Genomic DNA, 57,671 nt, shown 5'->3' on the forward strand with positions numbered 1-57,671 from the left:
GATCGGCTATAACCAAGATTCCTTTGTCCGTATTATCCCGAATCAAGCGCCCCACTCCTTGTTTCAATGCGATTACCGCATTGGGTAACGATAATTCATCAAACCCAGATAATCCTTTTTCTTTTAAATAAGCCATTCTTCCCCGAGTAACAGGGTCAACTGGACTGGAAAAAGGTAATTTATCAATAATAACACAAGAAAGGGCTTCCCCCTTAACATCAACCCCTTCCCAAAAGGTGGCTGTCCCTAATAAAACCGCATTCCCTAATTGGCGAAAACGTTCAAGCAAAATAGGCTTTGCTTCTGTCCCTTGAATTAATATCGGGTAGTTTAAGACACCGTCCATCATTTGAGCAACCTGTTTTAAGGCTTTATGGCTAGTAAACAAAAAAAAGCAGCGTCCCCCCAGTTCCTCAATAACTGGCAGGACTCGTTTAAGCAGTAAATCATAGTAATTTTGATTTTTAGGATCAGGTAGTCCCCGGGGTAAATAAAGTAAGGCTTGCTCTTGATAATCAAAAGGACTAGGTAAGAGTATGGTTTTCGCTTCATCTAATCCGAGAGGCTTACAAAAACACTCAAATGAGTCCGCCATAGTTAAGGTCGCCGATGTAAAAACATAGGTGCAGGATTGTTTTTTGAGTAACTGCCTAAAGGGCTCTGCAACAGCATAAGGAGTTGCATGGAATACTAAGGTATTTTTAAAACGCTCTAACCAGCGAATTTTATCATTTTGTGCCTGCGTAAACAGTTGCAGTATGGCACCAAACTCTTCTAAACGTTCTTTGCAGCGAACTAAACCAGGCTTTTCGGCAATCGCCTCGGCATCAAAGCATTCCAGCAATTCATTTTGCAAATTCAGCCAATTATCCCAAATTCCCATAAAGGCTTTATTGCGTTTGAGCTCTTCCCAACTACTGCGCTCGTCTAAAGCAGATACATGCATCATTAACTCATCCATAAGCTTATCTGCTTTAAAACTTAGTGCTTTTAATGGTTGATTCGCTAAATCAATTGCTGGCCACTCGCGGATTACATCATCAATTAAATCACGAAATTGGCGGGTACCAATCCGTTCGCCATTAAAATGGGTGGCAATTTCAGCCAATTGATGGGCTTCGTCAAAGATAACTACATCAACACCAGGTAATAATTCCCCAAAACCCTCATCTTTCAAACGTGAGTCAGCGAAAAATAGGTGATGGTTAATTACCACTACATCAGCAGTCAAGGCACGTTTACGTGCTTTTACCAAAAAACAGTCTTCATAATTAGGGCATTCCACCCCTAAACAATTATCAACAGTCGAGGTAACATAAGGCCATACCGGGGAGTCTTCGCTTAATTCAGGTAATTCGGAACGATCACCTAACTTCATTTGTGAGAGCTTACTACGCACATGAGCAACCTCATGAGCGCATTGCGGGCTTTGAAATTGCCCTTCTTCGGCATGCAGCTCAACCCGGTGTTGACAAATATAATTTGCTCTACCTTTTAAATTTTGAATGCGTGTAGAAAGACCTAAAGCCCGTACTAAAGTAGGCAAGTCTTTTTGATAAAGCTGATCTTGTAAGGTTTTTGTTGCTGTAGAAATGAGTGCTTTCTTGCCACTAAGTAAGCAAGGCAATAAATAGGCAAAGGTTTTACCAGTCCCAGTTCCAGCCTCAGCAACTAAAATAGATTTATCCTCAATCGCCTGGGCAATAGCTGCAGCCAAATCAGTCTGAGGGGCTCTTGCTATAAACCCTGGGATGGCAGTTGAAAGCCGGCCCTTTTCACTTAGATTGTACCGGCATGATTCGCTAAGAGAAGTAATTTCGACTACTCTTCTTGTAAGTATTGCAGCTTATCAGTTACATCGTCCCAATCTTTTGCATCTTCTGGGGCATCTTTTTTAACAGTAATATTAGGCCATTTTTGTGCAAGTCGAGCATTGATCTCTTTAAACTGCTGTTGCTCATCAGTTAAATCATCTTCTGAAACTATCGCATTCACCGGGCACTCGGGTTCACATAATGCACAATCAATGCATTCATCAGGATGAATAACTAAAAAATTAGGTCCTTCGTAAAAACAATCCACAGGGCAGACTTCAACACAGTCTGTGTACTTACAACGAATGCAACTTTCAGTTACAACAAAAGTCATGATAAACCTTCAAGATGGGAACAGAGAATAGGTGTTATTAAAGCATAAAACCAGCTATTGGTGGTAGTAATTATCTTCTACCGACGCTCAAATTTAATCAGATAAGATTATGCAATTTAAAATTGAAAAATAATCACTGTGATCTTGAATAATACATTCCACTGTGTTAAATTTAGTCAATTTTATTTTTGAGGCCCAATTAGGACCTTTTTGTACCATTATCGCTTTTTGTTGGAGCACCAATGACTCAGTTAAACCCTCTATTTGATGAAACAAATAGTCCTGAAATTCAAAAACTTATAGTCAAGTTTAATGAAACCCCTAAAGAGAATGATCTTGAACGAATTTTTTATCTGCAAAAAATTAACTTTTTACTAAAGCATACTGTGGCAGATGCCGATTTAACTCGCTGGATTAATGCCGACGCAAGAGAAAAAGGAACTTGGCAGGCAATTTTAGTTTCCTATGAAATTAATCCCCACGCCGAGCCTTTGTTACAAGCTACTCAATTTGCCAATGTAGTCGCACATAGTGCAGAGCGACCTGCCGCACGCACAGAGGAAAGCGCGCAGAAATTAACAGAAGCACTCAGCCAGCTATTAAAACAAGATCTGCCTTTTGAACGCTGCAAAACCCAGTTCCTTGAACTAAACTACCGTATAAGCCAAGTATTTGCACAGCTCGATAATCCTTATAACCGATTTGCGCGCGGAAAACTAAAAGTTTTTATTGAACAATTTAATGCAATTCCTCAAGATGATCACATTCAGCGTATATTTCAGCTACAAAGAATTCAATATCAACTGAACAAAGTAGCTTTAGATCAGCGATTATTTAATTGGCGCAACGGCCATCCTGATCGTACAGGCACTTGGGAATCCTTATTAACTACCTATGGTATTGATCCTGATGGTTCTTTTTTATTAAAAAGCGCCCAGTTTGCAAAAGCGATAAAAAGTAGAATGAGATCTTATCCGTCTTTACCCAAAGATGAAGCTTATAATGATGTCTACAAACTGATGCAACAACGAGATGAACTCCTGGAGAAACCATCCCTTGAGGAAAAAGATAAAACTTTATACATTGCCCTATGCTGTCGCATTGATTATTTGATGGAGCATCAACCTAAACAAAAAGGGAATAAAGAGAGACACCAAGATTATTTAGCCCAAGCTAAAGATAAGCTCTCTGCAATTAAAGGCCATAGCAAAAAAGTAAGCGAGAAATATAAAACTGCGGCGTTAGGAGCGCAGCGTGCGAACAATTTTAATTTCACGCTGGACATCCAGATGCTTAAAGAAGAATTTAAAAAGTTTGTGCTGCGCATCGAAGATCGTCCGGAATTAGAGATTGAACAAAAATTACACTCTTATCAAGTAACCGATTATTTTGCTGATGATGTTGCATTCTCAATGATCCAAGTAAAAGATGAGGATAATGATGTCGTCTATAAGCCCATGGTTTTAAGCCAGTTTGCTAATGAAGGCGATATGCGTAGTGTGGCGAAAAGACTGAGAGATAAAACTACCGGCGTTATTCTTAGCACAGCAAAACATTTCTTTCAAAGAATAAACGACTTTTGCCTCAAATTAAAAGAGGCTGATGTATATCACCCTGATATAAAGTTAAGCAACTTCCTGGTTCATAATAAGCGGCTCATTGTTGCTGATAGAAAAACCTTTGTTAGTGGAAAGTCTCAACTTGTGTCGAATTTACGTTCCACACCTCAGTATGCACCACAAGAATACACTGATTGCCTTAATGAAGATCAAGATGCGTATATCGATACAGCTTACACCACGCGCTTTGATATGGAACAATTTATGGCCTATCAAGTAGGTATGGCGCTTAAGGAGTTCTTGCTATTAACCAGAATGGATGAGCTGCCCGAAGATTATTGGAGTCCAGATTGCGACATCGAGTCCTATTTTAAAGACGCTAACCATCAAATTAAGAACTATATTTTACTCATTCGTGAAATGACTCGCCAAGAAGAAGGTCGACGACTTTCTATTAGTCAGATGCAGCAATTATTACTTACTATCAATAAACAACCATTCAATTTCTATGAAGATGTGGAGCGAATTCTGCCTTCCGCCTCCATCGGCCTAGAAAAAGAATTCAATGAGATCCAAGCTTTATTAGGTAATAAAAATCTCAGTAATGAGGAATTATTTAAGCAGGCAAGACCTATCTTCATTCAATTAGCTATTCGTGATCCTCAAGAATATCGCCTCAATCGATTTGCCGAAAAGCTTGCAATAAAATGTTATGAGCAATACTCAAAAACTTATTTTTCTAATCTTTCAAAAACGATTGAAAAAACATTATTAGACCAAGATTGGCCACATGCGAGTTTCGCACAGAAACTTATTCATTACCTATCTTTTGGCTATTTCCGTGTTCCACAGATTACTGAAGTAACCAAAATAAAAATTGCATTAGATTTTGCAGGAGCAGAGTTCCAATCGCATTTTGTTCCATTTGTATTTTTGCCAGAAGCACACTTACACCATTTGGGAATTAAAAAAGCACAGCACGTACTTGAGTTTTTAGAAGCGAATAAGCAGGAAATCAAAACTGCTTTTGCTACTAATATTATGGGAGCAAGCACAGCTCAAAATGGCCTAGCTGAAACAGAATTAACCCCCAAAAAACACTCAGCAGCATCCCATTTAGATTCAGATGAATCTTTATCTGGAGATGAATCACTTTCAGGTAGTGTTATTCGTCTTGAAACAGATGGAGACGAATCACCAACGGGTAGTTTGGTTATTCATGATGATAAAACGGATGGAGACGAATCATTGTCGGGTAGCATTGTTATTCATGATGATAAAACGAATGAAGACGAATCATTGTCGGGTAGCGTTGTTATTCATGATGATAAAACGAATGGAGATAAATCCCTATTACGCGATAGTATTGCTTCTAATACTGAGGAGGAGGATGAATCTCTATCAGGTAGTGTTGTTATTCGTCCCTTAGAAGAAGTGGACGGCGAAGATGAAGAATCGTCAAGTAGTGTAGTTATTAACCCTTCAGCTGATAAGAGTAAAAGTGAAAAACGAGTAAGTTTTCAATTTTTTACAGCGGCTAAGAAAGAACAATCAATCTCATATCAATCAAGAAAAAACTTTAGATTCTTTAAGAAAAATTCATTACATGGAGTGGGAAGTATTGTACTCAAAGGGGAGCCCCTCGAACTATTAAGGGAAGCTCTTTCTGTGCAAGAACCTACTGCGAGTAATCCAACGCTGGATATCCCTTAATAAGATTCTATCCGCTAAAGTGCTCAAGGATGAGCGCTTATTTTTAATAAACTCAATAAGTTAGATAAAGAAAAAAACAAGGAAGTCTTACAGTTCAGGTCAACAAGTTATATCATACGTGTTTTCCAGTTATATTTAGCAATGCTTTAAAAATTGTCTATATTATAAATAAGTTGGTCTTTTCAAACTTAACTTATACATAAGGCAGACAGCATAAAGTATATTGAATAAATGGAGTTATTATGCCAATACATGAACGACGACAACACTTCCGTATCGAAGATTATATATACTTTAATTACCGAATTATGGAACCCGGGGAAATGTGTTCGGATAGAGCCGTTGTTGATGAATTATTGGGTAAAAATGGACAGCGCTATTTAGAAGCCTCACATTATTTTCAAAATATTGATTACGAGTTAGCTGAGCTCACCCAGGCAATTGCCCTAAAGGACCCGGCTTTAGCCCATTATCTTAATCTATTAAATACCAAAATAGACTATCTGTCTCGACAAATGTTGATGACAAATACCATTCAAATGCGTAAAGTAAACATTAGTCTTGGCGGCATGGCATTTAAAACAACAGAACTGATTAAAGAAAAAACCAATTTAAAGATGGTTATCTACACTAAGCCCAAAATGATCCCCATTATTTTGGAAGCAACTGTGGTTTACAGCCAATATCAAAGTGAACACCACTATCGTACTGCAGTGACATTTAATGGCCTAACCGATGAACAAGAGCAAATTTTATCCCAGCATATTTTGCTAGGACAAGTAAAAACCCGCTCCGACTAAAAGGTTACAAAATTAGTGAATACGCAGTAAACTACCTTCTTAAATTTAATAGGTCCCTAACCTTTGCGACCTATTAATTACATGAATCACTCCCCAAATATTCTACTTAAAGAAATATAACTGCTATATGAGGTAAAATTATGACTAGAATCATACATTGCTGTAAATTAAAGCGTGATGCTGAAGGTATGCTAAAAGCCCCCTTCCCTGGCGCTCTAGGTGAGCGAATTTTTAATGAAGTATCAAAAGAAGCCTGGAACATGTGGTTATCCCATCAAACCATGCTGATCAATGAATATCGCTTAAATCTGCTTGAACCCAGATCAAGAGAGTTTCTAAAAGAAGAAATGCAAAAATATTTCTTTGGCGAAGGCTCTGAAAAACCTGCTGGATATACTCCAAATTAATCCATTTTGGAAGATAAAAACCCAAATTGTTAAGTGGCCTCAGATTTTTTCATAAAAAATGAAATCAATGCTTGACTCTAAGGCCATATAAGGGTTTAATGCATCCCGTTGGGGCCAGATAGCTCAGTCGGTAGAGCAGAGGATTGAAAATCCTCGTGTCGGCGGTTCGATTCCGTCTCTGGCCACCATCAAAGTTAATCTCTCCTGGTGACTCCTTCCAACGTTTTTATTGCTCTTATTAATTTTTATTTAGCCATCAGACATCAATATCTCTTTTTTCCCTGCCAACTAATGCCATAAATTGCTCCCTAGCCCTCTCCTAATATTTATTAGCAGTAGCATTTGTCCAAAAGAGCACAAAGATCAAATATTGACCATAAAGGTGATTTTTAATATACTTGTATTGTATGTATTTTATTTCTAGGAGTGCAATTATGGCGGCAACAGAAGATCATCTAATCGATCTCACCTCATCCGACGCAAAAAAAATGACGGAAGATCAACAAATATATTTGCTCCGTGCAATTCTTGAGGATGCAAAACAAGTATTAAACCCAGAGCTCGCACGAGATAAAGAAATACATCAACTCATTTCTGACTGCCAAGAATCTCTTGAACTAGGAGGGATATTAAATGGGGCTAGAGATAATATAAACAAGTTAATAGCTTTTCTTGAACAACATGAAGGCGGACAACCGGTATTAGATCATTTTAAGAAAAATGGGGTCTATCGTATTTTATACCGTAATGCCAGAATGCGCGGTCAAGATGATCAAGGTGAATTAAAAGAGCTTCTTAATGCAGGTTTTATAGGTGTAGGTGTTTCTGCCGTACTCATTGCTTTTTTTGTAGCAACAACGCTTATTGGAGGCGCTCCTTTTTGGCTTACCGCCGTTTCTGCTGGACTTTTTACCGGTGCATCAGCCTATTTAAGTGGAATCCTGTATGGTGTAGTCAATGATCTTTTTGCAACTAAAGCTAATTTGCCCTACTTTCTTTTAGGTCATCAACGACAACAAAACAGTATGCTGCGTACTAATGATAAAGTCGCTCAAGGAATTGCCTGGGGTGTAGCAGCTACCTTTCCCCTCGTAGCAATGGCAGCCGTTGCTTTTACCGTAATAGCAACAACTACTGCTTTCTTTGTTCCACTTGCTACATTTGTGTTACCTGTCATGATGGTTGCCATGCCTTTAATTGCTGTGGGAGCTGACTTTTATGCTCAAAAAATGGCAAAGCAGCATGTAGAACAGCATGGTAAGAAATTATTTAATTTAAGCAGCCGCTTAAATGTTTATCAACATCAGGGACTGGACATCATGTGCCAAACGCAAGAAGAACTTGCTGCCTGGCTAGCTAATAGTGACCGCAATGTCTTTGGTTTTTATCGAGTTCCCTTTATTGGCCTGGGAGCATTAGTAGGCTTTGTAGGCTTAAGTGCTTTAAGTGCATTCATTCCGCCAGTACTTTTTGCCTCCCCCATTATCGCGATGGCTGTTCCGGCTGCTTTTGCTGGAGTTGCTGCATTAACGCTTGCTGTTGGTGGAATTTACACCTACGTTAATCGTAACAAGCAATTAGATGATCGTTATCGTTTAGAGTTTAGTGGAGAGCTAAAGCCAGGGTTATATCTTGAGGAAGACCAAGAATATATACAAACACTACTTCGCAAATATCCTAATCCTGCTGATGCTCCAGTCGCGGAAAAAACTACCGAAGTAACAGAAGAACCACAAGACGTACCTCATTTCGGCCCAGTAATTCAACTTCCTAGTTCCAGACCACCATCTGTAGGAAAACCTGAGGAAGAAAATCAGGATGAGAATGAGAATCACATAAAACCTAACACAATACCTTAGTCCGAAACACACTCTGAATGACTATGGCATTCCCTGTTTTTTTAAAAATTATCTACTATAGTTTTAAAGAACTAATTAGAATAATAACAAACGGGGGATGTCATGTTACGTCGATGGACTGCTGTCGCTTTATTATTTTGTACCCTCCCATGCTTTGCTGCTGATGAACGTGAAATAGCCATTACTATTGATGATTTACCCTTTGTAGGCTCAGGCACCAGCACTCCGGCGAGTTTAAAACGCACCCAAGATCGGTTTATGGCCATAGTGAAGGCTCTTGTTGATAATCAAGTTCCCGCTACAGGTTTTGTTATTGGTGGGGCGGTGGCCAAAAATGAATGGGATCTGTTAGAAACATTTCGTAATCAAGGCTTTGCTTTAGGAAACCATACTTATACGCATGACAGCCTAAACAGCATGAGCGCAAATAAATATATTGCGGATATTGAGCGAGCGGATGTGAAATTGGCTCCTGTAATGACGGAACCCAAATATTTTCGCTACCCTTATCTTGCGGAGGGAACTGGCGAAAAAAAACAGCAGGTAGTTAATTATTTGGCTGCGCATCAATACACCATTGCCCCAGTTACTATCGACAGTAAAGATTATGAGTTCAATGCCCAGTTTTATAGAATTCCCTATAGAAAAAGAGCACAAAATATTAATCAATTTAAAAAACGTTACTTAGCCTATATTTGGAAACAAACTCTGGCTGCTGAGCGAAGATCCAATAAGGTGAACGGACAACCTATAAAGCAAATATTACTTATCCATGCAAACCTATTAAACAGCTACTGTTTGGAAGACATCCTTGAGATGTATAAAAAGAATGGGTACAAATTTATCAGTCTTGCTGATGCATTAAGAGGAAATACAGCGCAGCCCTTAAATGCCAGTGCAGAAACTTCAAATCTTACGGAGCAAGCTCCAAAAGAGGCTGGGGTAAATAAGGTAGTACCTTAAGATTCATGAGCGCGCAATGTTTATGTTGATAAATCCTGCGCGCTAATAAGATTAAGAGGAGGAAACCTGAACTACTCTTGGAACGGCGTGCTTAGGTAATAACAGCCAATAATGTCCCGTATTCTTCATATGGCCAGCAATCGATGTAGCACGCTCCCCGCCACCCCAGAAAACATCTCCGCGAATCTTGCCGCGAATGGCCCCACCCGTATCTTGGGCAATCATTAAACGTTGCATAGGCTTGTTTGCATCGGGATTAAGGCTATCTGGACGTGTGGTATTCAGCCATAAGGGAGTTCCAAGTGGAATCCATTGCCTATCAACCGCGAGAGAATAACCAGGAGTTAACCATACACCTTGTGCCCCTAAAGCCACTCCCTGATTCATTTTGCGGAAAAATACAAAGGATTTGTTTTGGTTAATCACGGGATGCAATTGTTTTGGATGCTCGGTCAAATAGCGTTTAATTGCTTGCATGGACGCGTTATCTCGAGTCATCACTCCTTTTTTGATTAAAACACCCGCAATAGCTGTATAAGGGTGTCCATTTTGGGCATCATAACCAATGGAGAGACGTTCCCCATCCTCAAGTTCAATAAGTCCTGAACCTTGAATTTCTAAGAATAGTCGATCAATAGGGCTATTAATCCAAACTAAAACACGAGCTTTATCTTTCAAAGCTCCATTATTAATTTGAGCGCGTGTATAATAAGGAACAAGCTGTTTTTTTACCAAGCGTCCGACAATACGACGATTTTTTAATTCTCCGGAAAACATTCCTAAATCAGAGGTAATTAAATCATCTGGTGTTTCATATAAAGGCACACTAAACTCCTTAGATTTAGTATAACTGCCCTTGATTGTTGGTACATAATAACCAGTAAATAAGCCAGGCCCAGCATCGGGATCAAAAAACTCAACCGGCTGAAACCATTCCTCAAAAAATGACTTCGCTGATTTATCAGTGACTGAATTAATGCTTAAAGCAGCAGCGCAGGCAGGTTGCCAGTCTTTTACTTGCAGCTCAATATGATCTGTTCCAACTACTTGTTCGGGATTTTGTTTCACAAAAGCACGGCAAGAAACTTGGAACGTCGATAATGATCGCTTCAAATCAGCAGACATCCATCCAGGAAGTTGGCTAAAGTTAACGGGCTTAAACATAGATGCGGTTTTTTGCGGCTCTACAGGCTGTTTAAGCGGCTTGGACGGCCAAAACCACCAGGCGGTTGTACCTAATGCGGCAATGGCGACAAATAATGATGTATAAAGTATTTTCGTTTTCATGGAGGGCAATTTTTACACGTTATGGAAAATAATGCAACTAAAATATGGTTATTTTTAAACCAGATTATGGCCTATAGCTTTACAAAGATCAAGAGTATACCCCATCAACCAATTGATTTCATTTGTTTTATTGGGTAAAACCCCTCCACAGATCCTAAATAACGCCAACTACTTCTGCCTAAGCGAATTAAGTGCTCATTACCCACGCAACTGGCCAATGCACCTGAACTAATAAATCGAATCTGTAAAAAAGAAACTGGTGCCCCCTCCTCCTGTGAAGCGACAGAAATCCGGTAATGGTGGCTTGCACGTTTTCGTCCTTGCTCATAAACCACTAAACAAGGGAATGAACCTAGATCTTCAAGAAGGTATTGGTAATCCAATTCTCCATCCTTAAAAGAGCAACCTTGATGCTGCAACAATTCTTTCAAAACGCGATTGGCGTAGTCTTGGTGACGTAAACAGTCTGAAGCAAGCGTCGAATGCTTTTGAGCCAAATGAAGAGCCACCGCTTCTAACTGATAAAAACGCTGATGTAAGGCCTCTTGATGATTGGTTGCTTTGAAATATAACAGTAAATGTTGCATGGAGCTTACTACCAATAAACTTATTACTGCGGTTATCAGTAAGACGATTAGAAAAATAAATCCTTGCTGCTGTCTTTTCATGAGCTGCGAACCGTAACCGTAATATGCTGTTTTTTTCCCTCTGCAAGCCCTAAGGTTACCTGTATGACAGAAACTCCGTGTCGGCGCTCGCGTCGACTATACAAGGACTTAATTATTGAGCTAACCTCTTCTGACTGACCCAATTGATAAAACAACGCTGGCTCCCCTTGGGAGTTTTTCTTAATAAACCAAAGCTCCTCCCAATATTCACCAATATAAACGCTTCTCGCATAGTTAAACTGTAATGGTTTATCTAAAGTAATTAAAACGCCTTTAGCATGAGGCCTCATCGTGAAGCTTTGCAGTATTTCTGCATGTTCGCAATCAGCAATAATTAAGGGGCGTTTTTTGTTAAATGAGGTAGCGTATGGTACAAGAATATGGCTAGGACTGGGGAGGTTTATCACCTCCGCAAACTGCTCATGCATGCGATTTATCCGCAGCAAGTGCCGTGGGCCATTTTCAATTTGCAGGCCAGGGACTAGTTTTCCTTGCTTTTGCAGGTGTAATTGATCGATACCTACACATGGGGTAAAACCTGCTCGACGAATACTGTCACTCAATAAATCATTGACCCAACGAAGATCAAAATGAGTAGCCAATAGAGTTTCCATCTCAATATATGCCTGCTTACTTTGAGAATAAAACTGCATGAGCAAGGACATGATAAGACTTGATAGAAAGAGGCCGATTAATACTTCTGATAAACTAATTCCGGCTTGTTTCTTCATCAGGAACCAGCCCATGTCAGATGATGACGCGTAAGCACATTAGCTTTATTAGCATGATGGATCTGCAATAATGTGCCTTGAGAAGTATATTCAATCTGTACCTGGTAAAAAGGAGGGGGATCCGGAAGTTGCTGCCTCTGAGCTAATAAGGCCTCATCAACTTGATCTAAAAACTGGGAGCTTTGTTCATGTCCAATTAACTGCTGAAGTAATTGCCTACTTTGCCATTGCTGTTGCAGTAAGGATAAGGCAACCATTGTCACAAGCAACAACGATGCCAGCACTTCGACAAGGGAAAATCCCTTTTGCTGATTCATTCCATAATTCCTGAGGTTGGTTAGCTTGCGCAGAATAGCGTTCTAATCATTAAAATTCAAGCAGCTGCTTCTGCATAATATTGGCTTAATCTTTCTCCAGTAGAATGTTTCCGCTCACAATTTGTGAGGGTAATGAAGCAGAGCTGTTAAGCCAGCATTGAGGAGTGAGGTTAGCTTTTTTACTGGATTCATAGCCTCAAAGTGCTGCTACTCAACAAAGCTTTCGAAATTTAGCCTTATTAGGGGCATTTATTTTTTAGGTGTTTTTATGAGCAAAGTTGTCATTGTTGGCGCAGGACCTATTGGATTATATCTTGCCTATAAATTAAAAAGAAAAGGAATCACCGCCACCATTTTTGACCCACGTGCTGGCGTTTATGTTCGCCCAGGTCATGTGAATAGGGAAGATATGAGAAAAGTGTTGGACGAAATAAATGAAAATATGCCCCTAACAAAACGAGTCCATATTAAAGACATTGAACGTGTGCTTTATAATAAAATTGAACAGCTTCACATTCCTGTGGAAAAAAAATCGTTTATTCGACTAAGTACAGAAGGCAAAGGCATTATTGTTGCGAATGATGAAAAAGTAGAAGAGTTCATCGAATGCGACTTTGTCTTTGATTGTTCCGGTTCCAAACGAACTGTAGTGAATGCGGTTAATAGCGAGATTTCTCCAGCACCCTTTACCATAAAGCCTATTGTTTCAGAAGTTAATGTAAAAAATAATTTTCTTGCTTATGTTACTATGAGCGAGAGTCAACAACGGGTGATTGACCTATTTGAAAATAAAGCCAACACTTTTAGACCTGACCGTGAAGAACCCCTTGCTTATGCACGAATAATAGAGCAATTACGCGCATTAGGCTGGAAAGAGTTTGGTTATCCTAAATACTATAGTGTTAGCTTTGGCCATGAAAAAGTATGCATCTATATGGAGGCACCAGATAATTTACCCCGAGAACTGCAAAATACTTGGGTTGAAACTGTGCTTCGCACCATGTCAGGGGTTGACTCTATTTCTTTCCAGCAATTACCCTCCTTCAGAAAACCTCGTTTTAATCAATTTCAGGTCTATCCTCAGGAAGTTCGAGAGGTGGCCTTTGAACAGAAAGGCAAACCGACTGTACTCCCCTTCGGCGATGCACAGATGGAGCCACATCACCGCTTAGCCCTAGGATTGAAGTCAGGTATGAGAAGAGTAGATATATTTATTGAACATATTGAAGAATATAAGAAGCATATTGCTTATTTTGATGCTCAAGAATATTTTGGCTTGATTAAGAAAAGCCTCGAAGACCATAGAAACCAAGTGGTTGAGCTTTTTGCAGACCGTGCAGAATATCATGGAAACTGGTTAGAACAGGCAGAAAAACATTACAGCGAAGCGATTCAAAAAGCGAAAAAACAACAACAGCCAACAATCAACTTTGAAAAAACGCTCGTGGAAATTAGAGCACGGATTAAATATAAAGAAGCACAAAAACTTTTGGCAGAACTTGGCAGCGCCGATGAAATCATTCATCATGCCAAAACTACTCCTGAGCAAGTAAAATTTCATTTATCCACCATATATGCCCTCCTACAGCAAATAAAGGCAGACCTACCTGAATCATTTGTCGAAGAACATGCGAAACTAGTACAAAATTTCACGTTCTTAGCCAATATATGGAAAGAACTAGGAAATCATTATTTTAAAAAGCTATTATTTAAATCAGCGAAGTCAATGTATGAAGAAGGTGTAGCTATTTTTGCAACTGGAACACATCAAGAAACAAACGCGTTACAAGAACTAACTCTTTATTCCAATTTAATTATTAGCAAACGTAAGTTAGGCGAAAATACAGACATTATTGCACTTGGTAAAAAAGCATTATCAAAATATACCTTAACTTCCGACATCATGGTGATTAGCAGAAAAATTCTGGCTAACTTGTTTATTTGTGCAGAAGAACTGCAGCAAGAGCAAACACTTACCAATGAGGCACTTAGGATGCAAGTACTCGAATTTTCCGAGCTGTATCCTGAATTAATTGATGAAAGCATGGAGAAGAATCTAACGGATTCCGGTAATACGGCAAATTACCTTAAGGAGTTTGGGATGTTTAAACATAAGGCAGGAGCACCCATGAGCCTCAAAAAAGAAGTATCTTTTGCTCCTGGTAAATCAATTTAACTTATTATTAGAGAGGGAGCCATTTCGTACCAAGATTAGCTCCCTCAACGCGCGAGAGAAGGTTTTCCAAGCCTGGTGGCCCTCTCACGCGTGACATAACGCATTGCCTTAGGTAATATAAAAATCAATTACTTAGCAAGGAATGTTTTATGGTAGTTAATTATCAAGAAGTACCCCATCCAGGAATACGCTCTTTAGTACCTTATAAACCCGGTAAATCCATTGAAGAACTGGCTCGGGAGAAAGGAATTAGCAATATTATTAAATTAGCCAGTAATGAAAATCCTTTAGGATGTAGTCCAAAGGCTTTAGCAGCCTTCCGTGATATGTCACCGCATGTATTGGCAATGTACCCCTCCCCAGCGAATCACCCATTAATTCCAAAATTAGCGCAAAAGCATCAAGTAAATGCGAGTCAAATTTTTGTTAGTAATGGCTCCGATTACATCTACACCATTCTTTTAAATTCATTCGTATTGCATCATGACAAACACATCCTTGTTCATGATTATGCCTTCAGTACTTATGCTATTCAGGCACAAACCTTAAATATTCCTGTTCATTCTGTTGCCATTCATGATGATTGGCATGTTAATATCACGGCCATTATTGAAGCATGCACTCCCAAAACGGGTATTATTTTTTTAGCTAATCCTAATAATCCGACTGGAGTACTTATCAACCAACAAGAAATACTACATTTACTTAATAGTATTCCTGAAAGCACCCTACTCGTTATTGATGAAGCCTATTATGAATTTGCAGCATCGCATTATAATAATGACAGTGTGGACTGGTTAGCGAAACATCCAAACCTAATCATTACACGCACTTTTTCTAAAATCTACGGCTTAGCCGGATTGCGTTTAGGCTATGCTTTGGCTCATCCTTCTATTGTTGATATTATGCAGCGAGTGCAGCTCCCCTTTACCGTCAATCAAGTCGCATTAACTGCCGCGCATGCAGCCTTAGATGATCATGATTTTCTCCAGTTAAGCCTGAAAATTAATGCTGAGGGAATGGAACAAATGCGTGCAGGCCTTGAGGACTTAGATTTAGAATACTTACCTTCTGCCTGTAATTTCCTCACCTTTAACTGTAAAGATGATGGTATGTCGCTCTATAATTATCTTTTAGACAAAGGTATCATAGTCCGACCACTTCATCCCTATAAAATGAATAATTACATCCGAGTAACTATTGGTACTCAAGAGCAAAACGCTCGTTTTCTTGAGGCTCTAAAAAGTTACTATCGTTAAGGAGTTAAAATGACTAGTGATCTAAGTAGCAAACATTGTGAATCATGTGAAGGAATTGGGGCTGCATTAACTGCAGAGCAAGTTAAAAATTTGCTGCCTCAATTAAATAAACAGTGGAAAGTTAGTGCAGACAACCGCATTATTCGCCGTGAGTTATCCTTTAAAGATTTTTACGAAACTATGGCTTTTGTGAATGCCTTAGCTTGGATAGCAAACGTTGAAAACCATCATCCTGATTTAGAAGTTGGTTATAACTATTGTCATGTAAGTTTTATGACCCATGCCTTGGATGGTTTAAGCCATAACGACTTTATTTGTGCTGCAAAATTAGACAAATTATTATTAGATTAATATACAACAAATAATTATTTAATATACAACAAATAATCATTGCCATAGAGAATTCTTTCTGTGGCAAGATAAATATCTAATATTTCTTAATAAAAACATATTGATCAAAAATTAAATGTAGCGCATTATATGAATTCTATATATTAATATTTTATTCGATATGCCCTCATCACATACAAATACTACTCATACTGGTTCTGTCGATCTAATCGGCGACTTACTTTTTACAGCTCGCTACATTCCCAAGGCTTTATTAACTCTTTCTTTATACTCCCTTACTGGCGCAGTTTCAGGATGGAGTTCTACTTATGTGTTTAAAGAGTCGTGGAATAATTATGCGCAGGCTAATCCGCATATTATTGATCCCAATAGCCAATATGCTGCTCAAGATGAAAAATATTTACATTTTTCCCGTAGCAAACAATTTAATCAAGTAACACCAACCATTGATGAAGCAATCCCTGCCTACGCCGCAATGCTTGGAGCTTGCACCGGAGGTTTTTTTGCAGCCCAGAGGATTATAGGTGACTTTAAACGGGAATTAGAGGAAGAGCGAATTACCCGAAGTTTAAATATAGTATAACCCTGATTAGGATCTACAATATTTTACTCACTAACGGTTAAGGTGATGGGTACTAAAACCTTATTTGACTACCTTTAAATAAAAGCCTGATTGCGAGCAACCAGGCACCATTTCGCTTAACGGATTCGATAGTTTCCACTATCCGTACACAAATCGGCTACCGCATGGACAAGGCTAGATACTGGTCGAGTGAATATGCCAACAATACTTAATAAAGGATTAAGTATTGCTGCAAAAAGTGCCGATACACAATGGCAAAAATGCTCTTTCGCATGCTCCCATCGAGTTATAGCTCTTGAGGTTGGATGATCGGTCTGAAAACCTTTAGGAGAAACACTACTAGCCCATAGTTGGCCAGCCGCAATTAATGAGGTCAGACAATTTAATGCAGAAATTGCTGCATCAAGCAAAAAAGAAGGAGCGGCAATCAAATCCATTATCGGACGGCCTACGTAAATTAAAAAATCTGAATGCTTATAATGGCGTGATTGTATAGGACTCAATAACGCATTAAAGCGGATCTTTGTGGAACTAAACATACCATACTCAGTTACTAAAGTAGGATGTATTACTCTTTCAGACATTTATAAACTCCAAAATAAAGCGATTACAGATTAGGGGTCTTCCATTGCGTTACCTAAGTCAAAATGACTATACAGTTAACCTTAATACCTCATTACCGCACGTTCCTCGCCAAGCAAGTTAGTTAAAAGTCCTAATAATTCATCACTAGGTTCGACATACCATTGCTTTGCTAAACTTAGCTGTGCCTTTGCATGCTCATTAGTATACGCAAACTGTACCGCACAACTACCGGCATGGCCTTTTAAAATAGTTTGAATTGAGGGCAGTAGACTTTGATGTTCTGATTTTAAACGTAACTCCAAACAACGAGCAAATCTTGAGCGTGCGGAGGGCACATTATACAGAACATTAGCCGTCATTTTAACCCCACCACTAAAATCATCGTGAGCTACCTCACCTTCCACTACGAGCATATCTCCTGTAGCTAGAGGCGAAGTAAATGATTCAAATACCTCGCCAAAAACCACCACATCCATCCTGGCAGTTGAATCATCCATCCCAATAATTACCAGTTTTTTGCCACGCTTGGTAATAATCTTACGGATCGCTGAAACTTGGGCACAAATAACTGCTTTTTTATGTAACGAGGGATTTAATTGACTCAGAGGCACTATAAAATCTATAAATTCACGACGATATTGATCCGCGGGATGGCCAGTTAAGTAAAAGCCTAAAACCTCCCGCTCACCATCTAATCGCTGTCCTTCGGTCCATGGTTTGCATTCTACGTATTCTTGATTACTGGCATCATCTTCTAATATAGAAAATAAATCGAATTGGCCACTGGATTGGTTTTGATGCTCTTTTTCAGCAACTTTGAGCGCCTTTTCCAAAGAGGCGGTCAGCACTGCCCGCTCAACCTTCCAGACATCAAAGGCACCACTTTTAATTAAGGCCTCAAGTACTCGGCGATTTACTTTGCGTAAGTCCAATCGTTGGCAAAAACTGTATAAATCCGTATAGATTCCTTGAGCTGCGCGCTCCTGGGTAATGCAATCAATAGCATTCTCCCCTACCCCTTTGATTGCACCTAGACCATAGACTATGGTGGTGTCATCAGTTACCGTAAAATGATACATCGATTGATTAATTAAGGGAGGTAGCACCGTTAATTTCATGTGCGCGCATTCATCGATAAAGGTTACGACTTTATCAGTGTTATCCATATCCGAAGACATTACTGCGGCCATAAAGGCAGCTGGATAATGAGCTTTGAGCCAAGCCGTTTGATAGGCAACTAAAGCATAGGCTGCGGAGTGCGATTTGTTAAAACCATAGCCTGCAAATTTTTCCATTAAGTCGAAAATGTAGGTTGCAACTTTTTCATCTACCCCGCGCGCGGTAGCTCCCTCGGTAAAAATTTCCCGTTGCTTGGCCATCTCTTCGGGCTTTTTCTTACCCATTGCACGACGTAATAAATCCGCAGCACCTAATGTGTAATTCGCAAGTACCTGGGCAATCTGCATCACCTGTTCTTGATATAAGATAACCCCATAGGTGGGTTTTAAAATAGGTTCCAGATCCGGGTGAGGATAATCAACCGCGGCACGCCCATGCTTACGATCAATAAAGTCATCCACCATTCCTGATTGCAAAGGTCCGGGGCGGAATAAAGCCACCAATGCGATGATGTCTTCAAAACAGTCCGGTTGTAAACGACCGATCAATTCTTTCATTCCGCGGGATTCTAGCTGGAATACAGCAGTTGTTTTACACGCTTTAAGCAAGTCAAAGGTAGCTTCATCGTCCGTAGGGATTTGGCTAATATCAATTGCGGGTAGGCCATTTTTTTCATTTTGCTTATTTACGGTAGCTAAAGCCCAATCAATAATGGTCAGCGTTCTTAAACCTAAAAAGTCAAATTTCACCAACCCTGCCGCTTCAACATCATCCTTATCAAACTGGCTTACAATTTGCGTGGAGCCCTCTTCACAATAAATTGCTGTAAAATCAGTCAGTAAGGAAGGGGCAATAACCACGCCTCCTGCGTGCTTTCCAGCATTTCGAGTAATTCCCTCTAGTTTCAGAGCTAAATCAATTAGCTCTTTAACTTCTTCCTCCTCCTGATAGCGGCGCTCGAGTTCTGGCTCCTGTTCCATTGCCTTACTTAAGGTGATTCCAATTTCAAAAGGAATTAGTTTGGCAAGCTTATCCACAAAACCGTAGGGATGACCTAAAACGCGCCCTACATCACGTACAACCGCTTTTGCGGCCATGGTACCAAATGTAATAATCTGTGACACACTTTGGCGACCGTATTTTTCGGCCACATAGTCAATAACTCGATCACGACCTTCCATACAAAAATCGATATCAAAGTCAGGCATGGAAACCCGCTCGGGGTTCAAAAAGCGCTCGAAAAGTAATTCATACTCTAAGGGATCAAGGTCTGTAATTTTTAAGGCATAAGCGACTAGAGAGCCCGCTCCAGATCCCCTTCCTGGACCAACGGGTACGCCATTAAGTTTGGCCCACTGAATAAAATCCGCAACAATAAGAAAGTAACCGGGAAACCCCATGTTATTAATTACATCAAGCTCAATTTGCAAACGCTTGTCGTACTCGCCGCGTTTGGCGGCTAACTCTTCTGCGGATTTGTTTTTGAATATTTGCCCTAAACGCTCTTCTAAACCAACTCGGGAGAGATGCGATAAATAATCCTCCACCGTAGAACCATCTGGAATGGGGAAATTCGGCAGGTAGTTGTTGCCTAAATCCAGTTTTACCGTACAACGCTTACTGATTTCTACTGTATTTTGAATAGCAGAAGGCAAATCGGCAAATAAGGCCTCCATTTCTTCTGCTGAGCGTAAGTACTGCTGAGCGCTATATTGCTTACTACGGCGCGGATCCGCTAAGGTGTACCCATCATGAATACAAACTCGCGCTTCATGGGCATCAAAATCTTCCGCATCGATAAATCGCACATCATTAGTTGCCACAAGCGGCAATTGCAATTCATCAGCTAAAGCAATTAATTGTTCATTATATTGAACTTCATCAGATCTTCCCGTGCGTTGGATTTCTAAATAGAAACGATTGGGAAAAAGACTTTGCCAATGGCGAGCACGGTTTTTAGCTAACTCTAAATCATTAGCCAGTAAAGCTTGCCCTATATCGCCAAACTTACCACCAGACAAAGCAATTAAACCTGTAGAGTATTCTTCAATCCATTGGTTCTGCACACGTGGCTTACCTTGATGCTGTCCCTCTTGGTAGGCTTTAGAAACTAAACAGGTTAAATTTTTATAGCCTTCTCCATTAAGACATAGAAGTACTAAGGATGAAATGCGCTCAGGCTGTAGAGGGTCATGGCAAGGAAGATCGCTGCCGATAATCGGTTTAATTCCAGAATCTAATGCAGACTTGTATAATTTTACCGCAGCAAATAAATTGCAATGATCGGTAACCGCAACGGAGCACATTCCCCTGGAGGGTAATGCCTTCATTAATGGCTTAATTCGCACAAGACCATCAACTAATGAAAATTCCGTGTGAACGCGCAGGTGAACGAAACGTTGTTGCATAGATGAATAAACTCAATCGCCGGTTTTTAATCTAGGCCGATTTTAACGTAATTATTGCCGGGGATCAAAAGCGTCCCTCACTGCATCCGCAAATAAGTTAATTGCCAGTACCAACAAAAACATAAAGATAAAAGCTGCTAACATTGGCCACCAAACTACAGGATCACGAGCCAACTCAAGACGTGCGCTGTTAATCATATTTCCCCAGCTGATTGTCATCGGTGAAACCCCGACCCCCACATAAGAGAGCAAAGCTTCTGCCATAACCAGGAAGCTAAAATCCAAAACTAGCGTAATCACTACGATATGCATCACATTAGGTAATAAATGTTTGCGTAAAATAGTAAACCAATTAGACCCTAAAGCTCGAGCCGCCAAAACATAATCAACCTCACGCAATTTTAAGGCTTCGGCTCGTAAAAGGCGGCATAGGCTAGTCCAACTGGTTACCCCTAAAATCAAGCATAAGGCAAGCAAACGGGCATCCGCACTTTGTGCCAATGTAGGAAATTGTTCTGGGTGGTTGGCAATGTAGGTTTGTAGTGACAAAACCGATGCGGTAATTAACAATACTCCCGGAATAGAACTTAATGTAGTGTAGACATATTGAATAATATCATCTGCTAAACCGCCAAAATATCCGGCCACTACTCCAAAAAATAAAGCCAGAGGCAGCATAAAAAGCGTGGTTAATAAACCAATGACTAAACCTGTGCGAATACTTTTTATCGTGAAATAAAAAATATCTTGCCCGATTTGCCCTGTTCCAAAAACATGGAAAACTCGGGATAGTTGATAACCATAAACGATAAAAAAGCTAAGCAAACTTAATGTTATTATCACACTAAGGTTTGTGGCGCTGAAATGACAATATGGCTTAATACCACATAGGTACCGATAAAGAATGATTATGCCGGTAAATACTAATCCAACGACCAGACACCATTGCAGTGCATACCAAGCTTCATTTTTAATAATTTTTTCTTTTTCGGCCTCTGTGCTTACCCATTTCGCTGGATAATTTAAACGTGGATAAACCTGGGTAACAACGCCATTAACAAGTACAGTATCGGTTACAAATTGGTATAAAGCTAAGGGAGCTGAATAAGTTTTTTCACTAATTTCATCAATTGGCGATAAAAGCTTATCCAGTACTGATATAGCGGACTCAGACTGATTCTTAGCTTGAAAATGAATTGAATCTAATACACCAATAGTGATAAATGCTAAAAGAATAATGCCGGCACTTACGGCAATTGGTCGATGCAGGATCATAGAGAAAGAACGACGAATATGCTGTTTACGCAGGCTCAATAAAATAGTAACTATTCCCAATACCAGGAGGATGAGAAAACATTTATCGGTCCATAGAAATTCAAATGTCATTTTTATTCTCTGTTTATTTATGACAACTTAACCCGTGGGTCAACCAACATATAAGAAAAATCAGTCAATACCAAACCCAAGATATACATAATTGACCCCAGAAATACCATGGCACGTACAATCGCAAAATCCTGTTGCTGAATCGCATCAATGATATAACTCCCCAAACCGGGAATACCAAAAAAAGATTCTAAAATTAAGCTTCCCATAAAAAGCGAAGGAATAATTACTACGATTCCCGTTAAAATCGGCAACATGGCATTTTTTAGTACGTGCTTAAACATTATTTTGCGCTCGGTCAAGCCTTTGGCCCGGGCCGTTTTTACATAATCCTTATTCATTTCCTCTAAAAATAAAGTTCGATACCAACGGCCTCCAGCCCCTAAACTTCCTAATACAGCAACAACCACTGGAAGAATAATAAACTTAAATGCTTGAACTCCCCCATCGTAACCAGAAATAGGTACCAAACGTAGTAACTTTCCAAAAAGATATTGGCCGCCAATAATGTAAAATAAACTGGAAATAGACATTAAAATAATGCAAATAACCACTCCAGTTAGATCCAGATAAGTCCCCCGGAAAAACGCCATCGCCATGGCCAGAACAATATTACTCAGCACATCCAGAAATAAAACCGGTATAGCAATTGCCAAACTAGGCCACATCCTAAAGGTAATATCTTGACTGATATCACGACCCGCATCGGACATGCCAAAATCGAAGGTAAATAAGCGCATCGACTTTTGGAAAAATAAAGTTGCTTCGAGCTTTTCAAACCCAGTTTTCTGCGAGTTAAAAAACAAGGGTAAATCATAACCATGCGCAGCTTTCCAATCGTCAATGACCTGCTGCTGCACATGCTTTTGTCCTAAGTGCATACGGGCAATATCATCGGGAGTATTCACCATGAAAAACAAAATAAAGGTGAGCACATTAATGCCAAAGAGGATGGGAATAGCATAGAAAAATCGGCGCATTACATACTTCATCATAACAAATTGCTCCTCTTAGCGGGCTGTTTTTCTTTATTTGCATAGGCAATAAATAACGGTAAAACCAAAGCCAGAATTAAAACCAGCAATAAACCTAGAGGCCAAAAAATGGGTTGATTCCATGCCAGCCGTAATTGATTACGTTCTTTAACATCAATCGCGACATATTTTAAATTACCTAAAGAAATGGTGTTGGGTTTCGTTGGAGAAACCCAATTGTGCGCTAAAATAAAATTCTCCGTGTTATAACCCCAAGACCAAGGCGCATCACGGCGAACAATTTCTACCATAGCATCGATAAGCTGTTGTCTTGTTGCATCGTTTTTACGATTTCTCATAAGATCAAATAAGCGGTCAAATTCAGGATTGTGGTAATTAGCCGCATTTTCACCTCCATGCTTTACCTTCCCATTTGCTCCATAGAGCTGGAATAAAAAATTTTCCGGGTCAGGATAATCCGCAACCCAGCCCCAGCTAAATATTTGCGCATCTCCGACCCGCATTTTCTCTTGGAACCGATTATATAAAGTTGCCCGTACGTTCAAATCAATCCCAATACTGGCAAATTGTTTGCGCATCCAATCCAGCATGGCTTTATCTTCTGGTCCTCCGGTACTCATGGTATCGTAATGAAGAATGAGTGCTTTTCCAGTTTTCGGATCAATCCCTCCGGGATAGCCTGCCTCAACCATCAATTTTTGTGCATCACTTATTGAACGTCGAACAGCTTCATTATTTTTCCATTCAAAAACGTAAGGATTAATTCCAGCTTTACCTTCCCGGTAACCAAAAATGCCTGGAGGAATTGGACCTTGCGCAGCAACGCCTCGTCCATTATAAAAAATAGCGATACGCTCATCGTCATTTACTGCAATGGAAATTGCTTGCCTTAATTTACGCGCACGTTCACTCGAGCCGCCAACAATACTATCTAGCATATTAAAGCCCAAATAGTACACGCTAGGTTCTTGAGTTTGTGTTAAATACACACCTTTCTGACGCATTTCTGGAGTGAGGGTCGCAGTGCCATGCTTATTAAGATGAATAGCCTGATCAAAGCTGTCGGAACTAATGGTGGAATTATCATAATAACCTTGTAAAAATTTGTTCCATCGTGGAATGGTTTCTTTTTCTAACGTAAACACAATTTTATTGATTAAGGGTAAACGCTCACCAGCATGACGTAAAAATCCTGACTTTTTATCTTCATCAGATCCTATTGTGGGAAAAAATTGCGGATGGAAATTAGGATTTTTTTCTAAAATCATACTGCGATTAGGATTATTCGTGGTCAACATAAAAGGACCGGTACCAATGGGATACCAACTTAAAGATATATTTTTATCACTCATTTCAGGTTGGGAGTAAAATACATTTGCCTCCCAGGGAACAGGTGAGAAAAAAGGCATGGCCAGCCAAAAGAGAAACTGCATGTATTGGCCTTTCAAGGTAATCTCAAAAGTATAATCGTCTAGTTTCCTTACCCCTGCCAAAGGATATTGCCGTAGGTCCGTATAGGCATTTAAACCGGGAAGCGTTTTCCCGTATTCTTTAAAACCAACGATGTATTCGCTCATCAGTCCATAAATAGGTGAACTTATCGCAGGATTAGCCATGCGTTTAATTTGATAAATGTAATCATCAACAATAAGCTCACGTGTTCCGGTGTGTTTAAAATCGGAGAGCTGGTTAATGCGGTGGCGAGCTAAATAATTAGGAGCCAAATGGTGGTATAAATAATGACCATCAGGAGCACGAGCCAATGCGGGATGCGGTTGATAATATATGCCTTTATTAATGTGTAAGGTATATACCGTATAGGCTGGTGCAGTTGGGCTGTTTTCGGGTAACGGTTTACCTTGAGCATCCAAATACCGCGTTTGTGGAAACTGGGTGGTGGTATTGGGTATTAATTGATAAGGTCTAATTAGGTAATCGTATTCTAATAAAGGCTCATAAATTTGTGAGATGAAGAGGTATTCGTTTAGTGAATAGGAAAGTGCTGGATCTAAGGTTTTGGGTTGCTCAGCAAAGGAGGCATAAAAAATAAGTTCATTGGCTTGACTTTGTGGGTAAGGATTGTTAAGGATCCAGGATCGAGCGTAAGCTAGATTGAGGCTATTTAACATCAATATTAGGAACAATCCTGTTCTTAGTGTCATGATACATCCTTACATTTTAAGCAGTTATGGTGAATTTTTTTGTTACCTCGCCCCCTACCTACCCCAAGATTCTATTGTAGGTTGAAAGAGGGCTATGCGTTTACCCCGCTGCAAGCAACTCCAAAAACTGCTCTTCGTCCAAAACCGCAACCCCCAAACTATTTGCCTTATCCAGCTTAGACCCGGCCTCAACTCCGGCAACTACATAATCAGTCTTCGCCGAAACACTACCACTGACCTTTGCCCCTAAAGCCAATAATTTCGCTTTCGCTTCTTCACGCCCCATTGTACTTAAAGTTCCAGTCAAAACTATGGTCTTACCAAAAAATGGGTTTTCCTGGTTAACCTGTTTCTTCTCAATTTTTGGCCAATGAATACCCAGTTCCAATAAACGCTTAATAATTTGCAAGTTATGCTCCTGCGCAAAGAAATGCACCACATAAGAGGCACCCACAGGTCCAATATCATTTAAGCGCATTAACTCTTCTTCCGTAGCAGCAGCAATTGATGGTATATCACCAAAATGTTCCGCTAAAACTCGCGCACTTGCCTCACCAATCTCGCGAATGCCTAAGGCGTATAAGAAACGATTAAAACTTGTTTTTTTACTCGCTTCTAAAGCTTGTATTAAATTATGCGCTGATTTAGAACCCATACGCGGCAGGCGTTCTAAGGTAGCTGCATCAAGCTCATAAAGATCTGATAAATGACGAACGATACCTTCATCAACCAATTGTTCGATTAAGACAGAACCTAGGCCTTCTATGTACATTGCTTTGCGTGAAGCAAAATGCCACATCATGCGTTTTAATTGGGCTTTACAGAATAAGCCACCCACACAACGTGCAACAGCCTCTCCTTCTTCCCGCACCACATCTGAACCACAAACCGGACATTGCTCTGGCAAGTGAATTATTTGCGTATGCTCAGGACGTCGTTCCATAACCACGGAAACAACTTCTGGAATTACATCTCCAGCACGACGAATGATTACGGTATCACCTATGCGGATGTCTTTTCTGGCAATTTCATCCATATTGTGCAAAGTCGCATTACTCACTTTAACGCCAGCCACATTAACAGGTTCTAAGCGTGCTACGGGAGTTAATGCTCCTGTTCGGCCAACCTGAAAATCAACTGCCAATAGCCTAGTCATTTCCTCAGTAGCGGGGAATTTATGGGCGCAAGCAAAACGAGGGGCTCGGGAAATAAATCCTAATTGCTGCTGTAAGGGAATACTGTCTATTTTGTAAACGACCCCATCAATTTCAAAAGGCAGCTGATCCCGTTTTGCTAGAATGTCGTGGTAATACTCCAAACAGCCAGTGATTCCATTTTTGCGTTGGGTTTCTGCTGAAACGCGAAACCCAAATTCTTTTAACAGCTCTAATTGCTGCCAATGAGTATCAGGAAGCTTGTAACCATCGCATGCACCGATACCATAACAATAAATTGCCAATGGGCGATGGGCAGTAATGGCCGGATTTAATTGGCGTAAACTTCCAGCCGCAGCATTACGTGGATTAGCGAATATCTTTTCCCCATTCATTTGCGCTTTTTTATTGTATTCTGCAAATCCCGCTTTGGGCATGTACACTTCGCCACGGACTTCGATAAAACGTGGAGGATTATCCGTTCGCAGCTTTAAAGGCACGGAGGCAATTGTTTTAATATTGGCGGTAATATTTTCGCCTGTAGTCCCATCTCCACGAGTTGCAGCAGACACCAGAATCCCATCTTCATAGGTAAGATTAACTGCCAAACCATCCAGTTTGGGTTCGCAAACAAATATTAACTGTTGATGGGGTTCATCCAGTTTATCCGTAACTCGTTTAATAAAGGCTTGTAATTCTTCTTCAGTAAATACGTTAGAAAGAGACAGCATTGCTTGCCGGTGAGATACTGGCATAAACGCATCAGCAGGAGCACCACCAACACGTTGAGTGGGTGAGTCTGGCGTAAGTAACTGTGGATATTTAGATTCTAAATCCTGTAACGCGCGAAAGCAGCGGTCATATTCAATATCTGGGACTAAGGGCTGATCGAGCACATAATAATGATAATCATATTGCCTAATCTTCTCTCTTAGCTCAGTAATCTGCCTTGCTATTTCATTAATGCTCATACACTATCCGTTATTTTAATTATTGCCCTTAAAATTAATTTAATGGCTGCACATCATTTAAGGATTCAGGCCTTTTTTATCACTCTAAACTGCATCGCAATTAGGCGCTATGGCAGTGTTTTATACGTCATTCTAAAAATGGCTAAATCGGGAAGTAAAACAATTAGTTTATCATTAAAATTTATGCTATAGATACAGGTTCATCGGATATTGAGGCATGATAAAAATGGACTTTCTACGTGTTTTAATTGCTTTTGTATTAGTTGTATTTTCAACATTAATTCAAGCTGATGATAATCCCGGTATTGCCTTTATACACGGTACAGGAGATCACCGTGTAGATGCCTATGGAGATTATTGGAAAGTCGATTTTATTGACCGAGTTACGCAAGGATTAGCAAACCCTGGAAACTATATTGTCACTCATTGTAATTATAATAATTACATGTGGGACGAGGCTGCCGGTGAATGCACCGTAGATCAGTTATTAAATTTTATACACGAGAAAAACATTAGCAGCCTTACGGTTTATACCCATTCCAATGGAGGAAATGTATTACGCTGGATTTTATCCAATCCTACGTACAGTAACCGTTACATGGAGTTAAAAAAATACATTAGAAGAGTAGTGGCTTTAGCTCCATCAAGCACCGGCACGCCTCTTGCTGATTTGGTATTAAGCGGCCATATTATAAGCTCAAGCTTATCCTGGATTTTAGGTTTTAATGGGGATGCCATTAAACAACAACGCGTAGGTGATATGCGCATTTATAATGAAGAATTACTATTAGGTACCAAAGGCCGGCCTTCATTGCCCGTACCTTTTAACCCCGTGATTGGGACCGATGTGGTTGCATCACCTTTATCTTCCGGCAGTTACTGCAATGGCTACCTGCTTAACAGCGGATTAAAAATTACTAAATTATATCTTGATAGATGTTCCGACGGATTTTTAAATTGCAGCTCCCAAGAAGCCGCAGGAGAAATCTGGTTTCGTGATAAAGAACGTCTGGAAAACAATTGGACTTTAAGCCATAACCAGAGCAGACATTCTTGCTTTGGGCTGGATAAAATTCTTATAAGTGCCTTAGCTACGGAAGGAGCTGTACAATGAAAACAACTCATCTTTTTTTAATGTCTGCATTTTGCTTCAGTCAAGCTCATGCATACACATTACCTCAGCATCCTACTAAAGCTTATGAATGCAGTGAGTGTTATAAGTTATCTCATCAAACCTTACGTGCTAGCTGGGCCATAGCGCAAACAACTTTAGAGCATAAAGTTCGCAAAGATCAAAAAAGCTATAGCTATAATCAAGTTATTACTCAAGAGCAATTACGTGAGGGTGTCGCTATATCGACTCGCGCCCCTGGTGCCGTGGTGCGAATTACGCCCCTACAAAAAAAATCTGTGCCCGAACTGGTACTGCAAACACCTCAAAAGCAGCAATTAAGTCTCAAAGATGCCTCTGCATTGTATTCTCAAGATGAAGATTTAGATGAGTCTTTACTTGCCGCAGAGCACCAAACCATGACCCAACTTAAGCCAGATCTAGGCTTTGGTACATTTATTCTCAAAAGCCAAACTAATTCGGTTCATGACGCTAACTCCTACTTAATTAATGTCTTTGATAAGTTTTCACTACTGTATTTAAAAGTGGAGCCAAGCTCCCTGCAATATCAGTATGGCGATGAGTTCTCAGCAACCATTTCCTTAAAAGATTATGACACAAATTACTCTGTAGATGATGTGAATGCCTCTTTAGTAGGCACTAATGATGAATTTATTCCATTAAAGCTGAGTAAAATAAAACGTAATGTATTCCAGGCTAAAACAAAATTAATGTCTGCGTTAAATACACATGGTGATAATTGGTATGTAGAAGCAGAAGTATTTAGTGAACAAGAGGATGGTCATGTACGACGCACTGCACGTAGCGCATTTTCATATTCAATTCCATCAGCAAGCTTAATCGCGCTGAAAAAAATCTCCTCTCATCCTTTAACTTTTGCAGCAACCGTAGAGGTAGCTACTGCAAGCCGCTATGCACTGCAAACCGTACTTTTTAATCAAAACAGTGACGGGCAACTGCTGCCTGTAGAGACAGCCCAAAGCGCTCAGTGGTTAGAACCCGGAACGCAAACCATTAAATTTAGCTTTGACAATTCCAAGCATTTAACAGAGGATACGCTATCCGTTGGTTATTTACATCTTACAGATTACGGTCAATTAAAAACCGTTTATCAATACGATGAGCCAATAAAACTCAGCAAACTTATGGATTAATGCATGGAATTTTTATCGTCGCTTACCCTTCTTGAGGGCATTGCATTGGCAATTGCCCTACAGTTTTTTTTCTTTATTTGGTGCTTGGTTAAGCAAAATCAGCACAAAAAGCTGAGCGCTCAACTTAGCGAAAAGGTTATGGAAACCTTCACCAACCAGCTTCATCAGTTACATCTTGATTTCAATGAAAAAATAGGCCAGGGACAGTTGCTCACCCAACAATTAATTCATGACACAGTACACAAACAAATGACGGACGTACGTGAACAAATGAGCCATAGTTTTAAACAACATGCCAGCTCTCTAACCTCTCATCTGCAAATTCTTACAGAAGAAATTCGCAACCACTTACACAGTCTAACCCAACAGGTTAATCATAAGTTAACCGAAGGGTTTGAGAAAACCTCATCAACATTTATTGATGTAGTAAAAAGATTGACTATTATTGATGAGGCACAAAAAAAAATTACCGAGCTCTCCAGCCATGTGGTTAGTTTACAAGATGTATTGGTTGATAAAAAAGCGCGTGGTGCTTTTGGTGAAGTGCAGCTTTCGGCTTTAATTGGCAATATGATTCCCGCAACTCACTATCAAATGCAATACACCTTGAGCAATCAAAAACGTGCCGATTGTATTTTGTTTTTACCCGAACCGACTGGGAATGTAGTTATTGATGCGAAGTTTCCCTTAGAAACCTACCAACGCCTTATCAATAGTGAAGTAAGTTCCGTTGAACGTAAAACCTTACAACAACAGTTTCGCCAAGATATTCAAAAACACATTAAAGACATTGCAGAGAAATACATCATTCCTACTGAAACCAGTGATGGAGCCATGATGTTCATTCCAGCGGAATCAATTTTCGCCGAAATTCATGCAAACTATCCTGACTTAATTGCCTTATCGCAACGCTTAAAAGTGTGGCTTGTATCTCCCAGTACTTTGATGGCTGTATTAACCACTGCGAAAGCAGTACTTAAAGATGATGCGACCCGCAAGCAAATTCATATCATTCAAAAGCATTTACACGCACTGGCTGATGACTTCCAACGATTTGAAAAGAGAATGGATAAATTGTCCAAGCATATTAATCTGGCACATCAAGATGTGAGCGAAGTAAATACTTCGGCGAAAAAGATTAGCTCTCGCTTTCAAAAGATTGAATCGGTAGACATCAATTTAGAAGAAATTGAATTAATTGAACGGGATGAGATAGCTGAGGAAGCTTAAAGTAAGTAGGCGCCATAAACACCTCCATTAAGTTAATTTGTAGACTGGGCTGTCAGCCCAGCATTGGGCTTAACAAAACGTGTTTGCTGGGCTTGACAGACCAGCCTACTTATTTAAGGTAGAATACCGATATTAGAATAAACCCATCAACAAATTGAACAGTTTATATTCTAACTTCGCAATTTATTTGCTACAATCCCCCTCGATTTTACAACACTGGAGTAAAACATCGTGATCACACTATATAACTATTTCCAATTCGCAAAAACGGCTCTGACCATTGGTCTTCTAGTTGCTGTTGGATTACTGTTTTGGCCGGGTGCTTTAGCCACCGTTGCTAATTTTTCTCTTTTTGGATTATCTATTGCCTCTTATGTTGGCTCCAATGTTCTATATCAAGCTGGTGCTGTAGCTGGCTTAACTTTTGTTGGCTTACATGCCTTGGGGATCACAATCGATGTAGTTGGTGGATTCTTCAGCTTGCTAAAATCCTGCTGCTGTTCTTCCAAAGCACAAGAAACTTATCATCCTGTTTCTCGCACAGCAAGAGAGCCACAATTAAAATCGCAGGAATCGTATCAAGTATTTAATCAGGCAATGCCGCCTTCAAATAGCAACCAGCACGTTGTTCAGCCACAGCAACCGCCTAGTTATCAACCGCTTTATCCTCCTACTTATAACTCTATCTATCCTAAACTGGATGGTACTCAATCAGACGAATATTTAGGATATCCGAAGCTATAGTAGGCGTAACCTGGTTGCTTGCAACCAGGTATTCCAAAGATAAAGGAACCAGATAGGACTCTGGTAGGAAGGCAGAGTAAACAGAATTACTGGTTGCAAAACCAGGCTGCAAATGACCAAGAATTTGATATTTTTTAAGATACAGGAATATGGATACACTACTCTACCAAAGCACACAAACTAAACAAATATGGGGACAACTTCATGGCAGTAGCTTAGCTCTTGCTTTAGCTGAGTATTGCCAAAAAACACCGGGTATCAAACTGCTTATTGCTCAGGATAACCTCAGCGCCAACCAATTACAGTCTGAGTTAGAGTTCTTTTTAAATCCCAAAGAATCAGAGCAAGAACTCTTATTTTTCCCCGACTGGGAAACCTTACCATACGATCAATTTTCTCCACATCAAGATATTATTTCAGAACGGTTATATACCTTAAGTCGTATTCAGCAGGTCAGTAATGCGATCATTATTACTTCTGCCAATACTTTAATGCATCGACTCTGCCCACCGGAGTTTTTAAATCAATATGCCCTAATGCTTAAAAAGGGGCAAAAACTGGATCTGGAAGCGTTCAGAAACCAATTGCAACAGTCAGGTTATCATTGTGTTAATAAAGTATTAGAGCATGGTGAGTTTGCATTACGTGGCTCTATTATTGATGTGTACCCTATGGGTTCTACTCGACCCTTTCGTATTGAGCTATTTGATGACGAAATTGACAGCTTAAGAGAGTTTGATACGGAAACCCAACGTACTATAGAAAAAATTCCTTACATTAACGTATTACCAGCACGCGAATTTCCGCTCAATGAACAAAGTCAAACGCTATTTCGCCGAGCATTTCGGGAGTTATTCCCAGGAAACCCCAGCAACTGTCCTATTTATGAGGCCATCAGTCACGGACAGTTTCCTGCCGGCATTGAATACTATCTACCGCTTTTTTTTGACAAAACGGTTAGCTTTTTTGATTATTTACCCCAAGATGCCAAAATCTGTTTGATTGAAAATATTCAGGATAATGCCGAACAATTTTGGCAAGAATTAACTGGCCGTTATGAACAGCGTCGTTATGATATTAGCCGCCCGATTCTTGAGCCAACGGCCTGTTTTCTTAATCCCATCGAGCTTTTAACCAAAGCAAACGAATACCAACAACTGCGTTTATTCCATGCTGCAAGCAGCAAAAAAGGTGCGGTTACTAATTTTGATATAGCTCCAGCTCCGGAACTGCCCATCGATAGGAAAACGCAAGAGCCTTTAAGCCGCTTACGCGAATACTGTGCAGATACCTCTCGCCGTTATCTTATCGTGGTAGAAAGTGCCGGACGCCGGGAAGTTTTGCTGGATCTACTCAAACCCAGTGGCATACTCCCTAAAGTACAAAATAATTGGCATGATTTTCTTAAAGATACCGCTCCAATTAATATCACTACCGGATCTTTAGTTACAGGTTGTGAATTAACTCAAAGCAATACGGTTTTAATTGTTGAATCCCAATTATTTGGTGAGCAAAGTACTCCTCAACGTCGCAGTACACAAAAAACCGTTGACCCGGATTTAATTATCCGCGATATGGCTGAATTACGTTTAGGTGCACCCGTTGTGCACTTACAATTCGGAGTTGGACGTTATCAGGGATTACAGCATATTGAAACGAATGGTACTGCCAGCGAATTTTTAGTTTTAACTTATGCCGGTGAAGATAAAATTTATGTTCCGGTTACTTCCTTGCATTTAATTAGCCGTTATACCGGAGTAGATAGCGAGCATGCACCATTGCATAAATTGGGTTCAGACCAATGGCAAAAGGAGCGAAAAAAGGCGGCAGAAAAAATTCATGATGTGGCCATTGAGCTGCTCGATCTCTATGCAAAACGAGAAGCGCAACCAGGGCACCAATATGAGGTTAGTCAAGATGAATATGCTCGCTTTGCCAGTGCCTTCCCTTTTACAGAAACAGCAGATCAGCTGCAGGCTATAGAGCAGATCATGAAGGATATGGCTTCACCCAAACCTATGGACCGCTTGATTTGCGGCGATGTAGGTTTTGGTAAAACTGAGGTTGCCATGCGCGCTGCATTTATTGCCGTACAAAATAATAAACAGGTTTGTGTGTTAGTCCCTACGACTTTGCTTGCTGGACAGCATTTTGAATCATTTAGAGATCGTTTTGCTGATTTCGCAGTAAATATTGAATTGCTTTCACGTTTTCGCTCAGCTAAAGAAACAGAGGCAGTACAAGCATCATTAAAATCAGGAAAGGTTGATATTGTTATTGGTACGCATAAACTCTTTCAAAGCTCTATTGCCTTTAAAAATCTAGGTCTATTAATCATTGATGAAGAGCACCGTTTTGGCGTTAAACAAAAAGAGCACATCAAAGCATTACGTACTCATGTTGATATTTTATCAATGACAGCAACCCCTATTCCGAGAACGCTGAACATGGCTATGGCTGGCATTCGCGATATATCGCTGATGACCACGCCCCCAGCCAAGCGTCTAGCTATTAAAACCTTCTGGCAAGAAAAGAAAGATGCCACCATTCGTGAAGCAATTTTGCGTGAAATATTAAGAGGTGGGCAGGTTTTTTTCTTGCATAATAATGTGGAAACCATCGAGCGCATTAGTCAGGATCTCCAAACATTAGTTCCAGAAGCCAAAGTTCGTATTGCTCATGGCCAAATGCGAGAGCGTGAATTAGAACGTGTGATGTCAGAGTTTTATCATCACCGCTTTAACGTATTGGTATGCACGACGATCATTGAGACAGGTATCGACATTCCTACAGCCAATACCATCATTATTGATCGTGCCGATAAATTTGGTTTAGCTCAGTTACACCAATTACGTGGCCGTGTTGGCCGTTCACATCATCAAGCTTATGCTTATCTATTAACGCCAAATGAAAAATCATTAACTTCTGATGCGGTAAAACGCTTGGAAGCAATTGTCTCATTAGAGGACTTAGGTGCAGGCTTTACTTTAGCAACTCATGATTTGGAGATTCGCGGTGCGGGCGAGCTTTTGGGCGCTGAGCAAAGCGGTAATATGCATGCCATCGGCTTTAGCTTATTCATGGAAATGCTCGACAAAGCCGTCAGTGATTTAAAAGCAGGGAAAATTCCTGAACTTTCTGCCCCCATGCACCAAGGCCCGGAAATTGACTTACGAATTAGCGCGATTATTCCTGAGGATTATATTGGAGACATTCATAATCGCCTCATTATGTATAAGCGCATTTCTAATGCCAAAGACAAACAGCAACTGTATGAGCTGCAAATAGAGTTAATTGACCGCTTTGGTTTATTACCTGCGCCGGTGAAGCATTTATTATTAATCACTGAATTAAAATTAAAAGCGCAGCAAATGGGCATTGTAAAAATCAGTGCCAGCGCACAACAAGGGAAATTAGACTTTAATGAAAAACCCTCGATTGACCCAGGAGTATTAATCAGTCTGATTCAAGTGCATGCCAAGCGTTACCAGATGGAAGGCCCACAACGCCTACGTTTTACTTTAGACAGTACACTCCCAGAAGAGCGTATTTTTGAAATTCACAGCTTACTTGACAAATTAATGACATGAAAATAATACATGATTTCTGAGCTAAAAAAGACATTGCTTGGAAGAATAACAATAATACCATGGAAGGCCTTAATCATCTTTGCAGTATTTGGCGCCATACTGATTTTATATTTACATCAAAGTATGGCGCTAAATTTTGCGAAGGCCAGTTTTGCCGTGATCCTACTTGCGGCGTTACTGATGTGGATTTTAAGATTAGTTCCTGAATATATTCCCGCCTTAATTCTCATTTTGGCCTCCATTTTCCTCCATATAGCCCCAGAAAATATTACGCTCTCAGGATACAGTTCCAACAGTTTTTTTCTTGCCACGAGTGTATTTGCTGTTGGCGCCATTATTACTAAATCACGTTTGTTCTATCGTTTATCATTAATTTTATTAATGCATTTACCTTCCAGGCAGTCCTTTTTGCAAAAATTTTTATTCCTTTTTGGTGCCCTTATCACCCCTATTATGAGCGTGCAAAGTTCTCGAGTCGCCTTAATGGCCCCTTTGCTAGATGATATTTTAGAAAGCAGCACCATTAATCCCCGTAGCGATACAGCAAACGCCTTAGCAAATGCAGCCTTTAATGGATGTATTTTATTATCGACGATTTTCCTTACTGGCAAATCAAGCAACTTTCTTGTTTTTGGTTTGTTATCGGAACAAAATCAATGGCAAGGAAATTGGTTAGGCTGGTTATGGGCTGCCTCTTTTCCCGGGGTTTTGCTGGTTATATTATTCTTTTTGATGCAATCTCGCACTTTTAAACCAACGGCACCGTTAAAAATGGATCGTCTTAAATTAAAAAATGAATTTAAAGCTTTAGGCACCCTTTCTTTTGAAGAAGGCATCGCTCTACTCTGCTTAGGCTTTTTTATTCTTGGTTCAGTTATTACCACCTGGACCAATATATCTACCTCATGGACATGCTTAGCCATTTTCATCTTATTGTTCAGTACAGGGGCATTAAATGGAAAAGAATTAGCTTCTAAAATTAACTGGAATTTTTTATTTTATTTTGGCGCCATCATCGGCATCATGCATGCCTTGCAAAACACGGGCTTGGAAGGCTGGGTTCTTGGACATTTTAAATGGTTACAGTATTTAGCAGCAATGAACTATCTTTATTTTATTATGGTAGTTTATGCTATCAGTTGGTTAACCGGTTTGCTATTGGGCACGATGATCGCACCAGCAATTTTATTTACCATCATTATGCCTATTGCAAATCAAAGCTCTATTAGTAATTGGGTTGTTGCTTTTGTCATTTTAGTCGCTACAGAAGCCTGGATTTTTCCTTATCAATCCAGCTATTTTTTATGTTTCGAAGAGTTGTTAAAGCCTAATAATAACTTCCATCTTAATCCTTTGCTTAAATTAAATGCCTGGTTTTCTTTTTTAAAGCTGGGAATCGTTATTGCCTCAATTCCTTTTTGGTATTTTTTTGGATTATTGAGTTAGCACCACTGCACGTCATCCTGAGGAGCTTATGATGAAGGATCTCCTCATTGAGGCTGGATGCTTGTGATAGCCTGGTGCCCCATTCAGGAGTTCCCTCACTGCGTTCGGGATGACGTGATGTAATAGGAAAGAATAGAACGAGGCGAGAGCAAGATAAGGCTCGTGTACTTCATCTACTCCACTGCACGTCATCCTGAGGAGCTTGCGACGAAGGATCTCCTGATTGAGGCTGGATGCTTGTGATAGCCTAGTGCCCCCATTCAGGAGTTCCCTCACTGCGTTCGGGATGACGTGGTTTAATAAGGAAAGAATAAAACGCTCACATTCATATCCCCTACCGCATTCATTCTTCTTTCGCACCCACCTGCCTCGCATATCCTACTCCACCGCACGTCATCCTGAGGAGCTTGCGACGAAGGATCTCCTGATTGAGGCTGGATGCTTGTGATAGCCTAGTGCCCCCCATTCAGGAGTTCCCTCACTGCGTTCGGGATGACGTGATGTAATAGGAAAGAATAAAACGAGGTGAGAGTAAGAGGAGGCTCGTGTACTTCATCTATCCCACTGCACGTCATCCTGAGGAGCTTGCGACGAAGGATCTCCTGATTGAGGCTGGAATACTTGCGATAGTCTGGTGCCCCATTTAGGAGTTCCCTCACTGCGTTCGGGATGACGTGGTGTAATAGGAAAGAATAGAACGAGGTGAGAGTACGAGAAGACTCGTGTACTTCATCTACTCCACTGCACGTCATCCTGAGGAGCTTGCGACGAAGGATCTCCTGATTGAGGCTGGATGCTTGTGATAGCCTAGTGCCCCCATTCAGGAGTTCCCTCACTGCGTTCGGGATGACGTGACGTAAGAGGAAAGAATAAAACGAGGTGAGAGTAAGAGGAGGCTCGTGTACTTGATCTACTCCACCGCACGTCATCCTGAGGAGCTTGCGACGAAGGATCTCCTCATTAAGGCTGGATGCTTGTGATAGCTTGGTGCCCCATTCAGGAGTTCCCTCACTGCGTTCGGATGACGTGACGTAATAGGAAAGAATAAAACGAGGTGAGAGTAAGAAGGGCTCGTGTACTTGATCTATCCCACCGCACGTCATCCTGAGGAGCTTGCGACGAAGGATCTCCTCATTAAGGCTGGATGCTTGTAATAGTCTGGTGCCCCATTAAGAGTTCCATCACTGCGTTCGAGATGACGTGATGTAATAGGAAAGAATAGAACGAGGCGAGAGCAAGATAAGGCTCGTGTACTTCATCTACTCCACTGCACGTCATCCTGAGGAGCTTGCGACGAAGGATCTCCTGATTGAGGCTGGATGCTTGTGATAGCCTAGTGCCCATTCAGGAGCTCCCTCACTGCGTTCGGGATGACGTGACGTAATAAGGAAAGAATAAAACACTCACATTCATATCCACTACCGCATTCACTCCTCTTGCCCACCCACCTGCCTCGCATATCCTACTCCACCGCACGTCATCCTGAGGAAATTGCGACGAAGGATCTCCTGATTGAGGCTGGATGCTTGTGATAGCCTAGTGCCTCATTCAGGAGTTCCCTCACTGCGTTCGGGATGATGGGATTTAATAAGGAAAGAATAAAACGCTCACATTCATATCCTTTACCACATTCATTCCTCTTGCCCATCCACCTGCCTCGCATATCATCGCTCCACCGCACGTCATCCTGAGGAGCTTGCGACGAAGGATCTCCTGATTGAGGCTGGATGCTTATGATAGCCTGGTACCCCATTCAAGAGTTCCCTCACTACGTTCGGGATGACGTGACGTAATAAGAAAAGAATAGAACGGGGCGAGAATAGGATGAGCTTCGTTCGATAAAATGTGAGTGACCCTTAAAATAAACTTTCATACAAATCCTTCCACTCTGGGTTCATTGTGATAATAAGGTTATTTTTCTTTTCGCGGGACCAACCATTGATCTGCTTTTCACGCTTTATCGCAATGATAATATCAGGACAAACTTCATAATATACTAAGCGATTCACATTATATTTATGAGTAAATCCTTTCATTAACCTGTTTTTATGTTCATAAACACGACGAACTAGGTTATTAGTTACCCCCACATAAAGCACATTATTGTATGTATTAGTAAGAAAATAGACATAGGATTCCGTATGCATTTTAAATTCCTAGCGCTTGGACTATTGCTTTTATTAATTTGGAAACACGTCTATGTTAACAAAAAAGGCTGTGCGAAACCATTCCCTGTTTCGTCTAATGAGAGGACTTTTTAAACTTTATAAAGATTCATATCTTCCTTCAAATGCTTTGCAATCTCATCCAGTTCATTGATAAATCTCATGAATTCTTTAATGCTACCAGAGAATAATGCTGTAGTACGATTAATCTCATTCATTCCTTCAACAATCTGCTCTATACCAACTGCTTCTTGGCGAATAGATGCCTCAATATGCTGACTTGAAATAGATGCGTCATTAATCATTTTACTTAAGGCTTGAATAACCTGTCCTGCTTTTTCAATAAGCTTTAAGCCGGAATCCAATGTTTTTTCTCCCTCTACAGTCACAGTAACTGCTTTTTCAGTGGTTCGGCGAATATCTTCGAGAATTTTTTGTACTTGTACTGTAGACTGTTCGGATTGCTCGGCAAGATTGCGTACCTCAGTAGCTACTGCGGCAAAACCCCTTCCAGCCTCACCAGCTTTTGATGCCTCAATCGAAGCATTCAAAGCCAGCATTTTTGATTGTTGTGCCAAGGTATTCACTACAGAGGTAATATCACCAATCTGTTGCGTATGATTACTTAAATCAAGAATAGTTTGCGCAATAAGCTTCATTTTTTCCTCAGAAGCTTTTATACCTAGAATGCTTTGCTCTACCGATTCCGTTCCCAACTTTCCTTGCTCATATGTATTTTTAGCAACTTCTCTTAAGGCTTGTGCCTTAGCCATGGTTTGCTTGGAGCTCTGATCAATTTCCTCTAAAGATGCGCTAATTTCATTAATGGCGGAAGCTTGGGAAATAATGCTTTCTGATTGCTCATTTGCCGAAGAAAAGACGGTTTCAACCATCGCTACAATGTCATTACTTATTTTAGTAATCTTTTTAGTAATAGAAGCCAGTCCATCCGTCATTAAATTTAGATCGTTACCTAAATCTTGTAAAACGTCTTGTTCATCTATTTTCAGACGCTCTCTTAAATCTCCAGCAGCAACCTTACTGCTATGCTCCCTAAACTTTTTCGAAGAGTTAACCAGTTTTTCAAATAAATCCCGAGACTCTTCTTCCTTAATACGAAGACTTTTTTCATTTTTCCTAATTGCTTCTTGCATCACCTTAAGTGATGACAGCAATTTTCCTAATTGATCTTGCGACTGTATGTTAATTTCAATATGACGTTCCCCTGCAGCAATTTGTTCGGCAATGTTAATTGCCTCCTCTACGGGAATAGATATCGCTCTGTGGGTAAAATAAGGAACAATAAGAGTTAATAAAACAGCAAAAATTAATAATCCGTAAGCAAAATGCTCCAAGGCGATTAAATCTAAACTAATTATATTAGTACTATGCTCAACTCCACTTGCCAGTATATTAAAAATACCCCCAACACGTTTTCCCTTTTCAGTGGAGTAAACTCCATCAAGAATAGCTATCATTTCTTTTATGAAAACCTGGGTTGTTGGTCTGATATCCTCTATACTGCTTGTACTACTCGCAGCGCGAGGCGCATTTATGATTGCTGATTGCGCATTATAAAGAGCCACATATAATTCTTGTAATCTATCCCACTCTTTGCGCAATGCCGTATTATCCAAAGCATGGATGGTAGTATCCCATAGAATCCTGGCGCTGTTAATTTCATCCCATAGATGCTGAAAATGTTCTCTGTTTTTAATATCTCCAGTAATTACCCATTCTTCAAGTGTATCTTGAGTTTGTAGAATTTGGCTGTCGAGAATTTGCGGTAAACTTTCATTACCAATTTTTTGATTAAGATAAACAATGGTATGTACTTTAGGGATTAAAAAGACAATTAATAACAATAAAGGTAAGCTCAACGCCATAAATCCAATGAATAAGCGAGCTCGTAGGGAAATTACAAACCCTCTTTTATTTGCATTAGCATTCATGAGCGCCTCTCCTATCCCGCAATATACATTAAATTATATTTTTAGAATACCATTAAAGTAACTTTCATGTAATTGAGAAATATCTTACAGCAAATGGAGCTTCTATCATCCTGACATTTTAGGCTACATATCCTATTCTCTATTTACGAGGAAAGACAAAGGATGTCGTGCAGGGAGTATTAACGCTTCACGGATCGAGGCAGTTCCACAAGGATGTGGCACTTTCTTCCTCGTACCTTCTTAACTACACTCTATATCTTAATGGAGTGGCCTCTCCTACTTCTAGCGCATCTCTATTAAAAATACCTAAGCTCCCCAGATAGTGTGGTGGATTAGTTTTTTGGCGAATATAGGCTTGTAAAGAAATTTGTTTTTCCTGCTCGTTAGTGCAAAGCTCTCTAAAATTAGATTGACCCCGTTCAATCTCCATAATCAATTCGGAGATGCTGTATCCTGAAAATCGCTTCGGACTTTCTACGGCAGTGGGTGATAGGTCATTATTGATTAACAGCTTATTAAGTAATAAAAAAATAAAAGTTCGCCCATTACCATCACCAAAAGGATGATATTGGTGTAAGTCACGGATAAGCGTAGCAATGCATTTCAACTGCTCTTTTGACGTGTTGGCCTGTTGAATCGATTCATGATACTGAGTGAGTAAATTTTCAAGCTCTAATTCTATTTCAGAGTATAACGATTGACGCTCAATGAATAAATGAGGCCAAATCTCGCTCTTAAGATTAGCGAAAATCTCATGTGGGCTAAGCTGCTGCAAATCAATCGCATAGCGCTCATGGTAGTTATTCACTTCTTGCGAATAAGTTAATCTTAACCCATTAGGCGTACCACTTTTTATTTTATCAGTTAACTCCATTAATCCATCAAAAGTGACAGCATCTCCATCGAAGCCAAATAACACATGCGGTTTAAAACCTAAATATTTTTTGTTTTGATCATTATAAGCCATATCATGGAGCTTAAGGATAAAATCACATGTTACCGGCTCATCCATTGTTTCTAGTAAATACAAAAATGCCTTTGAAACTCTTTTTATATAACCAGGTGAATCTTGTTTATCAAAAATGGATGCATCATTATCAATCCAATACTCATAGTCAATTAATAACTTCCAATAGGCTTCGTTAGGAAGCGCTGCGAATACTTCTTCAACATCTATGGTCATAATAATTTTACCTATATATCCTCATTACGAGTTCACCCTGCTCCTCCTCGTAACTTGAATCCCTCTCTGTTAGAACCTGCTTATAACGTGCTACAGGATTAGATGAGTCTGGAGTTGGCTTTCCATCTATGGCGGAAGACGAGGACTTAAACAGAGAAAGAACCCATTCTATAGGTTTCAAAAGGAAACTTAATATGCGAACACCCCAGCCAGGCTGTGAGTCCTCGATTTCTTTGGCTGCTATTTTCGACATGTATTCAAGGAACTTACCATCTGTAAGGTGATTGACTTGCTTATAACATAAAGCAAGTATTTGCTCTTTTTGCTCCTCATTAACATTGATTAGATGCTGATGTTCTTTATCAGTGAAAAAAGATTCGATCTGCTGAGTGTAGTTTTGTATGTGGTCATAATCACCAAGATTGATTTCCTGCACTATTTGCTCTTGCACCCTGGTAATAATTTTGGCATAGGCTGCTGCATGTAATAATTCTGGATTATGTTGTTCATCGATCATCGTTTGATCGAGCCTGTCTATTCCGACATAAAGTACAGCTAATAAAGGGTGAGAGAATGTTTTTCTATGTTTATCAAGCTGTGCTGATGTTTGTTCATATCCGTTCTCAATGGCTTGCTTTCTTTGCTCATCAGTGGGTGCGGTGGTAGTGGTAGTAACCTCCCCCGTATTGATATAAATCATATTATCCATATGATGAAAGACTTTTTCACGGTTTAATAATGCCGCTGTAGCTTTGAGCCATTCTCCCCCAATAGCAAAGTTAATTATGGAATCTAGAGCTTGTTTAAAGGAGGAAACCATTTCCGGCATATGCCGTTCTGCTTTTTGAACCCGAGCTTCATAGGCTTTAGCAGCCTCGGCTTTAACACATAATACTTCTTCTCGATCCAAGCCCTCAATTTCGGGCATGTTATCTAAGATCCCACCGTCAGCAACAAATTCTCCCTTAGCATTTTTTCCAGGAACAAAAAGAACAGGATGGGCACCGGACCATTGAACCACTTGAGCGATAGATTGCTGCGGGGTACTGTCTTCGCTATAGCGCTCTAATTTCTTTTTCGTTTGATTGGTTACCGCTACTGATAAATTTTTAATTCGATGCTTATTTTCGTCTGGTAATAATTCCCGAAGCACCCCAAGATCTCCTAAGGTGATTCGTGGATTTTCTAATTCCTTACCATTTTGATCCACAATTTGCTGAGGCACCATAGCCAATGCACTATTCATTTTTTGAATGCTTTCAGTAGATTTTACCAAATTAATTACATCATCAACGTTATTAATTACTATACCTTGTTCAGCAAGGGCTTGTTCGTATAGGCCTACTTTATTGCATAATTGCACGTAATTTATTTCTAAGTGCGTAGGAATTGGCTTAGGTAAATCCTGCAAATGATTTTTGATTTGCATCATGTAAATTACATCAAGGAAATTTCGGAAACTATCCCCTTTAGCCCTAAAGCCAACCCCCTGAACATCGAGAAGTTTTTTGATATCTAGTTCAGTAACTAATTTGGTCATGTCTTCTGGACTCATGCCTACAGCAATAAGACTCGCGGTCATGGCTCCCGCTGATGCCCCGCTAACATGGGTTAATTGCTCAAGATAGCCACGCTCTTGCAGTGCTTTAAGCATCCCCATGTAAGCAATACCTTTAGCACCACCACCACTGCATACTAAACCTCTATGCTTTTCTGCTTGGACCACATATTGGCCAGTTTCATCGCAGGTGATGCGTACTTTTTCTCTTTTAAGTTGCTTACTTTTAGTCATAATGCTTGCCAATTACTTACTTTAATGGGGCTCATTATATTATATAAAAGCTTAGCTTAGCCTTAAGAGAATAATTAAACATTGATCTCAATGTAAATAAATTATACAATAAGGCCTTTTAAAATCCGCAGGTGTTCACAAATGAGACATAAGAATGGTTCTTTCTTTCGAGAAATTCCCAAAGCCAAACGTATCCTATCCTTCGACGAATACATTCAAGAGACCATGGTAATCGCTAAAAGAATAGAGAAACATGATGGAGGACAACGTTACACTAGTGCCCAACTGGAAATAGCTCTTGTTTGCTTTTGCGACTTTGAGGCGTTAAAACAAGAAATGGATGAAGATATAGTAGTAGTATTTCCTTTATTAAACATTGATTATCGCGCAGGATTTGATTGGCTTGATTTATCAGTATCTCATCGGGACGAAGATGCCATTAGATATTTTCAAGAGCGTTTACAAGAACCGACTTTTGCCAAGAATTACCTTCACTATAAGCACCTGGTTCGACCTGACTGTGCTTTACAAAAGTATGAAACGCATAGCTTTGAGGCCATAGAAGCCATTATAAACTTGGATAATACAATTACTTCGCGACCTTAAGCCTTATTCATTGAGGAGTTTGCGATGGACGGTTCTCTGTCACAAACTTCATCGTGTTTGTGCGACAGCTGTAATAATTCCTGAGCTTAATTGTCCTTATCAAGTGCGACATCCTGTCGCTATTCCAGCTGCGCCAAACAAAGTTATTATAACGAACTCACCTAAAAGAATATTGATGAATAACACCTGTTGTGCTGTAAGAAATTTCTTAAATTGGCTGTGGGTAATCACTCAAAGGCAACCTGGCTAATCAACCAGGTTGTCTGAAATTTAGATGAGAATTAACTGGTTCCGCCTACAGTTAAGGCATCAATTTTCAACGTAGGTTGGCCCACCCCTACAGGTACAGACTGGCCATCTTTACCGCAAACCCCAATTCCTCTATCTAAAGATAAATCATTTCCTATCATGCTGACTTTTTTCATTACATCTGGGCCATTACCAATTAAGGTAGCGCCTTTAACAGGAGCCGTGATCTTACCATCTTCAATCAAATAAGCTTCGCTCGCGGAGAATACGAATTGACCGGAGGTAATATCAACTTGCCCTCCACCAAAGTTCACCGCATATAAACCTCGTTTAACTGAACGGATAATTTCCTCAGGGTCGTGCTGACCTGCCAACATATAAGTATTGGTCATTCTCGGCATAGGCACATGCGCATAGGATTCACGTCGGCAGTTGCCTGTAGATTGCATTCCCATTAACTTGGCATTTAGTTTATCTTGCATGTAATTTACCAATACCCCATTATCAATCAATGTAGTGCATTGAGAAGGAGTTCCTTCGTCATCCATAGTCAAAGAACCACGACGATCCTTTAATGTGCCATCATCCACTACAGTAACACCTGGAGCTGCAACTTGCTGACCAATACGGCCGGAAAAAGCAGACAACCCTTTACGATTGAAATCACCTTCCAAACCATGCCCAACTGCTTCATGTAATAGCACACCCGGCCAACCTGGTCCTAAAACAACAGGCATGGTTCCGGCTGGCGCTGGTTTCGCATCGAGATTAACTATAGCCTCGCGCACGGCTTCACGCGCATAACTTAGCGCATTGTCTTTTTCGGTAAAATAAGAATAGGCAACTCGACCTCCGCCGCCAGAGCGCGCTGATTCACGACGGCCATTTTTATCTTCAACAATCACACTTACGTTCACACTAACTAAAGGACGAATGTCTGCCACCATCTTGCCATGCATGTCTGCAACCATAACTACTTCATAACAACCGCTGAGTGAGGCATTAACCTGAACAACTCGAGGATCAAGGCTGCGTGCTTCTTTATCAATGGCCTCCAATAAAGCAATTTTTTCCTGCTTACTCATTCCTTCAATTGGATTTAGACCACGATAACGCGATTCAGCAACCGTATTGATATGGACTGGTTGCAAAACTTTAGCTCCAGCCAGAGCGATAGAACGAGCTGCATCTGCTGCGCGTAACATTGAAGGTAAAAGAATGTCATCACAATACGCAAAGCCTGTTTTATCTCCGCTTACTGCGCGAATACCTACCCCCTTATCCAAAGAGAAACTACCACTTTTTACTACTGAATCTTCCAAATACCAGGATTCATAGCTGCAGCTTTGAAAATAAAGATCTGCATCATCAATATGATGGCTCATCATGGACTTAAATAATTTTTCAATACCGCTTTCATCCAAAGATGCTGGAGCCAGTAGAATTTGTTTTGCTGTGGTTAATGCTTCTGTCATTTAAGTACCCTTTAAATTTAATACGTGATGGTCCACAGTTGGAAAGGTTTTTCGCAAATGATGCAGACCTTGCAAATCAATCTCTGCGGTGACTATTCCAACACCTTCTTCGTGCTCAGCCAATACCCTTCCCCAAGGATCAACAATCATGCTGTGCCCATAAGTAGAGCGCCCATTTTCATGCTGTCCTCCTTGATTTGCGGCTAATACGTAACTTAAATTTTCGATCGCTCGTGCCCGTAATAAAACGTCCCAATGTGCCTGACCGGTTATTGCTGTAAATGCTGAAGGAACGGTGAACAGTTGCGCTCCTTGGATGGCTAATTCGCGATACAACTCAGGAAAACGCAAATCATAACAAACGGTTAACCCCACCTTACCTATAGGGGTATCCACAACAACCAGCTTATCTCCTCGTTCTATAGTAGCGGATTCTTGATAACTCTCTTGGGCGGAGACATTTACATCAAATAAATGAATTTTATCATAGCGTGCAACACAAAGTCCTTGATTATCATAGACCAAACTACTAGCACGCACTTTAGAACTGTTTACTTTAATGGGAATAGTTCCGGCAATAACCCATAAGCCTAAGCTTTTTGCCAGCTGGCTTATTTTTTCTTGTATCGGTCCTTGACCATAAACCTCACCAATCTGCAGCTTATCTATATCTTTATGTCCCATAAAGGCCAAATTTTCAGGTAATAGAATTAATTCTGCTTCTTGTTCTCGTGCTTGCACCATTAATGTTTCAACTTGCTGCAAATTATTCATTACATTTGCTGAAGAAACCATTTGGGCCACTGCAACTCGAGCCATTATATGCCTCATTGTACTACATTAAAGAATTGTTCATCATACTATAGACTAGTATAGTTCCTCAAAGGTTTCAGGACTCAAAAAATTGAAATATTTCTTGACAAAATTACCTTATACTACTTGAAATATAGGAAACTTATCCCCAGATATGCTAGAATAAATATAAACGAAAGAGGAGTTCTAAACGATGAACCGAAATGATGTTACCCTGATTACCCAACGTAGGGAATCAGTATTATCCAGCAATAAGGTGCTACGCAATACCTACCTTTTGCTTAGTTTAACGTTCTTATTTAGTGCGTTTACTGCCTATTTGTCTATGGCAAGTGGTGCACGTCCAGTTAACGTCCTGGTAATGATCGTTGGTGTTTATGGTTTAATGTTTTTAACCAATGCTCTAAGAAATAGTGTCTGGGGTCTGGTTAGCGTTTTTGCTTTTACCGGATTCTTGGGCTACACCTTAGGCCCGATATTGAACCTTTACATGCATAATTTTAGTAACGGACCTCAATTAATTGCGACCGCATTAGGTGGTACCGGTATGATTTTCTTTGCACTTTCAGGTTATGCATTAACCACGAAAAAAGATTTCAGCTTTTTAGGTGGATTCCTTTTTGTGGGTATGATGGTGGCTTTATTAGCAATGATCGCTGGCATATTTATTCATATCCCCGCGTTACAATTAGCTATTTCCGCCGCATTTATCTTGATTTCTTCTGGACTCATTCTGTTACAAACGAGTGCAATAATTCATGAGGGCGAGACAAATTATATTACCGCAACAGTGGGTTTATTTGTATCTATCTACAATTTGTTCGTGAGCCTGCTCAACATATTAAGTGCATTTTCAGGCCGCGACTAAAATCGGTCTCCTCTACCTGGTCCCGGCTTTTGCCGGGATTTTTTTTATTTAAAATTAGTATTCCAGGAACGAATCTCGATAGAAATATTTAGGATTGCAAATTGTATGCTGGGCCCCTTCTTACCCTATCTATTACAAAGCAACCTAGAAGATCGAAGCACGGACCCTGGGTTGCTTCATCACTACGTTCTTCGCAATGACGGAGTATAACTTAAGTACAAGTTTTTAAGTTAAATTCCGAGACGGAGTATAATTTAAGCGCAAATTTTTAAGTTAAATTCCGATGCTGTCATTGCGAACGTTAGTGAAGCAACCCAGGGGTTCGAGGCACGAAACCATGGGTCGCTTCTCTATTCCTAATGCGAGCATCTATTGATATGACAAAGAAAACCCGGTTTCATCAAATACTAATTCATCTCCATTCAAATCAGAAAGGTCATCAGAAGCTTCTACCTCAGGAATTACTGCAGCAGAAAGCATACGAATCGAACCATTAACACGTAAATCGTTTAACTGAGTTTTAAGGGGATAACAATGATAACTCGTATGAGCATCAATTAATTGAATTTTAAGTGCATGGCCTCCATGGACTACTACTAATGTTCCGCATAAATCATCAAACTTAAATTCTACAGCCATTTTCTTTAAAACCACTTTTATTTGCGATAAGCCTTGAATTAAGTCCTCATTTCCCATCAGAAAATCTAGATCATTAGGATTCGGCTTCGTTGCGTCCTGTAATTGTCTTGCAGCACTACCCGTCAAAATAAATTGATGTCGTGGGAACTCAGCAGCTAACAATTGAAATAATTGCTCTAAGAAAGGCTGATATACGGTTGGGGGAAGATTCTTCTCGAAATTAGGTTTTACAACGGTATTATCAACAGATAAACTGGTTAGCGCAGGGGGGAAAAACCCATTTTTACTGTACATCTTCTGCTTATCTCCTTAAAAATTAGGGATTTTTCACCCAAAGGGCATAATTATAACAAATTACAAAATAAACGCACAAAAAAAAGCACATTAATTCTTAAATTTACACCTCGGTACTATTTAAAGCAGGCATCTAAAAACTAAAAACTCTGCTCATTGTTTTTCCTAAAATTATTCGATACTCTAAAAGCTACTTATCTCTTAACAACAGGAGGCTTTGCGCACCATGAACTATTAACTACTTAACCATGGCTGAATAATTAGGAGACGTCATATGCCTAAAGGAATAACCAAATCATCGTCCAGGGAAACGGCACGCAAGCCGGCTGCATCCACTCACTCAACTTCTTCTAAAACAAAAAAAACGGCTAACTTACAGTTTTTTCCTACTAAAGAAAGCAGTGCTGAACAATTACAAGCAAAAGCAAAAAAATTATTCCCTCAACGAACGCGATACAAGTTTAATTATCAACAAAACCGTACTGCCTCGTTAGCGCTTCCCTTAAACAATCAACAATTAAATCCAAACATTCAATCCAATGCCCAGCTTCTTTTGCTCGCTAAAACGAATATCTTGGAGCATGCGAATATGCGAGTGGATTTATTTTTTTATACGTTGATTGCCTATTATCAAAAAAATCTGCATCCCATATTAGGGCACACGTATCTGCAACATGGTCGCGGCCGCAGTTCCGAAACACGGCAATTGCTGAGCGAAGCTTGTCATAATAGTATTATTCCTGCCTTGATTGATGAAACTATATTAAACGCGACTCCGCAAAGACCGAAAGCTTGCCTGCTCAGTGAAACTCATTTCATGAATAGCCTCAACTCAACTACAGAGCTCCCTCCCTTTGCGAACGATCTGGATGATGTGATTGAGAAGCTATGCCGGGAAAAATCATTAGTAATTTTACAAGCCGTCTCGCGAGGAAGCATTAATCCCGTTGAAGGCTTGAATCTTTTTTTACAATTGCTCAAAACATCTTTAGATGAGATAGGCCAACAAGCTCGTAAAGAAAAAAATCTATTCTTAACCGAGTTAGTCGAGCTTGTTGTGCAAGGCTCAATAACACACCGACTTAATGAGGAAGCAGCCACCGCGAGTGATGAATACGTCCAAATGGTATTAAAGTTAACTAGCCAAGAGAAAAAGGAGTGTCTTAATAAGCGGCAAAAAAATAAAATTTATGCGGAGAAATTTGCGCAAATACAAACGGAGATCTTAAACCCGGAAGCGATATCATTAACTTCGCATTGCCGACTTTAAGTATGTAATTTTTCATTAAGGAATAACGGCGTTTTTTATTTACAGCCTGGTGTTAGCAATCAGGCTGTATCATAGAATTAACAATTACTTCACTTATGGGCATAAAGTCTTGCTTCTAGCATTAATTGACGCATATGTCTTACTGCTTCTTTCATTCCACAGAATAAAGCACGCGCAATAATAGCATGGCCAATGTTAAGTTCATGAAGCTCTTTGATTGCAGCAATCGCTTGCACATTATGATAATTTAATCCATGGCCGGCATTAACAATTAAATTTAAGCTGGCTGCATATTCGGCGGCTCGTTTAATTCGTTCTAACTCGTGTTGCTGTTGCTCAACATGCGTTGCATCAGCATAGCAACCAGTATGCAATTCAATAACAGGGGCTCCCACATCTGCGGCCGCTTTGATTTGCTCCAAATCAGGATCAATAAACAAAGAGACTTCACTGCCTATAGCCTGTAGGCGTCTTACGGCACGTTCTACCGTTTTTTGGTGGGCTAAAATATCTAAACCACCCTCAGTTGTAATTTCTTCACGCTTTTCAGGCACTAAACAGCTATGCTCTGGAGAAATTTCTTCTGCAAATTCAAGCATAGCGTCAGTCACCGCTAACTCAAGATTCATACGTGTTTGTAATACTTGTTTTATTAAACGCACATCACGAGCTTGGATATGACGTAGGTCTTCACGCATGTGCAAGGTAATTCCATCAGCCCCAGCTTCTTCAGCATCCATTGCAGCTTGTACAGGATCCGGATAACGGGTGCCTCGTGCTTGTCGTACTGTAGCTACGTGGTCAATATTTACACCTAATAAAATCAACTTACTCATTTTGCACCACACAAAGTAAAAGGAAGAGTATAATGTTCTTGCCTACCTAAACTCAAGCCAAGCTTTGCATTAGCCTATTAAACTTGTTACCATGCTGCTCATTTTTCATTAAGAATGGAATAATTATGAGATTTAACAAAGCCCTTTTATTGAGTCTTGTGTTCAGTTGCAATGCATTTGCCACTTTCTCCCCCATGACGCAAACATCCCTTAAATACCCTACCACCAAGAAAATACACAAAATAATACAAGTGCGGGCAAATTCCCTACAGCACAACGCCTTTGTAAATGACAATCTACCTAGGACAAAACAGCTCGGAATGAATAATGTCCCTGTTTTAAATCAAGGGGAGACCTACTATGACTCTATATATGCCAGCACCGCGGCACTTGATGCTGCATTAGATAAAGGCGATGTTATAAGCCAACTTTGTCTTATCCAATTAGGCAATTACATGAACTCGTCAAATAAGGGCTCGGGTTTCAGTCTACATCATTCACTAAGCCGGCTTGAGAATTATGGATACATTATGAAGTATCACCAAAAAAGTGCTGGTTGCGAAGACCCTAATACGCCATTTATAAATTATGAACACTACAATCGACTTAGCCGCGATCTGGTTCGCGAGTCAGTCATTTGGTTCCCGCTGTTAGATATGAACCGATCACTAAGTGAACGAATCAATACCGAAAAAACCCTAAGCGATATCCAAAAAGCCATTAATCAGGGGCAACGCGTTACTATGAGCTTTTTAGCATTCCAGAAAGACGAGAACATATTAGGAGCCATGGGCTCTCATCAGGAAAAAAATGATACATGGACTCTTAGTGCTCAAATGAAGCGAGAACTCTATAACTTTCCTTCCTTATACTTCCACAGCATAGTAATCACCGGATACGATAATGATGCGATTTCCGTAGATGAGGCGGGAGAAAAGCATAAGGGCCTTCTGACACTGCGCGGATCCTGGGGTAGTGATGTCGGAGATCATGGCAACTTTTATATGTCTTTTGATTATTTCCGTGTTCTGGTCATCGAGGCACAGCAAATTGCTCGCGTTTATTTTGATTAAAAGAGCAGTAGATAAAGGAGTTACTTCATGCAGTTAAATAAAATTCTTATGTTAAGTATCGCATTATTTGGTAATGCATTCGCTACTGAAATAGAACCTGTGGGGACTGTAGATTATGCGTTAAAACCAGCCGGAAAGCCTCAATTCGCTTTACCTAAAATGATCAAACTGTTGAACTTTAAATTATCAAATAATGCTATTGAAGCAATACAACAGAAAGTTCAGGCAGTTCATCAAAAGAACTTTATTCCATCTATTATTCCTGAGCAAAATCAATTAGGTATGAATGGGGTGCCAGTTCTTGATCAAGGATATTTTGGAACTTGTGTGACCTTTGCTAATACTGCAGCAATTGATGCGATTTTAGGAAAAGGTGATTACATAAGCCAATTATGTTTACTCCAATTAGGTAATTATAAGTATTCTTATTCGCCTAGTGGCTGGGATGGCTCCTTAAATCGCAGTATTTTAAGCCGGCTTGAGGATCATGGCTTTGTATCCAAAGAAACGCAACGTACCGTTGGCTGTGGTGGCCTTAATGAATATCCTGAAAATGGTGAACCCTCTCCAACTTCGGCAATTAGTTTTGACAGCTACCATAAACTCAGTGAGGGCTTAATCGATAATAAGATTTACTCAGCCCCCATTCTTGATGCTTATAAAGCAATGCTTACTAATGAGGTGGATACCCAAGAACTGATTAGTGATATTAAGCAAGCCATTAATAGAGAGCAACGAGTCACCATGGTAAGCTTCTTACCTGCTATCGATCTAGGGCTTGCAGGGGCGGTGGGCAAGCATCATGTTAACAATGATACCTGGGTATTATCGACAACGATTGAACGCGAACTTTATCTATCTCCTTTCATGGCTGGCCATTCGATGATCATTACCGGCTATGATGATAATGCAACCGCGATTGATGATTTAGGTCGTGTACATACAGGGTTATTCACCTTACGTAATTCCTGGGGAGATCAGGTTGGAGATGGCGGTGATTTTTATATGTCTTATGATTATTTTAAAGTCTTAGGCTTTGAAGCAAATCAAATTGTTTATGATGAATTCCTTGGAAGTGATGAGGATTTGCCCGAGGATGAGAATGAAGACGATGAAGAAGAGGATGATAAGGTGAAGTAACTTGTGGCTAGGCGTTTATGCCTCGCCATTAGCTCATCACTGCCCTGTCATTCCTGATCGTGCAATGACAGGGCAAAATTAAACCGGATACAAGCTCCGAGCTTTAATTTCCCTTCCCCCTAACAAATGATCAACCGCTTTACGCATAATTATTTTTGCCGAGCGTAAATATTCTGGTTCCATTAAATTATTCTGCGCTAAAGCAAAAATATGAGTCCCCGGGATTCCCTGATTACTCAAAACAAACCCCTCCCCGGCAATAAACTGATAATGCCCATCCATACGGATTAGCGCCTCTGATCTCGCCTCATGCGTTAAGGAAAAAGAATAACCGCTGGACGTCAATAAAGCCCATTCAAAACGCCTTAATAGAACTTCCAACACGGAACGGTCTTTGGCCAAAGTTAAACCATTTAAAGTAAATAAATAGGCCTCAAACAATGCAGGATCAGGAGCTTGGAGTCCTAGGACATAATAAAGAATTTCATTCACATACAACGCAGAAAAAAGAGCATTACCTTCAAAAACTAAAGAGGGGGAAATACTTTCGACTGTTTTCATGTAAAAACGTTCGTAACGCTCCTCAATGGTCAACCATAAAGGGGTGAAGGCTTGTAACAATGCCTGCTTTTTCGGAGTGCGCCCTCCTTTGCACAAACAATGAATCAGCCCCGAATCACGAGTAAAAAAAGTTACTCTGGCACTGGTATCACCAGTCCATTGTTTATGTACGACCCATGCCTCAATTGTTCTAGTCATAACCCAATTGTTTCAACATACGTTCGTCATCAGCCCAGCCAGATTTCACCTTACACCAGCATTGTAAGAATACTTTCTTACCCAGCAAACGTTCCATATCAATACGCGCATCGGTTGCCATTTCTTTTAATTTTTGGCCTCGATCACCAATAATCATACGTTTATGATTATCTTTCTCAACCAAAATTAATGCATGGATACGCACTAGGTTTCCTTCATCTTTAAACGATTCAATATCTACAGTAACCGCATAAGGTAATTCTTGCCCACAAAAACGAAAGATTTTTTCCCGTAATAATTCTGAACAAAGGAACTTAATGGGGCGATCGGTCAATTGATCGTCTGGGAATAAATGCGGGCCTTCTGGCAGATAAGTCTGCAACTTATCCTGTAATTCAGTTACCTGTACTCCAGTACGTGCAGAAATCGGAATAATCGCCGCAAACTCATGACGCTGGCTCATTTCTTCCATCCAAGGCAATAACTGCGTTTTATCGTCAATTTTATCCACCTTGTTAACAACTAAAATACAGGGGATTTTAGATTGTTTAATTAAATTCAGTACATACTCATCTTCATCTTGCCAATGCGTACCGTCAACCAAAAATGCAATCACATCCACATCACGTAACACACTAATGGCTGTTTTATTCATCAGACGGTTCATTGCTTTTTTATTTCCCTGCTGATGAATACCTGGTGTATCAACATAAACAAATTGATAATCCCCTTCCGTGCGAATACCTAAAATACTGTGTCGTGTTGTTTGAGGCTTTTTGGAGGTTATACTTACTTTTTGCTCTAAAATCCGATTAAGCAGCGTGGATTTTCCCACATTCGGTCTGCCAACTAAGGCAATGTAACCACAATAACTAGTCATTAATTTATTCCTGTATACTTTTAAGACATTTTATCAGTGCCCCCACTAAATTTCCAGGCCTCAATTACCTCCTACTTGCTATTTCCGATAAAAACCAAGTATGCTGGACGATATCTGCACAATGAACCAAGTCTATGGCCGATTTTCTCACAACTGAAGGACACACTCAGATTATTATCCCGCTGATGATAACGCCGCTGAGTCATCAGGCACTACCGACAGTCGCAGGAAATTTATTTAGCGATGAGGCAGGAGCTGTACTTATCGGGCATTATAAAATGGAGTATCGCCTTCCTAATAATGATCAAATACGTCTTATCGCAAATCATGATCAAAAAACAGTGCAACTTATGCTGTTTACGCACCAAGCAGAGCTCATTAAACTGCTTCCGGGAAAACGCCATTCTTCATTAATTGCTGACTTAATTAATCAGGTTCAAAGCTATTGCATCCGCTCAGAAAGTTATACCCGCCCTCTTTCTTTGCCACAAAAACAAAAATTACACATTGCCAACGAGTGCATCCATGCTCTAAAAATTTTGTTAAAAGAAGAACGCAAGTTACATTGTACCGAGTACGAACAGCAGGAAACCTTAAGACGGAAAGCCATTCACATTATTAAGCAGCATCGGGATAAAAATCGTATGCTGGCTAACAACCCCTTAGTTTCTGAAGGTTCGCTGGGTGATGCACTGTTTGATGCATATAAAATCGCACAGAATTACTCATTTAACCGCATTCATTCTGTTTCTCGCCAAGACCAAATGGATTTTAGCAAGATAAAAAAAGCTAATACTGAAAATCCCTGTTTTATATGGGACAGTGAAGTGCATATTGGACACAACAAACGGGATTTAGATGACGCGCTCAGGGTTATTTGCCATTATTATGGAATTCCTCCAGCCCCCAGCTTAAATAATATACCGGCAAACCGGTTTGAAAAAATACATTCATTCTTTTATACGATGTGGCATGATGGTCATGATTGGATTAAACATTTGGCCTCAGAAAATAAACCCGAACATAAAATTGAAGAAGAACAACCACGACCAGGTATTTCCTTAATACAAATCACGCCTTATTACAAACTTCAGGGGCTCGAACAAAAAGCTTATCCCAGTGTTAATCAACTGGTTGCTGATTTGATACACAGCCCTCATGCTCCTCTGCAAGCCGATAATGTAAGAGAGGCAAAACGGATATTAAGTAATCAGGGGCATGCGCATTGCGTAATTATTGCCAAAGAGCGGCTCATTCTGATACGTCAAGAAAATAAAATAGCGGAAATACGTTATTTTCATCAGGATGAACATTTCTATCCCCTGCCTACCGGGCAAGACCTTTATACTTTAGCTCAGGTTTGCAAGCGTCATCTTTATCTGCCTGAACGAGCGAGTCTGCAATTTAAAACCTTCATCACGCGAATACCCAACTTCTTTACTAATTTTTATAAACGCATGCACCGATTTATTATTCATGATTTAAAAGAAGAGTTTGAAAATCATGTGCATGCCTCCCACCAGCAACAAACAACTCCCCAACGTCAAGTTCAACCTAAACTACGAAGCCCGCAAAAAAGCTCATTGGCTCGTATCTTAAAAAATAAAGGCTTGCTTACTAATGGCCAAACTTTAGATGAGTTTATTAAAGAGCAAATCCATAATAACCCCTATGTAATTGCTCAGGCAAACCATCCACCCTGTGCTCCCGCCTATGATAATCCGTTGCATCGTGTCCTCAATATTGTGGGCCATATAGGAGGAATTTTCCTTAACGCCAGCGAGCGCAATCCCTTGATTGGCTCCTTAGCAATGGCAGCTTACGTCTTCGGTGGCGGAGCCATACTTGCTCCTAGACAATTAGAAGATATTCTAATAAAGCTGCACTTAAACGGTTTGATTAGCGCTATAGAGCCCACGCAAAAATTAGCGCATCTGCTCAATCACGGTACGTACTCGCAAGCAGTATCTATTTCCACACTTTATTGGCAGAGTACCGTTGTCGGCGGCAACCTAGATAAGTTTTTTATTGAGGCCATTCAAGTTTTTAAGGAAGACCCGGCGCAAATTGCTATTATTGCTGCATTAGCGCTTAGTTTAGGCTATGGCTTAACTAAAGCGATTCCTGCTTTAGGAAAAGAAATGGGTGATTTCCCCTACACAAACTATGCTACCCTGGGAGGCAAGGGCGGTGCAGCCATATATGATACGATTATGCATCCAGGCGATGATTGGTTTTTAGGTACATTTAAGTGGATCTGCAAAAGCGCTCTGGCATTTGGTAAACTGTTTGTTGCTCCTTTTATTGAAGGATTTTATTATGGGTTTCATGGAGGATTCATTCATGGATGTAAAAAGAATATTCCTTTATTACAAAAGACTAGCAAGCAAGTAATTGCTGCCCTCTCCGATCTTACTTTATCATTATTTACCCTGGGCTTAATTAGCATAGGCTCACTTTTTATTCATGTACCCTTTCGGGGTATAACAAATCTATTTACCAACATTCTAGGTACTCTCGGAAACATTGAGCCTCTAGGAACTGTTTTTCTAGGTTTTGCTAATAGAGCCCACCATCCTAATCTTCTAGCTCGTTTTAGTTTTTCACCACTGTATGGTTTTAGTTCTCCTTTCGGACATTTTTCAGATAATACCCTTATTAACCTAAGTATTAATGCAGGACGTGGTCTCTTTTTACCACTGTTACAGCTTATTAAAAACTTGCTAATCCTACCATTGATTGATAGCTGTTCATTGAGTATACGTCTTGGCATTACACTT

43 protein-coding genes and 1 tRNA gene (2 of these 44 only partly in view) are annotated in these 57,671 nt (G+C 40.1%); 22 read left to right on the plus strand and 22 right to left on the minus strand.

Annotated features, from left to right (window positions below; all coding sequences use genetic code 11):
- Both BN3124_RS14940 and fdxA read right to left on the minus strand, forming a co-directional pair.
- Positions 1-1,840 carry the 5' portion of a DNA repair helicase YoaA gene (locus BN3124_RS14940; protein ID WP_058535559.1) on the minus strand. The gene continues 134 nt to the left of window position 1, outside the view, so only the first 1,840 of its 1,974 coding nucleotides appear in the window; the start codon lies at positions 1,838-1,840; the stop codon falls past the left edge of the window.
- Positions 1,822-2,148 (minus strand): ferredoxin FdxA, encoded by a 327-nt coding sequence (gene fdxA / locus BN3124_RS14945; RefSeq protein WP_058535560.1) that lies wholly within the window; start codon positions 2,146-2,148, stop codon positions 1,822-1,824. The genes BN3124_RS14940 and fdxA overlap by 19 nt, the downstream gene beginning before the upstream one ends.
- 242 nt (positions 2,149-2,390) lie before the next feature.
- Between fdxA and BN3124_RS14950 the strand changes: the two genes are divergently transcribed.
- The 6 genes from BN3124_RS14950 to BN3124_RS14975 all read left to right on the plus strand — a co-directional run bounded on the left by BN3124_RS14950 (position 2,391) and on the right by BN3124_RS14975 (position 9,449).
- Positions 2,391-5,420, plus strand: coding sequence for a hypothetical protein (locus BN3124_RS14950; protein ID WP_058535561.1), 3,030 nt, complete (start codon positions 2,391-2,393; stop codon positions 5,418-5,420).
- Positions 5,421-5,662: 242 nt separating this feature from the next.
- Complete coding sequence (locus tag BN3124_RS14955; protein ID WP_058535562.1) at positions 5,663-6,220, plus strand: PilZ domain-containing protein; 558 nt, start codon at positions 5,663-5,665, stop codon at positions 6,218-6,220.
- A gap of 140 nt (positions 6,221-6,360) precedes the next feature.
- Positions 6,361-6,627: an oxidative damage protection protein gene (locus tag BN3124_RS14960; protein ID WP_058535563.1), complete on the plus strand. Its 267-nt coding sequence runs from the start codon at positions 6,361-6,363 to the stop codon at positions 6,625-6,627.
- A gap of 112 nt (positions 6,628-6,739) precedes the next feature.
- Positions 6,740-6,815 (plus strand) — tRNA-Phe (locus tag BN3124_RS14965).
- A 246-nt stretch (positions 6,816-7,061) separates the two neighbouring features.
- On the plus strand, positions 7,062-8,486 hold the full coding sequence (locus BN3124_RS14970) for a hypothetical protein (RefSeq protein ID WP_058535564.1): 1,425 nt from the start codon (positions 7,062-7,064) through the stop codon (positions 8,484-8,486).
- A 102-nt stretch (positions 8,487-8,588) separates the two neighbouring features.
- The gene (locus BN3124_RS14975) at positions 8,589-9,449 is read left to right on the plus strand and encodes a polysaccharide deacetylase family protein (RefSeq protein WP_058535565.1); all 861 of its coding nucleotides are present in this window, start codon (positions 8,589-8,591) and stop codon (positions 9,447-9,449) included.
- Between the two features lie 51 nt (positions 9,450-9,500).
- On the opposite strand, the gene mltA is transcribed toward BN3124_RS14975, so the two are convergent.
- The 4 genes from mltA to BN3124_RS14995 all read right to left on the minus strand — a co-directional run bounded on the left by mltA (position 9,501) and on the right by BN3124_RS14995 (position 12,452).
- Positions 9,501-10,736 carry a murein transglycosylase A gene (mltA, locus tag BN3124_RS14980; protein WP_058535566.1) on the minus strand — a complete coding sequence of 412 codons (1,236 nt, stop codon included), beginning with the start codon at positions 10,734-10,736 and terminating at the stop codon, positions 9,501-9,503.
- A gap of 104 nt (positions 10,737-10,840) precedes the next feature.
- Positions 10,841-11,404, minus strand: a complete 564-nt coding sequence (locus tag BN3124_RS14985) for a hypothetical protein (protein ID WP_058535567.1) — start codon at positions 11,402-11,404, stop codon at positions 10,841-10,843.
- Positions 11,401-12,135 carry a PilW family protein gene (locus BN3124_RS14990; protein WP_058535568.1) on the minus strand — a complete coding sequence of 245 codons (735 nt, stop codon included), beginning with the start codon at positions 12,133-12,135 and terminating at the stop codon, positions 11,401-11,403. The genes BN3124_RS14985 and BN3124_RS14990 overlap by 4 nt, the downstream gene beginning before the upstream one ends.
- Positions 12,135-12,452, minus strand: a complete 318-nt coding sequence (locus tag BN3124_RS14995) for a type IV pilus modification PilV family protein (protein WP_058535569.1) — start codon at positions 12,450-12,452, stop codon at positions 12,135-12,137. Before BN3124_RS14995 ends, BN3124_RS14990 begins: the two co-directional genes overlap by 1 nt.
- 268 nt (positions 12,453-12,720) lie before the next feature.
- On the opposite strand from BN3124_RS14995, the gene BN3124_RS15000 reads away from it, so the two are divergent.
- The 4 genes from BN3124_RS15000 to BN3124_RS15015 all read left to right on the plus strand — a co-directional run bounded on the left by BN3124_RS15000 (position 12,721) and on the right by BN3124_RS15015 (position 16,821).
- Positions 12,721-14,628, plus strand: a complete 1,908-nt coding sequence (locus BN3124_RS15000) for an FAD-dependent oxidoreductase (protein ID WP_058535570.1) — start codon at positions 12,721-12,723, stop codon at positions 14,626-14,628.
- A gap of 149 nt (positions 14,629-14,777) precedes the next feature.
- On the plus strand, positions 14,778-15,887 hold the full coding sequence (hisC, locus tag BN3124_RS15005; protein ID WP_058535571.1) for a histidinol-phosphate transaminase: 1,110 nt from the start codon (positions 14,778-14,780) through the stop codon (positions 15,885-15,887).
- 9 nt (positions 15,888-15,896) lie between these two features.
- On the plus strand, positions 15,897-16,238 hold the full coding sequence (locus tag BN3124_RS15010) for a 4a-hydroxytetrahydrobiopterin dehydratase (RefSeq protein ID WP_058535572.1): 342 nt from the start codon (positions 15,897-15,899) through the stop codon (positions 16,236-16,238).
- A 160-nt stretch (positions 16,239-16,398) separates the two neighbouring features.
- Positions 16,399-16,821 (plus strand): hypothetical protein, encoded by a 423-nt coding sequence (locus BN3124_RS15015; protein ID WP_058535573.1) that lies wholly within the window; start codon positions 16,399-16,401, stop codon positions 16,819-16,821.
- Between the two features lie 116 nt (positions 16,822-16,937).
- Here the strand turns inward: BN3124_RS15015 and BN3124_RS15020 are convergent, their stop codons facing one another.
- From BN3124_RS15020 to ligA, 6 genes are all read right to left on the minus strand, one after another.
- Entirely contained in the window at positions 16,938-17,405 is a 468-nt protein-coding gene (locus BN3124_RS15020) for a hypothetical protein (RefSeq protein ID WP_058535574.1), read from the minus strand.
- A gap of 81 nt (positions 17,406-17,486) precedes the next feature.
- On the minus strand, positions 17,487-20,933 hold the full coding sequence (gene dnaE, locus BN3124_RS15025) for a DNA polymerase III subunit alpha (protein ID WP_058535575.1): 3,447 nt from the start codon (positions 20,931-20,933) through the stop codon (positions 17,487-17,489).
- 51 nt (positions 20,934-20,984) lie between these two features.
- A complete protein-coding gene (locus BN3124_RS15030; protein ID WP_058535576.1) occupies positions 20,985-22,319 on the minus strand; it encodes an ABC transporter permease in 1,335 nt (444 codons plus the stop codon).
- A 17-nt stretch (positions 22,320-22,336) separates the two neighbouring features.
- Positions 22,337-23,314, minus strand: a complete 978-nt coding sequence (locus tag BN3124_RS15035) for an ABC transporter permease (protein WP_058535577.1) — start codon at positions 23,312-23,314, stop codon at positions 22,337-22,339.
- The gene (locus BN3124_RS15040) at positions 23,311-25,476 is read right to left on the minus strand and encodes an ABC transporter substrate-binding protein (protein WP_058535578.1); all 2,166 of its coding nucleotides are present in this window, start codon (positions 25,474-25,476) and stop codon (positions 23,311-23,313) included. The genes BN3124_RS15035 and BN3124_RS15040 overlap by 4 nt, the downstream gene beginning before the upstream one ends.
- 100 nt (positions 25,477-25,576) lie before the next feature.
- Positions 25,577-27,601, minus strand: coding sequence for an NAD-dependent DNA ligase LigA (gene ligA, locus BN3124_RS15045; protein WP_058535579.1), 2,025 nt, complete (start codon positions 27,599-27,601; stop codon positions 25,577-25,579).
- A 226-nt stretch (positions 27,602-27,827) separates the two neighbouring features.
- On the opposite strand from ligA, the gene BN3124_RS15050 reads away from it, so the two are divergent.
- The 6 genes from BN3124_RS15050 (at position 27,828) to BN3124_RS15075 (ending at position 36,897) form a co-directional block, all read left to right on the plus strand.
- A complete protein-coding gene (locus tag BN3124_RS15050) occupies positions 27,828-28,715 on the plus strand; it encodes a hypothetical protein (RefSeq protein ID WP_058535580.1) in 888 nt (295 codons plus the stop codon).
- A complete protein-coding gene (locus BN3124_RS15055; protein ID WP_058535581.1) occupies positions 28,712-29,887 on the plus strand; it encodes a DUF4785 domain-containing protein in 1,176 nt (391 codons plus the stop codon). The genes BN3124_RS15050 and BN3124_RS15055 overlap by 4 nt, the downstream gene beginning before the upstream one ends.
- A 3-nt stretch (positions 29,888-29,890) precedes the next feature.
- Entirely contained in the window at positions 29,891-31,117 is a 1,227-nt protein-coding gene (locus BN3124_RS15060; protein WP_058535582.1) for a DNA recombination protein RmuC, read from the plus strand.
- 231 nt (positions 31,118-31,348) lie between these two features.
- Positions 31,349-31,861, plus strand: a complete 513-nt coding sequence (locus tag BN3124_RS15065; RefSeq protein WP_058535583.1) for a hypothetical protein — start codon at positions 31,349-31,351, stop codon at positions 31,859-31,861.
- A gap of 149 nt (positions 31,862-32,010) precedes the next feature.
- Positions 32,011-35,451: a transcription-repair coupling factor gene (mfd, locus tag BN3124_RS15070; protein ID WP_058535584.1), complete on the plus strand. Its 3,441-nt coding sequence runs from the start codon at positions 32,011-32,013 to the stop codon at positions 35,449-35,451.
- A 9-nt stretch (positions 35,452-35,460) separates the two neighbouring features.
- Entirely contained in the window at positions 35,461-36,897 is a 1,437-nt protein-coding gene (locus tag BN3124_RS15075; protein WP_058535585.1) for an SLC13 family permease, read from the plus strand.
- A gap of 1,856 nt (positions 36,898-38,753) precedes the next feature.
- Here the strand turns inward: BN3124_RS15075 and BN3124_RS15085 are convergent.
- From BN3124_RS15085 to BN3124_RS15100, 4 genes are all read right to left on the minus strand, one after another.
- Positions 38,754-39,044 (minus strand): GIY-YIG nuclease family protein, encoded by a 291-nt coding sequence (locus tag BN3124_RS15085; protein ID WP_058535587.1) that lies wholly within the window; start codon positions 39,042-39,044, stop codon positions 38,754-38,756.
- Positions 39,045-39,154: 110 nt separating this feature from the next.
- Positions 39,155-41,014, minus strand: a complete 1,860-nt coding sequence (locus BN3124_RS15090; RefSeq protein ID WP_058535588.1) for a methyl-accepting chemotaxis protein — start codon at positions 41,012-41,014, stop codon at positions 39,155-39,157.
- Positions 41,015-41,258: 244 nt separating this feature from the next.
- Positions 41,259-42,197, minus strand: coding sequence for a Fic family protein (locus BN3124_RS15095; protein WP_058535589.1), 939 nt, complete (start codon positions 42,195-42,197; stop codon positions 41,259-41,261).
- A 7-nt stretch (positions 42,198-42,204) separates the two neighbouring features.
- The gene (locus BN3124_RS15100) at positions 42,205-43,989 is read right to left on the minus strand and encodes a patatin-like phospholipase family protein (RefSeq protein WP_058535590.1); all 1,785 of its coding nucleotides are present in this window, start codon (positions 43,987-43,989) and stop codon (positions 42,205-42,207) included.
- Positions 43,990-44,130: 141 nt separating this feature from the next.
- On the opposite strand from BN3124_RS15100, the gene BN3124_RS15105 reads away from it, so the two are divergent.
- Positions 44,131-44,595 carry a hypothetical protein gene (locus tag BN3124_RS15105; protein ID WP_078061576.1) on the plus strand — a complete coding sequence of 155 codons (465 nt, stop codon included), beginning with the start codon at positions 44,131-44,133 and terminating at the stop codon, positions 44,593-44,595.
- A 281-nt stretch (positions 44,596-44,876) separates the two neighbouring features.
- On the opposite strand, the gene tldD is transcribed toward BN3124_RS15105, so the two are convergent.
- Both tldD and BN3124_RS15115 read right to left on the minus strand, forming a co-directional pair.
- Entirely contained in the window at positions 44,877-46,319 is a 1,443-nt protein-coding gene (tldD, locus tag BN3124_RS15110; protein ID WP_058535591.1) for a metalloprotease TldD, read from the minus strand.
- Complete coding sequence (locus BN3124_RS15115; RefSeq protein ID WP_058535592.1) at positions 46,320-47,138, minus strand: carbon-nitrogen hydrolase family protein; 819 nt, start codon at positions 47,136-47,138, stop codon at positions 46,320-46,322. It lies immediately after the preceding gene.
- A 187-nt stretch (positions 47,139-47,325) separates the two neighbouring features.
- Between BN3124_RS15115 and BN3124_RS15120 the strand changes: the two genes are divergently transcribed.
- The gene (locus tag BN3124_RS15120) at positions 47,326-48,000 is read left to right on the plus strand and encodes a Bax inhibitor-1/YccA family protein (protein WP_058535593.1); all 675 of its coding nucleotides are present in this window, start codon (positions 47,326-47,328) and stop codon (positions 47,998-48,000) included.
- A 369-nt stretch (positions 48,001-48,369) separates the two neighbouring features.
- On the opposite strand, the gene BN3124_RS15125 is transcribed toward BN3124_RS15120, so the two are convergent.
- The gene (locus tag BN3124_RS15125; RefSeq protein ID WP_058535594.1) at positions 48,370-48,933 is read right to left on the minus strand and encodes a hypothetical protein; all 564 of its coding nucleotides are present in this window, start codon (positions 48,931-48,933) and stop codon (positions 48,370-48,372) included.
- Between the two features lie 274 nt (positions 48,934-49,207).
- On the opposite strand from BN3124_RS15125, the gene BN3124_RS15130 reads away from it, so the two are divergent.
- Positions 49,208-50,203 carry a hypothetical protein gene (locus tag BN3124_RS15130; protein ID WP_058535595.1) on the plus strand — a complete coding sequence of 332 codons (996 nt, stop codon included), beginning with the start codon at positions 49,208-49,210 and terminating at the stop codon, positions 50,201-50,203.
- Positions 50,204-50,292: 89 nt separating this feature from the next.
- Here BN3124_RS15130 and pdxJ read toward each other — a convergent pair whose 3' ends face one another.
- On the minus strand, positions 50,293-51,039 hold the full coding sequence (pdxJ, locus tag BN3124_RS15135; RefSeq protein WP_058535596.1) for a pyridoxine 5'-phosphate synthase: 747 nt from the start codon (positions 51,037-51,039) through the stop codon (positions 50,293-50,295).
- A 125-nt stretch (positions 51,040-51,164) separates the two neighbouring features.
- Between pdxJ and BN3124_RS15140 the strand changes: the two genes are divergently transcribed.
- Positions 51,165-52,112 carry a C1 family peptidase gene (locus BN3124_RS15140; protein ID WP_058535597.1) on the plus strand — a complete coding sequence of 316 codons (948 nt, stop codon included), beginning with the start codon at positions 51,165-51,167 and terminating at the stop codon, positions 52,110-52,112.
- A 27-nt stretch (positions 52,113-52,139) separates the two neighbouring features.
- On the plus strand, positions 52,140-53,252 hold the full coding sequence (locus BN3124_RS15145) for a C1 family peptidase (RefSeq protein WP_058535598.1): 1,113 nt from the start codon (positions 52,140-52,142) through the stop codon (positions 53,250-53,252).
- Positions 53,253-53,330: 78 nt separating this feature from the next.
- Here the strand turns inward: BN3124_RS15145 and recO are convergent, their stop codons facing one another.
- Both recO and era read right to left on the minus strand, forming a co-directional pair.
- Complete coding sequence (gene recO, locus BN3124_RS15150) at positions 53,331-54,011, minus strand: DNA repair protein RecO (protein ID WP_058535599.1); 681 nt, start codon at positions 54,009-54,011, stop codon at positions 53,331-53,333.
- Complete coding sequence (gene era, locus BN3124_RS15155; protein ID WP_058535600.1) at positions 54,004-54,891, minus strand: GTPase Era; 888 nt, start codon at positions 54,889-54,891, stop codon at positions 54,004-54,006. The genes recO and era overlap by 8 nt, the downstream gene beginning before the upstream one ends.
- Positions 54,892-55,025: 134 nt before the next feature.
- On the opposite strand from era, the gene BN3124_RS15160 reads away from it, so the two are divergent.
- Positions 55,026-57,671: the 5' portion of a hypothetical protein gene (locus tag BN3124_RS15160; protein ID WP_058535601.1), read on the plus strand. It continues 471 nt past the right edge of the window; only the first 2,646 of its 3,117 coding nucleotides appear in the window; it begins with the start codon at positions 55,026-55,028; the stop codon falls past the right edge of the window.

This window comes from Legionella saoudiensis, from assembly GCF_001465875.1.
GTDB lineage: Bacteria > Pseudomonadota > Gammaproteobacteria > Legionellales > Legionellaceae > Legionella > Legionella saoudiensis.

Bases quoted from the DNA above. Each gene is read 5' to 3' on its own strand.
- BN3124_RS15085 (WP_058535587.1), bottom strand. From the start codon at position 39,044: ATGCATACGGAATCCTATGTCTATTTTCTTACTAATACATACAATAAT.
- recO (WP_058535599.1), bottom strand. From the start codon at position 54,011: ATGACTAGAACAATTGAGGCATGGGTCGTACATAAACAATGGACTGGT.
- ligA (WP_058535579.1), bottom strand. From the start codon at position 27,601: ATGAGCATTAATGAAATAGCAAGGCAGATTACTGAGCTAAGAGAGAAG.
- era (WP_058535600.1), bottom strand. From the start codon at position 54,891: ATGACTAGTTATTGTGGTTACATTGCCTTAGTTGGCAGACCGAATGTG.
- BN3124_RS15125 (WP_058535594.1), bottom strand. From the start codon at position 48,933: ATGTACAGTAAAAATGGGTTTTTCCCCCCTGCGCTAACCAGTTTATCT.
- BN3124_RS15115 (WP_058535592.1), bottom strand. From the start codon at position 47,138: ATGGCTCGAGTTGCAGTGGCCCAAATGGTTTCTTCAGCAAATGTAATG.
- BN3124_RS15120 (WP_058535593.1), top strand. From the start codon at position 47,326: ATGAACCGAAATGATGTTACCCTGATTACCCAACGTAGGGAATCAGTA.
- BN3124_RS15050 (WP_058535580.1), top strand. From the start codon at position 27,828: ATGGACTTTCTACGTGTTTTAATTGCTTTTGTATTAGTTGTATTTTCA.
- BN3124_RS15145 (WP_058535598.1), top strand. From the start codon at position 52,140: ATGCAGTTAAATAAAATTCTTATGTTAAGTATCGCATTATTTGGTAAT.
- BN3124_RS15075 (WP_058535585.1), top strand. From the start codon at position 35,461: ATGATTTCTGAGCTAAAAAAGACATTGCTTGGAAGAATAACAATAATA.
- BN3124_RS14985 (WP_058535567.1), bottom strand. From the start codon at position 11,404: ATGAAAAGACAGCAGCAAGGATTTATTTTTCTAATCGTCTTACTGATA.
- BN3124_RS15040 (WP_058535578.1), bottom strand. From the start codon at position 25,476: ATGACACTAAGAACAGGATTGTTCCTAATATTGATGTTAAATAGCCTC.
- hisC (WP_058535571.1), top strand. From the start codon at position 14,778: ATGGTAGTTAATTATCAAGAAGTACCCCATCCAGGAATACGCTCTTTA.
- BN3124_RS15095 (WP_058535589.1), bottom strand. From the start codon at position 42,197: ATGACCATAGATGTTGAAGAAGTATTCGCAGCGCTTCCTAACGAAGCC.
- BN3124_RS15130 (WP_058535595.1), top strand. From the start codon at position 49,208: ATGCCTAAAGGAATAACCAAATCATCGTCCAGGGAAACGGCACGCAAG.
- BN3124_RS15100 (WP_058535590.1), bottom strand. From the start codon at position 43,989: ATGACTAAAAGTAAGCAACTTAAAAGAGAAAAAGTACGCATCACCTGC.
- pdxJ (WP_058535596.1), bottom strand. From the start codon at position 51,039: ATGAGTAAGTTGATTTTATTAGGTGTAAATATTGACCACGTAGCTACA.
- BN3124_RS15020 (WP_058535574.1), bottom strand. From the start codon at position 17,405: ATGTCTGAAAGAGTAATACATCCTACTTTAGTAACTGAGTATGGTATG.
- BN3124_RS14960 (WP_058535563.1), top strand. From the start codon at position 6,361: ATGACTAGAATCATACATTGCTGTAAATTAAAGCGTGATGCTGAAGGT.
- BN3124_RS14975 (WP_058535565.1), top strand. From the start codon at position 8,589: ATGTTACGTCGATGGACTGCTGTCGCTTTATTATTTTGTACCCTCCCA.
- dnaE (WP_058535575.1), bottom strand. From the start codon at position 20,933: ATGCAACAACGTTTCGTTCACCTGCGCGTTCACACGGAATTTTCATTA.
- BN3124_RS15060 (WP_058535582.1), top strand. From the start codon at position 29,891: ATGGAATTTTTATCGTCGCTTACCCTTCTTGAGGGCATTGCATTGGCA.
- BN3124_RS14990 (WP_058535568.1), bottom strand. From the start codon at position 12,135: ATGAAGAAACAAGCCGGAATTAGTTTATCAGAAGTATTAATCGGCCTC.
- BN3124_RS15000 (WP_058535570.1), top strand. From the start codon at position 12,721: ATGAGCAAAGTTGTCATTGTTGGCGCAGGACCTATTGGATTATATCTT.
- BN3124_RS15010 (WP_058535572.1), top strand. From the start codon at position 15,897: ATGACTAGTGATCTAAGTAGCAAACATTGTGAATCATGTGAAGGAATT.
- BN3124_RS15105 (WP_078061576.1), top strand. From the start codon at position 44,131: ATGAGACATAAGAATGGTTCTTTCTTTCGAGAAATTCCCAAAGCCAAA.
- BN3124_RS14950 (WP_058535561.1), top strand. From the start codon at position 2,391: ATGACTCAGTTAAACCCTCTATTTGATGAAACAAATAGTCCTGAAATT.
- BN3124_RS15015 (WP_058535573.1), top strand. From the start codon at position 16,399: ATGCCCTCATCACATACAAATACTACTCATACTGGTTCTGTCGATCTA.
- BN3124_RS14970 (WP_058535564.1), top strand. From the start codon at position 7,062: ATGGCGGCAACAGAAGATCATCTAATCGATCTCACCTCATCCGACGCA.
- BN3124_RS14995 (WP_058535569.1), bottom strand. From the start codon at position 12,452: ATGAATCAGCAAAAGGGATTTTCCCTTGTCGAAGTGCTGGCATCGTTG.
- mltA (WP_058535566.1), bottom strand. From the start codon at position 10,736: ATGAAAACGAAAATACTTTATACATCATTATTTGTCGCCATTGCCGCA.
- BN3124_RS14955 (WP_058535562.1), top strand. From the start codon at position 5,663: ATGCCAATACATGAACGACGACAACACTTCCGTATCGAAGATTATATA.
- tldD (WP_058535591.1), bottom strand. From the start codon at position 46,319: ATGACAGAAGCATTAACCACAGCAAAACAAATTCTACTGGCTCCAGCA.
- fdxA (WP_058535560.1), bottom strand. From the start codon at position 2,148: ATGACTTTTGTTGTAACTGAAAGTTGCATTCGTTGTAAGTACACAGAC.
- BN3124_RS15090 (WP_058535588.1), bottom strand. From the start codon at position 41,014: ATGAATGCTAATGCAAATAAAAGAGGGTTTGTAATTTCCCTACGAGCT.
- BN3124_RS15030 (WP_058535576.1), bottom strand. From the start codon at position 22,319: ATGACATTTGAATTTCTATGGACCGATAAATGTTTTCTCATCCTCCTG.
- mfd (WP_058535584.1), top strand. From the start codon at position 32,011: ATGGATACACTACTCTACCAAAGCACACAAACTAAACAAATATGGGGA.
- BN3124_RS15035 (WP_058535577.1), bottom strand. From the start codon at position 23,314: ATGATGAAGTATGTAATGCGCCGATTTTTCTATGCTATTCCCATCCTC.
- BN3124_RS15055 (WP_058535581.1), top strand. From the start codon at position 28,712: ATGAAAACAACTCATCTTTTTTTAATGTCTGCATTTTGCTTCAGTCAA.
- BN3124_RS15140 (WP_058535597.1), top strand. From the start codon at position 51,165: ATGAGATTTAACAAAGCCCTTTTATTGAGTCTTGTGTTCAGTTGCAAT.